56 protein-coding genes (2 of these 56 running past the window's edge) are annotated in these 57,671 nt (G+C 41.9%); 29 read left to right on the plus strand and 27 right to left on the minus strand.

Annotation, left to right across the window (positions count from 1 at the left end; translation table 11 throughout):
• From IQ13_RS12320 to IQ13_RS12330, 3 genes are all read left to right on the plus strand, one after another.
• Positions 1-160, plus strand: the 3' portion of a protein-coding gene (locus IQ13_RS12320; RefSeq protein WP_144886681.1) for an NAD-dependent epimerase/dehydratase family protein. Its footprint begins 827 nt before the window's first position; the window shows 160 of its 987 coding nt (coding positions 828-987); its start codon lies beyond the left edge, outside the window; it ends in the stop codon at positions 158-160.
• A 41-nt stretch (positions 161-201) separates the two neighbouring features.
• Positions 202-456 carry a hypothetical protein gene (locus IQ13_RS12325; RefSeq protein ID WP_144886682.1) on the plus strand — a complete coding sequence of 85 codons (255 nt, stop codon included), beginning with the start codon at positions 202-204 and terminating at the stop codon, positions 454-456.
• Between the two features lie 65 nt (positions 457-521).
• On the plus strand, positions 522-1,610 hold the full coding sequence (locus tag IQ13_RS12330) for a carboxypeptidase-like regulatory domain-containing protein (protein ID WP_144886683.1): 1,089 nt from the start codon (positions 522-524) through the stop codon (positions 1,608-1,610).
• A gap of 87 nt (positions 1,611-1,697) precedes the next feature.
• On the opposite strand, the gene IQ13_RS12335 is transcribed toward IQ13_RS12330, so the two are convergent.
• Positions 1,698-2,654 (minus strand): UDP-3-O-(3-hydroxymyristoyl)glucosamine N-acyltransferase, encoded by a 957-nt coding sequence (locus tag IQ13_RS12335; RefSeq protein ID WP_144886684.1) that lies wholly within the window; start codon positions 2,652-2,654, stop codon positions 1,698-1,700.
• A 647-nt stretch (positions 2,655-3,301) separates the two neighbouring features.
• Here IQ13_RS12335 and IQ13_RS12340 point away from each other — a divergent pair.
• The 7 genes from IQ13_RS12340 to IQ13_RS12375 all read left to right on the plus strand — a co-directional run bounded on the left by IQ13_RS12340 (position 3,302) and on the right by IQ13_RS12375 (position 9,944).
• Positions 3,302-4,180 carry a YicC/YloC family endoribonuclease gene (locus tag IQ13_RS12340; RefSeq protein WP_144886685.1) on the plus strand — a complete coding sequence of 293 codons (879 nt, stop codon included), beginning with the start codon at positions 3,302-3,304 and terminating at the stop codon, positions 4,178-4,180.
• A gap of 55 nt (positions 4,181-4,235) precedes the next feature.
• Positions 4,236-4,733, plus strand: a complete 498-nt coding sequence (locus IQ13_RS12345) for a gliding motility lipoprotein GldH (protein ID WP_144886686.1) — start codon at positions 4,236-4,238, stop codon at positions 4,731-4,733.
• Complete coding sequence (locus tag IQ13_RS12350; protein ID WP_144886687.1) at positions 4,733-5,704, plus strand: sensor histidine kinase; 972 nt, start codon at positions 4,733-4,735, stop codon at positions 5,702-5,704. Before IQ13_RS12345 ends, IQ13_RS12350 begins: the two co-directional genes overlap by 1 nt.
• Before the next feature lie 32 nt (positions 5,705-5,736).
• Positions 5,737-6,447: a response regulator transcription factor gene (locus IQ13_RS12355; protein ID WP_144886688.1), complete on the plus strand. Its 711-nt coding sequence runs from the start codon at positions 5,737-5,739 to the stop codon at positions 6,445-6,447.
• 748 nt (positions 6,448-7,195) lie between these two features.
• A complete protein-coding gene (locus IQ13_RS12365) occupies positions 7,196-7,936 on the plus strand; it encodes an alpha/beta hydrolase (RefSeq protein WP_144886690.1) in 741 nt (246 codons plus the stop codon).
• 51 nt (positions 7,937-7,987) lie between these two features.
• Positions 7,988-8,830: a maleylpyruvate isomerase N-terminal domain-containing protein gene (locus IQ13_RS12370; protein WP_144886691.1), complete on the plus strand. Its 843-nt coding sequence runs from the start codon at positions 7,988-7,990 to the stop codon at positions 8,828-8,830.
• A 34-nt stretch (positions 8,831-8,864) separates the two neighbouring features.
• Complete coding sequence (locus IQ13_RS12375) at positions 8,865-9,944, plus strand: glycoside hydrolase family 130 protein (protein ID WP_144886692.1); 1,080 nt, start codon at positions 8,865-8,867, stop codon at positions 9,942-9,944.
• Here IQ13_RS12375 and IQ13_RS12380 read toward each other — a convergent pair whose 3' ends face one another.
• Positions 9,945-11,795, minus strand: coding sequence for a BatD family protein (locus tag IQ13_RS12380; protein WP_144886693.1), 1,851 nt, complete (start codon positions 11,793-11,795; stop codon positions 9,945-9,947). It lies immediately after the preceding gene.
• A gap of 42 nt (positions 11,796-11,837) precedes the next feature.
• Entirely contained in the window at positions 11,838-12,554 is a 717-nt protein-coding gene (locus IQ13_RS12385; RefSeq protein WP_144886694.1) for an SDR family oxidoreductase, read from the minus strand.
• 86 nt (positions 12,555-12,640) lie between these two features.
• On the opposite strand from IQ13_RS12385, the gene IQ13_RS12390 reads away from it, so the two are divergent.
• The gene (locus tag IQ13_RS12390; protein WP_144886695.1) at positions 12,641-13,339 is read left to right on the plus strand and encodes a YjjG family noncanonical pyrimidine nucleotidase; all 699 of its coding nucleotides are present in this window, start codon (positions 12,641-12,643) and stop codon (positions 13,337-13,339) included.
• Between the two features lie 165 nt (positions 13,340-13,504).
• Here IQ13_RS12390 and IQ13_RS12395 read toward each other — a convergent pair whose 3' ends face one another.
• From IQ13_RS12395 to IQ13_RS12410, 4 genes are read right to left on the minus strand one after another with little or no spacing between them, the layout of a single operon-like run.
• The gene (locus tag IQ13_RS12395; protein ID WP_144886696.1) at positions 13,505-14,161 is read right to left on the minus strand and encodes a phosphatidylserine decarboxylase family protein; all 657 of its coding nucleotides are present in this window, start codon (positions 14,159-14,161) and stop codon (positions 13,505-13,507) included.
• Positions 14,162-14,197: 36 nt separating this feature from the next.
• The gene (locus tag IQ13_RS12400) at positions 14,198-14,863 is read right to left on the minus strand and encodes a M949_RS01915 family surface polysaccharide biosynthesis protein (protein WP_144886697.1); all 666 of its coding nucleotides are present in this window, start codon (positions 14,861-14,863) and stop codon (positions 14,198-14,200) included.
• Positions 14,863-15,768: a phosphatidate cytidylyltransferase gene (locus tag IQ13_RS12405; RefSeq protein ID WP_144886698.1), complete on the minus strand. Its 906-nt coding sequence runs from the start codon at positions 15,766-15,768 to the stop codon at positions 14,863-14,865. The genes IQ13_RS12400 and IQ13_RS12405 overlap by 1 nt, the downstream gene beginning before the upstream one ends.
• A 14-nt stretch (positions 15,769-15,782) precedes the next feature.
• Positions 15,783-16,733 (minus strand): CPBP family intramembrane glutamic endopeptidase, encoded by a 951-nt coding sequence (locus tag IQ13_RS12410; protein ID WP_144886699.1) that lies wholly within the window; start codon positions 16,731-16,733, stop codon positions 15,783-15,785.
• A gap of 45 nt (positions 16,734-16,778) precedes the next feature.
• Between IQ13_RS12410 and dusB the strand changes: the two genes are divergently transcribed.
• The 4 genes from dusB to IQ13_RS12430 all read left to right on the plus strand — a co-directional run bounded on the left by dusB (position 16,779) and on the right by IQ13_RS12430 (position 19,854).
• A complete protein-coding gene (dusB, locus tag IQ13_RS12415; protein WP_144886700.1) occupies positions 16,779-17,819 on the plus strand; it encodes a tRNA dihydrouridine synthase DusB in 1,041 nt (346 codons plus the stop codon).
• An 89-nt stretch (positions 17,820-17,908) separates the two neighbouring features.
• Positions 17,909-18,508, plus strand: coding sequence for a hypothetical protein (locus IQ13_RS12420; protein WP_144886701.1), 600 nt, complete (start codon positions 17,909-17,911; stop codon positions 18,506-18,508).
• Between the two features lie 92 nt (positions 18,509-18,600).
• Positions 18,601-19,377 (plus strand): hypothetical protein, encoded by a 777-nt coding sequence (locus IQ13_RS12425; RefSeq protein ID WP_144886702.1) that lies wholly within the window; start codon positions 18,601-18,603, stop codon positions 19,375-19,377.
• Positions 19,378-19,524: 147 nt separating this feature from the next.
• Complete coding sequence (locus IQ13_RS12430) at positions 19,525-19,854, plus strand: DMT family transporter (protein ID WP_144886703.1); 330 nt, start codon at positions 19,525-19,527, stop codon at positions 19,852-19,854.
• An 11-nt stretch (positions 19,855-19,865) separates the two neighbouring features.
• Here the strand turns inward: IQ13_RS12430 and IQ13_RS12435 are convergent, their stop codons facing one another.
• From IQ13_RS12435 to IQ13_RS12450, 4 genes are read right to left on the minus strand one after another with little or no spacing between them, the layout of a single operon-like run.
• Positions 19,866-20,855, minus strand: coding sequence for an MBL fold metallo-hydrolase (locus IQ13_RS12435; RefSeq protein WP_144886704.1), 990 nt, complete (start codon positions 20,853-20,855; stop codon positions 19,866-19,868).
• Positions 20,856-20,903: 48 nt separating this feature from the next.
• On the minus strand, positions 20,904-21,536 hold the full coding sequence (gene trhA / locus IQ13_RS12440; protein WP_144886705.1) for a PAQR family membrane homeostasis protein TrhA: 633 nt from the start codon (positions 21,534-21,536) through the stop codon (positions 20,904-20,906).
• A gap of 6 nt (positions 21,537-21,542) precedes the next feature.
• The gene (locus tag IQ13_RS12445) at positions 21,543-22,205 is read right to left on the minus strand and encodes a glutathione peroxidase (protein ID WP_242009536.1); all 663 of its coding nucleotides are present in this window, start codon (positions 22,203-22,205) and stop codon (positions 21,543-21,545) included.
• 16 nt (positions 22,206-22,221) lie between these two features.
• Positions 22,222-23,607: an aldehyde dehydrogenase family protein gene (locus IQ13_RS12450; RefSeq protein WP_144886706.1), complete on the minus strand. Its 1,386-nt coding sequence runs from the start codon at positions 23,605-23,607 to the stop codon at positions 22,222-22,224.
• A 200-nt stretch (positions 23,608-23,807) separates the two neighbouring features.
• Between IQ13_RS12450 and IQ13_RS12455 the strand changes: the two genes are divergently transcribed.
• From IQ13_RS12455 to IQ13_RS12475, 5 genes are all read left to right on the plus strand, one after another.
• Positions 23,808-24,200, plus strand: a complete 393-nt coding sequence (locus IQ13_RS12455; protein WP_199758249.1) for a hypothetical protein — start codon at positions 23,808-23,810, stop codon at positions 24,198-24,200.
• Positions 24,201-24,215: 15 nt separating this feature from the next.
• Positions 24,216-24,671, plus strand: a complete 456-nt coding sequence (locus tag IQ13_RS12460; RefSeq protein WP_199758250.1) for a nucleoside deaminase — start codon at positions 24,216-24,218, stop codon at positions 24,669-24,671.
• Between the two features lie 8 nt (positions 24,672-24,679).
• Positions 24,680-24,976 (plus strand): DUF6958 family protein, encoded by a 297-nt coding sequence (locus tag IQ13_RS12465; RefSeq protein WP_144886708.1) that lies wholly within the window; start codon positions 24,680-24,682, stop codon positions 24,974-24,976.
• An 87-nt stretch (positions 24,977-25,063) separates the two neighbouring features.
• A complete protein-coding gene (locus IQ13_RS12470; RefSeq protein WP_144886709.1) occupies positions 25,064-25,426 on the plus strand; it encodes a hypothetical protein in 363 nt (120 codons plus the stop codon).
• Positions 25,427-25,583: 157 nt separating this feature from the next.
• Entirely contained in the window at positions 25,584-26,183 is a 600-nt protein-coding gene (locus IQ13_RS12475) for a superoxide dismutase (RefSeq protein WP_144886710.1), read from the plus strand.
• A 400-nt stretch (positions 26,184-26,583) separates the two neighbouring features.
• Here IQ13_RS12475 and IQ13_RS12480 read toward each other — a convergent pair whose 3' ends face one another.
• Positions 26,584-27,144 carry a DNA-3-methyladenine glycosylase I gene (locus IQ13_RS12480; RefSeq protein ID WP_144886711.1) on the minus strand — a complete coding sequence of 187 codons (561 nt, stop codon included), beginning with the start codon at positions 27,142-27,144 and terminating at the stop codon, positions 26,584-26,586.
• A 57-nt stretch (positions 27,145-27,201) separates the two neighbouring features.
• Here IQ13_RS12480 and IQ13_RS12485 point away from each other — a divergent pair, with 57 nt between their 5' ends.
• On the plus strand, positions 27,202-27,699 hold the full coding sequence (locus tag IQ13_RS12485) for a GNAT family N-acetyltransferase (protein WP_144886712.1): 498 nt from the start codon (positions 27,202-27,204) through the stop codon (positions 27,697-27,699).
• Here the strand turns inward: IQ13_RS12485 and yidD are convergent.
• From yidD to uppS, 8 genes are all read right to left on the minus strand, one after another.
• Positions 27,681-27,947: a membrane protein insertion efficiency factor YidD gene (gene yidD, locus IQ13_RS12490; RefSeq protein ID WP_262711288.1), complete on the minus strand. Its 267-nt coding sequence runs from the start codon at positions 27,945-27,947 to the stop codon at positions 27,681-27,683. The two genes, IQ13_RS12485 and yidD, sit on opposite strands and share 19 nt — an antisense overlap.
• Complete coding sequence (gene rnpA, locus IQ13_RS12495) at positions 27,928-28,335, minus strand: ribonuclease P protein component (protein ID WP_242009537.1); 408 nt, start codon at positions 28,333-28,335, stop codon at positions 27,928-27,930. Before rnpA ends, yidD begins: the two co-directional genes overlap by 20 nt.
• Positions 28,336-28,437: 102 nt before the next feature.
• A complete protein-coding gene (gene rpmH, locus IQ13_RS12500; RefSeq protein WP_129130380.1) occupies positions 28,438-28,602 on the minus strand; it encodes a 50S ribosomal protein L34 in 165 nt (54 codons plus the stop codon).
• A gap of 325 nt (positions 28,603-28,927) precedes the next feature.
• The gene (gene murI / locus IQ13_RS12505; protein WP_144886713.1) at positions 28,928-29,755 is read right to left on the minus strand and encodes a glutamate racemase; all 828 of its coding nucleotides are present in this window, start codon (positions 29,753-29,755) and stop codon (positions 28,928-28,930) included.
• Between the two features lie 68 nt (positions 29,756-29,823).
• Positions 29,824-30,339 carry an OmpH/Skp family outer membrane protein gene (locus tag IQ13_RS12510; protein ID WP_144886714.1) on the minus strand — a complete coding sequence of 172 codons (516 nt, stop codon included), beginning with the start codon at positions 30,337-30,339 and terminating at the stop codon, positions 29,824-29,826.
• A gap of 68 nt (positions 30,340-30,407) precedes the next feature.
• Complete coding sequence (locus tag IQ13_RS12515; RefSeq protein ID WP_144886715.1) at positions 30,408-30,923, minus strand: OmpH/Skp family outer membrane protein; 516 nt, start codon at positions 30,921-30,923, stop codon at positions 30,408-30,410.
• Positions 30,924-30,967: 44 nt separating this feature from the next.
• Entirely contained in the window at positions 30,968-33,703 is a 2,736-nt protein-coding gene (locus IQ13_RS12520) for a BamA/OMP85 family outer membrane protein (RefSeq protein WP_144886716.1), read from the minus strand.
• A 175-nt stretch (positions 33,704-33,878) separates the two neighbouring features.
• Positions 33,879-34,643, minus strand: a complete 765-nt coding sequence (uppS, locus tag IQ13_RS12525; protein ID WP_144886717.1) for an undecaprenyl pyrophosphate synthase — start codon at positions 34,641-34,643, stop codon at positions 33,879-33,881.
• 128 nt (positions 34,644-34,771) lie between these two features.
• Between uppS and IQ13_RS12530 the strand changes: the two genes are divergently transcribed.
• From IQ13_RS12530 to IQ13_RS12540, 3 genes are all read left to right on the plus strand, one after another.
• The gene (locus IQ13_RS12530; RefSeq protein ID WP_144886718.1) at positions 34,772-36,292 is read left to right on the plus strand and encodes a DUF2271 domain-containing protein; all 1,521 of its coding nucleotides are present in this window, start codon (positions 34,772-34,774) and stop codon (positions 36,290-36,292) included.
• A complete protein-coding gene (locus IQ13_RS12535; protein ID WP_144886719.1) occupies positions 36,279-36,902 on the plus strand; it encodes a PepSY-associated TM helix domain-containing protein in 624 nt (207 codons plus the stop codon). The genes IQ13_RS12530 and IQ13_RS12535 overlap by 14 nt, the downstream gene beginning before the upstream one ends.
• Before the next feature lie 459 nt (positions 36,903-37,361).
• Complete coding sequence (locus IQ13_RS12540) at positions 37,362-38,615, plus strand: hypothetical protein (protein ID WP_144886720.1); 1,254 nt, start codon at positions 37,362-37,364, stop codon at positions 38,613-38,615.
• An 85-nt stretch (positions 38,616-38,700) separates the two neighbouring features.
• Here the strand turns inward: IQ13_RS12540 and IQ13_RS12545 are convergent, their stop codons facing one another.
• The 5 genes from IQ13_RS12545 to IQ13_RS12565 form a co-directional block, all read right to left on the minus strand.
• The gene (locus IQ13_RS12545) at positions 38,701-39,879 is read right to left on the minus strand and encodes a SusE domain-containing protein (protein ID WP_144886721.1); all 1,179 of its coding nucleotides are present in this window, start codon (positions 39,877-39,879) and stop codon (positions 38,701-38,703) included.
• A gap of 11 nt (positions 39,880-39,890) precedes the next feature.
• Positions 39,891-40,703 (minus strand): SusE domain-containing protein, encoded by an 813-nt coding sequence (locus IQ13_RS12550; RefSeq protein ID WP_158637387.1) that lies wholly within the window; start codon positions 40,701-40,703, stop codon positions 39,891-39,893.
• 45 nt (positions 40,704-40,748) lie between these two features.
• Positions 40,749-42,365 carry a RagB/SusD family nutrient uptake outer membrane protein gene (locus tag IQ13_RS12555; protein ID WP_144886723.1) on the minus strand — a complete coding sequence of 539 codons (1,617 nt, stop codon included), beginning with the start codon at positions 42,363-42,365 and terminating at the stop codon, positions 40,749-40,751.
• An 18-nt stretch (positions 42,366-42,383) separates the two neighbouring features.
• Positions 42,384-45,365 carry a SusC/RagA family TonB-linked outer membrane protein gene (locus IQ13_RS12560; protein ID WP_242009538.1) on the minus strand — a complete coding sequence of 994 codons (2,982 nt, stop codon included), beginning with the start codon at positions 45,363-45,365 and terminating at the stop codon, positions 42,384-42,386.
• Between the two features lie 158 nt (positions 45,366-45,523).
• Positions 45,524-48,418 carry an alpha-amylase family glycosyl hydrolase gene (locus tag IQ13_RS12565; protein WP_144886724.1) on the minus strand — a complete coding sequence of 965 codons (2,895 nt, stop codon included), beginning with the start codon at positions 48,416-48,418 and terminating at the stop codon, positions 45,524-45,526.
• A 249-nt stretch (positions 48,419-48,667) separates the two neighbouring features.
• Here IQ13_RS12565 and IQ13_RS12570 point away from each other — a divergent pair, with 249 nt between their 5' ends.
• Positions 48,668-49,522, plus strand: coding sequence for an AraC family transcriptional regulator (locus IQ13_RS12570; protein ID WP_144886725.1), 855 nt, complete (start codon positions 48,668-48,670; stop codon positions 49,520-49,522).
• A 52-nt stretch (positions 49,523-49,574) separates the two neighbouring features.
• Here IQ13_RS12570 and IQ13_RS12575 read toward each other — a convergent pair whose 3' ends face one another.
• Positions 49,575-51,215, minus strand: coding sequence for an amidohydrolase (locus IQ13_RS12575; protein ID WP_242009539.1), 1,641 nt, complete (start codon positions 51,213-51,215; stop codon positions 49,575-49,577).
• A gap of 171 nt (positions 51,216-51,386) precedes the next feature.
• Between IQ13_RS12575 and ligA the strand changes: the two genes are divergently transcribed.
• The 3 genes from ligA (at position 51,387) to IQ13_RS12590 (ending at position 54,914) form a co-directional block, all read left to right on the plus strand.
• Positions 51,387-53,489 (plus strand): NAD-dependent DNA ligase LigA, encoded by a 2,103-nt coding sequence (ligA, locus tag IQ13_RS12580; RefSeq protein WP_144886726.1) that lies wholly within the window; start codon positions 51,387-51,389, stop codon positions 53,487-53,489.
• A gap of 64 nt (positions 53,490-53,553) precedes the next feature.
• Positions 53,554-54,123 (plus strand): NUMOD4 domain-containing protein, encoded by a 570-nt coding sequence (locus IQ13_RS12585; protein ID WP_144886727.1) that lies wholly within the window; start codon positions 53,554-53,556, stop codon positions 54,121-54,123.
• Positions 54,124-54,239: 116 nt separating this feature from the next.
• The gene (locus tag IQ13_RS12590; protein WP_144886728.1) at positions 54,240-54,914 is read left to right on the plus strand and encodes a DUF2461 domain-containing protein; all 675 of its coding nucleotides are present in this window, start codon (positions 54,240-54,242) and stop codon (positions 54,912-54,914) included.
• 81 nt (positions 54,915-54,995) lie between these two features.
• Here the strand turns inward: IQ13_RS12590 and IQ13_RS12595 are convergent, their stop codons facing one another.
• Positions 54,996-56,003, minus strand: a complete 1,008-nt coding sequence (locus IQ13_RS12595) for an aspartate-semialdehyde dehydrogenase (protein WP_144886729.1) — start codon at positions 56,001-56,003, stop codon at positions 54,996-54,998.
• 314 nt (positions 56,004-56,317) lie between these two features.
• Here IQ13_RS12595 and IQ13_RS12600 point away from each other — a divergent pair, with 314 nt between their 5' ends.
• On the plus strand, positions 56,318-57,671 hold the 5' portion of the coding sequence (locus IQ13_RS12600) for a lamin tail domain-containing protein (RefSeq protein WP_144886730.1). The gene runs 365 nt beyond the window's last position; only the first 1,354 of its 1,719 coding nucleotides appear in the window; the start codon lies at positions 56,318-56,320; its stop codon lies off the right edge, out of view.

Consider the following 57,671-nt stretch of genomic DNA (forward strand, 5'->3'; position numbering starts at 1 on the left):
GGAGCCCTTGCTCACCAAAGAAACAGCCAGCACGGCACAGGTAAAAACATTTTACGATGCATCGAAAGTACAACAGATGCTGCCGGGTTTTCAGTTCACCCCCATTGATGAAACCATTGAGCGTACCTGCAACTGGTTAAACGCGTATTATCATTTATAAGCCGTTTGCAAACATCAGCAGCAAAGCAGTTAATCCATTACATGAAATTTTATCAATCACCTTTAGTTATCGGCGCTGCAGTTTTGCTTTGTTATGCTGTCTATCTTTTCATTAACGATCTGCAGCACCCCGAAAGCTGGGGTATTTTATTAGCTGTACCCATGTTGCTGATTGCAGTAACCGGCTTCATCGTTCATTTCCTGTTTAAAAAAATCATCGGCAACAATATCCGCATGCAGTTCTTTATTGAACTGGCCATGCTCCTGTCTATTGTACTGATTATGCTCATCCGTTAATGTTTTGTTGTGCGGTTTCCTGCGGGCGGGAAATTGTTTATTTTTAAACCGAACAATCATCATTTATGAAAACATTCCTTTCCATTATCCTTACGCTTTGCATCAGTTCTGCATCTGCACAATCTTATTTCTATATCAAAGGCAAAGTTGTTGACGACAGTACACGTTCGCCACTCGAAGGCGCATCTGTGCTTTGCCAGAACACCACCAAAGGAACCATCACCAACAAGGAAGGTGAGTTTAAGATGGAACTTCCTTCGGGCGGACATAACCTTGTAATTACGTACACCGGTTATGAAACCGAAAGCATCCGCATCAGCTCTTCGCAGGATAACAGTAATGAGTTAACGATTATTTTAAAGAAAAAAGAAAAGAAACTGGAAGAAGTGGTCATACAGGCCAGCACTGAAGTAAAAGACGGCTGGACGAAATATGGCGCTCAACTCAACGATTATTTTATCGGCAGCACACCGTTTGCCAAACAATGCAGCATCGTTAATCCCGAAGTATTGAAGTTCTATTTCTCCCGTAAACGAAATGTATTAAAAGTAAAAGCCGAAGAACCGGTTGTAGTGATGAACTATGCACTGGGCTACCGCATCCAGTACCAGCTCGATTCGTTTATATACGACAACAATACCAAATTCAGCGCTTATGCGGGTGTAGCATTTTATACCGAACTGGATTCTACTGCCGAACAAAAAACTATCTGGAAACAAAATAGGGAAAAAGCCTATTACGGCTCACGTTTGCATTTTATGCGTTGTTACTACGACAGTACGTTGAGCGAAAACGGTTTTGCCATAGAACATGTGTATACCGACAGTGCAAGCGGCAAGCCCAAAATAAGTTCACTTAAAAATCCTTACGACTCTGCTGTGTATGTACTGGTTGATAGTGTTGATAAAGAAATAAACCTGTTTGGTAAATACCGCATCGTATATACACTTGCGCCAATGGAACGGGAATACCTTGTTGCCAACAAATATCCATTAAGTGCAAAAGAACAACTATCCACATTAGAACTGCTGAACGGTTTTGTAATTACTGAAAACGGATTCTTTTACGAGCAACACGAAGTGATCAACAGCGGCTACTGGGCATGGAAAAATTTAGCCGATCAACTGCCGTACGATTATTGGCCGGAGGAATAGAAGAAAGTTGTTAGCCGACGGTAATTAGCCCTTAGCCGAGTCGAGATTGACAATGTCTGCCAAAAATAAAAGCAGCTTACGCTGCTTTTATTTTTTCCCTTCCAGCCCTTTCACCTTCTCCCACAGTTCAGGTATGCGTTTTACCCAAACCAGTTCACGGCGTTTGTAACCGGCTTCTTCCGCAGGGTATCCAAAATAAACTTTGTTGGCATCGAGCGATGATGGTACACCTGTTTGTGCAAGCACGACTGTGTTTTCGCCAATGGTTAAGGTTTTACTTACACCTACCTGTCCCCACAGCACCACACCATCTTTAATATCAACAGCACCGGCAACACCAACCTGTGCAGCAAACAAACAGTTTTTGCCAATCACACTGTCGTGACCAATATGCACCTGGTTATCGAACTTGGTACCACGGCCAATAACCGTATCGTGTGTTACACCACGATCAATGGTACAACCAGCACCTATTTCTACATTGTCTTCTATTACTACACGGCCACAGCTTTCCATTTTTTTATACCACACATCCCGGTTCTTTTTGGTGTTGTAGTAAAACGCATCGCTGCCGATAACTGTACCCGCCTGTATAATGACGTTGTCGCCAATAACGGTATAACCAAGTATGGTTACGTTAGGATGAATGATGCAGTTATTTCCAATGCGCACATGCTCACCAATAAATGCGCCGGGCATAATTACTGTGCCTTCCCCAATAACAGCTGTCTCACTGATGGGTGAAGTTGCAGGCGTAAACGGACGGAAGTGACGAACGATTTTTAAATAGGCTTCAAACGGTTCGTCGCACACCAGCAATGCCTTTCCTTCGGGTACTGTTGTTTCTTTATTGATGATGATGAAACTTGCAGCAGAGTTGATGCACTTATCATAATACTTCGGATGATCAACAAACACCAGGTCGCCCTCTTCTACTTTATGTATTTCGTTAATGCCTGTTGCTAGCCCATTTTTATTTCCGGTAACAACTGCTCCAATAAGTTCGGCAATCCATTGTACCGGCACCGGCGAAGGAAACTTCATAATCAGAATTTTGCCAAAGGTAATGTGCTTTCATGTTGTTTGCATAAACCTGTTGCGGCATTCATTTTTCCATTTAAAAGCAATTAAACAAGGGTCTGAATAAAAAATTTTTAAATTTTTTTTGCTCCGGAAAAAGCAATTTTTCTGCCGTTAAAAAGTGAAATAAACACACTGTTGCAAACCGCTGATCTACTTTTTTATTTTATAACATACGTGTAAGCAACAAAAACAAAATCGCTGAAACACTTGCGTACAAGGCATTTCAGAGAATTACTTTTTTAAAGCAACAAGTATGCTTACTGAACTGATAAAACTGTTTGCTGAAAAAATCGTTTTGTAAGAACGCTTACAAGCCGCAAAACGAATAATCCTTTTCCACAAACATTTTTAAAATGTGAATAAAATTTTTTTGAAAAGTTTTTATAATCGAAGAATTTATTTTTAATATTGTGACGGAAATGAAAGTTTCCGGTACTTACTAACCCATCCATCATAAAAGCTCGGTGTCTTCCGGGCTTTTTTGTTTTAGTTCTCTACGTATTAAACTTTGTAGTGCGAACCATTACAAAAAGCATCTGCATCAACAGAATTAAAAATAACTGCACACACACGACTTTAATTTGTTTACATTGCTTTAAAAATAAGGTATGCTGAAATCAATGACCGGTTACGGAAGAACCGAAGAAGCCGCCGGTGACAAAACATTCCTGGTAGAAATAAAATCGCTGAACGGAAAACAGTTTGAACTGAACCTGAAACTTACGCCGTTATTAAAACCTTACGAGTTTGCTATCCGCAATATGTTATCGGAACAACTGCAACGTGGTACAATTGACTGTACTATTTCTTTAAAACAAAACGGCGGCAGTGGTGCTATTACCATTAATAAAGAAATGGCGAAAGCCTACTTTCAACCGCTGAGCGAAGTTGCTGCAGAACTCAATCTCGGCTTAAGCGAATATATTCTTGCTGCTATGTTGCGTTTGCCCGATGTGGTAGTACCCAACACCGAAGTATTAAGCGAAGAACAGTATGGTCAGTTTCAGCAAAGCATGCAAAACGCCATCAACGCCATCAACAAACATCGTATGCTCGAAGGATCGGCGCTGGAAAAAGATCTCATCGAACGCATCAACAATATTCTTGCCTACCAGGAAAAAATTTCCGAACTCGAGCCACTCCGTCAACATAAAATGAAAGATGAGCTGCGCCGTAAAATGGAAGAACAGGTAGGTAAAGAAAATTACGATGCTAACAGGCTGGAGCAGGAAATGATCTACTACATCGAAAAGATCGACATCAGCGAAGAGCAGGTACGTTTACGTAACCACTGCGATTATTTCCTCAACATCCTCAAAGAAGGCGACGATTCAAAAGGTAAAAAACTTGGGTTTGTGTTGCAGGAAATTGGCCGGGAAATTAATACCACGGGTGCCAAAGCCTACGACTCGGGTATTCAAAAGCTGGTTGTGTTAATGAAAGATGAACTGGAAAAAGCAAAAGAACAGGTGTTGAACGTTTTATAAGAAGCTGTTTGGGTTTTACCTTTCCGCCGTATTACATTTGTAAAAACATTCCGTTTTGAAACTGTTGCAACGTTCATACTCCGCTTTCCTTTTTTACAGTGCGCTTTTTTCTTCACTTGTTTGGCTGGGCAGCTGCAGCTCGCTGGATGCATTTGAAAAAAATGCAGAAATTCCCAAACACGAATGGTATTACAATTACCAGCCCGAAGTAAAATTCAATATTACCGATACGGTTTCGGCATACAATGTTTTTGTAACCCTGCGTCATACCGATGCGTATGCGTACAAAAATATCTGGATCTATCTTTCTACCCGTCAGCCCGGCGATAGTACGTTTCAAAAAGAGCGTTTCGAATTAACCCTACAGGACCAGGAAGGGAAATGGATCGGTACCGGCATGAGCGATATTTTTGAAATTCGCTATCCGCTGTTCAACAACATCCGTTTTAAAAAACAGGGTGAGTACAGCATCCGCCTGCAGCAAACAATGCGTGACAATCCGTTGTTACATATCATGAATGCAGGTGTCCGCATTGAAAAAGTAAAATCATAATGGGCTTTACCAATAAAGTATACAGTTTCCGCAGCTTCTCCTTTTGGTTTTGGGTGTTGCTGATTTATGTAATTGTTGCGTTGGTTTGGTGGTTTGTTTCGCTTGAACGTTTAACAGCCGATATGACGGCGTTGAAACTTGCAGAACTAAACCCCAAAGCTGCCGATTTCGATTTGTTGCGGGAAGATGTATTACTCTATCAAAAACGACAAACCGCCAAATTTGTTGGTGAAGGTGTGGCCTTTCTTGCATTGATTCTTGCAGGTGCATTTTTTGTTTACCGCTCCATCCGTAAGCAAATAGAAGTATCGGCCTTACAGCAGAATTTTATGATGGCGATTACACACGAGCTGAAAACGCCCATCGCCACTACCCGCCTCAGCCTCGAAACGGTGCTGCGTCGCAAGCTCGATGAAGTACAGCAGCAGAAACTGTTGCTGAGTGCCCTCAGCGAAACCAACCGCCTGAACATTCTTACCAATAATATTCTGCTGGCATCGCAAATGGAAGAGAAAAATTTCCAGCGTGAAAATGAAGAAGTAAACCTGGCCGATGTAGTGGAAACGGTAGTGAGCGATTATAAAAATCGTTATCCCAACCGCCATATTGAAGCAAGTGCCGATAAAGACTTGTTTATTGAAGGCGATGAATTGCTGATACAGATTGCCCTGAGCAACCTCATTGATAATGCCTTGAAATATGCCCCCAAGGACAGCCCGGTGTATGTAGACCTGATGAATGATAACGACAACATCCAAGTGAAAGTAAGCGACGAAGGTTCGGGTGTGCCGGATGAAGAGAAGCAAAAGATTTTCGAAAAGTTTTATCGCAGCGGAAACGAAAACACCCGCAAAGCAAAAGGTACGGGCTTAGGGTTGTATCTTACACGTAAGATTATTACCGATCATAACGGTGACATTTTCGTGATGGACAATACGCCGCACGGAAGTATTTTTGTAATTCAGTTTTAAATAACAACAGCGCTTGCTGTTTTGTATACACTATGTCGCAGGCAAAAGCATCCATATTATTGGTAGAAGACGAAGAGCATTTGCTCGACGCACTGAAGTTGAATCTTGAACTGGAAGGTTACGAAGTAACAACAGCAGGCGATGGTGTGGCTGCATTGAAGGCAGTGGAGAACGAATATTTCGATCTAATTATCATGGATGTAATGATGCCCGAAATGGATGGTATCAGCGCTACCGAAAGTATTCGCATACGCAAGAACGATGTGCCGATTTTGATGCTGAGTGCCAAGAACAGCAGTACCGACCGTGTGCTGGGTTTAAAAAAAGGTGCCGATGATTACCTCACCAAACCGTTTAACCTGGAAGAACTGTTACTGCGTGTAGAAAAGCTGATTGAGAAGAACAAAAAAATACAGGACAAAGATACCATTGGCGAAACCTACAGCTTCGGTAATAACAGCATCGATTTTAAAGCACAGGAAGCCACCAACTTTAAAGGTGAAAAAATACAGCTGAGCAAAAAAGAAAGTATGCTGCTGCACCTGCTCATCGAAAACAAGAACGAGGTAGTAACCCGTGAAAAAATTTTACAGGTTGTTTGGGGCTACAACGTATATCCTACCACACGCACCATCGATAACTTCATCCTCAGCTTCCGTAAGTATTTTGAAGAAGACAGCCGCAACCCGGTTTATTTCCACTCTGCAAGAGGTGTGGGGTATCGGTTTGTGATTGGGGAGTGAACCTGATAATTAAGATAATTACAGCTTTTGCAACAGTATGGAAAACAACGATACTATTTTCTCAGATATTCAAAAGTCTGAAACAGAAGCATCTTATTTCAAAAAATTCTCGGCAAGCTTGATCGACTGGATTTTTGAGTTAGCACTAATATTCAGTTCTTACATCTTTTTGCCCAGAAGTATCATTTTAGAAATTTCGGATTCAGATTCAATTCTGCGATTCTTTATCATATTAATCTTCATTATTCTTTACAGGCTTGTATGCCTATTGTTGTTTAACAAAACAATCGGCATGGGACTGTTACGCTTAAAGTATCTCAACAGCAGTTTACAACCGCTATCTGTTAAAGAGAAGATCATTGCATCTTTCGCACCAAAAGTGTCGGATATTAAAACATACAACAACGGCTAATAAGATTTTTCTTTCCCAGCAACGTCTCCCGATAGATAATGCTGACATTTAGCAAAAAGTTAATGGGGACGTTGCGTGCTACGAAGGAAGCTAATATCTAGCATATGTTTGTTATTGCATACTCATCTACTTACACGCAACGTCCTCCTCGAACTCTGTAATAAAATTGCAACTAATTGCAAGGAGAGACGTTGCTGAGAAGAAATTTGTTCGAAAGTATGATCATTGGAGTATAGTGAACCTCTGCTTGATTTGATTTTTTATAGGTTGGTGTCTCGAGGGTGATCGATAAGAAAAGTGGATTGTATGATTATCTTTAGAACAAAAAAGTGACCCATGGCAGCAACAAAATGGACCATCAAAAGAGTTCTCAAAACAATTTGGGTAGCTGCAGGTCTGCTGTTCACTTGCTGCATGATCTATTCTTATCAGGCAAAAAATGTAGAGCCCGCTTTGCTTAAAAGCGATACAAACCTTATCGTACAACAAACCGATTCGTATTACCTGTTCACTCCACGCCAACCGTTTACCCAAGTCGTATTTTTTTATCCGGGCGCTATGGTTGAAACAAAAGCGTATGCTCCGCTTTGTAATGCACTTGCTAAAAAGAATCTTCAGGTGTACTTAATTAAAATGCCGTGGCGACTCGCATCAAAAGGTTACAACAAACCAAAAGAACTCAAGTTATTTACAGACAGCAGTAAAACATTTATTCTTGCAGGCCATTCCCAGGGAGCAAAAATGGCGGCGCAGTTTGTCTATGAAAATCCGGGGCTGATCGATAAGCTTATCCTTATCGGCACTACCCACCCACGGGATATTTCATTGGCCGAAGCAACTATTCCAATACTTAAAATTTATGGCACAAACGATGGCGTTGCAGATGAAAAAACAATTATTGCCAATAAGCATCAACTTCCGTCTGCAACAAGCTTTGTAAAAATAGAGGGCGCCAATCATGCTCAGTTTGGCTATTATGGTTTTCAGTTGGGCGATGACAAAGCCAGCATCAGCAGAGAGCAACAGCTGCAGTTAACTGTAAACAGCATCATAAATTTTTTGAACAGCGAGCGTTAATTGCTAAAGCATCGAGCCGTTGCTATAAGAAGGTTTTCATTAATTTTAATCATGCCATCATCAACCTATCCTCCCCTCAACACCCTTCCGCTTATTCCGAAGCTGGATGCATTACTGATTGATCTATTGCAATCACTATCGCCGGAAGAATGGCAGGCGCCAACAGTTGCCAAACTGTGGACGGTGAAGGATGTAGCTGCACATCTGCTCGATACAACGTTGCGGAATATCTCTACCTCACGTGATGGTTTCTTTGGTGAAAAAGCGGAGAACATTCATTCCTATGCCGACCTGGTTGCATTCTTAAACAACCTCAACATGAGCTGGACTAACACGGCCAAACGTATCAGTCCGCAGTTATTAATCACATTGCTGCAACAATCTTGTAAGGAGTATGATGCACATCTGCAAACACTCGATCCTTTTGCTCCTGCCATCTTCTCTGTTGCATGGGCCGGGCAGGAAACATCACCCAACTGGTTTCATATTGCAAGGGAATACACCGAAAAATTTTTACACCAGCAACAGATACGTGATGCAGTTGGTAAACAGGCTTTGTTTACCAAAGAACTGTTCGGTCCGTTTATCGATACGTTCATGTACGCATTGCCACACACTTATCGGAACGTTGATGCTGCCATTGGTACAACCGTAAAAGTGGTTGTTACAACGGATATTGGCGGCGAGTGGATCATCTCTAAACAAAAACCAGGCTGGCAGTTCGTTTCATCAATCAGCACTGAACCCAATGGCTCACTGTCCATTGATCCAAACACTGCCTGGAAACTGTTTTCGAAAAGTATGCAACCTGCAGATGCATTACCGCTTGTTGAACTTGCAGGCGAAAAAACACTTGCAGCAAACGCTTTGCAAATGGTTTCGGTAATGGCATAACAGATTTTGCTATCTTACAGCAAACAATTCAACGATGCTTCGCTCCTGCTTTTCGGCCTGCATATTTGCAGTTTTCTTTTGTGCATGTAATCAAACTCCACAACAAAATAATAAGAACTGGACTTTAACAGGCTTTGTAAAAGAGGACAGCCTCAATCCCATCCTTCAACCCGATTCGTTGCAGCAATTTGTTTGTCCGGTAAGCAACCAAACCGTGCAGTGGGAAGAACGGAATGTATTAAATCCTTCAGCTGTTGTAAAAGATGGAAAAGTGTATTTGCTCTATCGTGCACAGGACCGAAACATGACTTCCCGTTTAGGGCTGGCCGTTAGTGAAGATGGTTTGCATTTTACAAAAATGAAGCAGCCGGTATTCTATCCTTCCAACGACAGTATGCAAGTCTACGAATGGAAAGGCGGCGTAGAAGATCCTCGTTTGGTAGAAAGCGAAGACGGTACGTACATCCTCACGTATACTTCATACGATGGCAAAACAGCCAGGCTTTGTTTAGCTACTTCAAAAGATCTGCAAACATGGACCAAACATGGTCTTGTATTAAGCGATGCAAAGTATAAAAACAGCTGGTCGAAATCGGGAGCAATTGTTGCAAAACAAAACGGAAGCAAAATGATTGCAACAAAAATCAACGGCAAGTACTGGATGTATTTTGGCGATACCGATCTGTTCATGGCATCGTCTGCTGATCTTATTCACTGGACGGTTGCAGAAAATGAAGAGAGCAAAAAGATGATCAGTGTACTGCATCCACGCATGGGCTATTTCGACAGCCGCCTGGTTGAACCGGGTCCGTATGCCTTACTGAAAGACGAAGGTGTGTTGCTCATTTACAATGGCAGCAATGCCGCCAACTTCAATGATTCTTCAATGCCGAAGTTTACCTATGCTGCAGGCCAGGCGTTGTTTGCAAAAGATGCACCGTGGAAACTCATCGGCAGAACCGATTCGAATTTCATTCGTCCTGATAAAGATTATGAACGTATTGGCGAAGTAAATGAAGTGTGCTTTGTAGAAGGGCTGGTGTACTTCAACAATAAATGGTTGTTGTATTATGGTACAGCCGATTCTAAAATTGCGGTGGCGGTAAAAGAATAACTAAACGGAATGTTTTGTTTCGATCTGTTGTAACAGGTTATTCGCAGCATGCAATAATTCTTCCCGGTCGTCATTCAATTCAACCGGGCTAAACACAGCCAGTTCGCAAGTGCTCATGATTTGCTGATATTGTTCTGCTTCGTCCATCAACTGCTGCTGTTTTAGTAAGGATACTGTAGACAGCGTATTCACTGCTTGTGCCTCCAGTTTATACCGATCAATCATATAATCCTGCATGCCCTGCATCAGCATGGTATAAAACTGTTTTTTATGTGTGCTGTTTATGGTATCGGCAGCTGGCTGTAAAAAATTTTCAATACTTGTTTTTGCTATTTCAGGTATTGGGTTATCTTCTGTAAGGGGAGTTACTACAGCCGTTTCCTTTTTTGTTCGCTTTGCCTGTATCAGCAATACAGCTATCATCAGCACTAAAATTATTGAGCCAACCGAAGCTACCCAAACCCAACGAGGCGTTCCCTCATCTTCCAACACAGCCTGTTCAAATACAGGCGTTTTCCGTTTTACTGCTGCGGTAACCTGCAGTTGCAGCGTATCACTCTTAAGTGTGTGATAGGTTTTTGTTGCTTCATCGAAATACGAAAACTGAATAGCCGGCACAACAAAGGTGCCCGTTTGTGTAACAGAAAAGGGAATATCGAATGTTTTGCTTCCGCTGATGGGCGCATGTTGTTTATCGAGATTTTCTGTAAGTCTTGCGTCGAATGAATCAACCCCTGAAGGCCATTTCACCACCGGCGCTGTAATCATCGGTAGATTTCCTTTGCCTTTAATAACAATCCGTAATGTGGCATTATCGTTCGCTGCAATACGATTGTTGAGCAATGCTGTTTCCATCGTAAATGTTCCCACTGCGCCATTAAAACTTTCCGGTTTGTTTTTTTCGGGTACGTCCAGCACTTTTACTTTCAGTTCATCGCTTTTCAGTACCACTCTTTCTTCTATTGTACCCGCACTTTCTATCTCCGCCTCTTTCATTTTATCCATTACTGCGTCGAGCCAGGTACTGGTTTCTTTTGTACTGCGTACTTTTGCTTTAATTAACCGTACAAGATTTTCTACTTCAACCGGCTCAATGGTCAGTTCGCCCGACTGCAACGGAAACAACTGTACTTTGCGAATGAGATAGCAGTTGTACATCTTGCCGTTGACCATTTCTTTTGAAAAATTTCCAGACTCAGGTTGTTCCATATCCACTACCGAAAAACCATTCAGCGATGGGCGTTTAACAATCTTCGATTCACTGTCGAGGCGTGTAAATAATTTAAACGTAGCAAGCACCGGTTCACCTACATAGCAACGTTGTTTATCGATGGTTGCTTTCACAAAAAGATTCTTTGTAATTTTTTCTTTGAAGGTTTCGTTCGGCAGTAAATAATAATCCGGACGTTCTTCTGCAACAGCCTGTTCGGCGGCCGGCTTGACAAAAATTACCAAACCAAGCGAAGTAACTATTTTGCCACTTGCTTTAACAGTGGCAGGTTCAATTGACAAGCGTCCTTTTGTTTTTGGGCGAAGTGTAACCGTGTACGTTACATATTCGGTAAGCGAACCGTTGACCCAGGTTACACCAGTTGTTTTATCGTAACCACCTATTTTTTCAAAATTGTGGAAAGCAGGCGGAATAAATTCGTCTACCTCATTAGTGCCTTCAACCACAAACTGCAGTTGAAATGTTTCAGTTAACTGCACCACTGTTTTACTGGGCAATACGGCCAGCTTTACCTGTGCAGTTGCAACAGTGATAACCAGTAACAGTATTGCTGTGCAACTAAAACGATATAACGGCTGCGTGTACATACGGTACAAAATTAACCGAAGATGAGCGGGCATGTGTTGCCGCTGCTGTAAGTTGCTGTTAAAATCAATCAGTGGTTACAAATCGCCCAGTTGCGGACGAATAACAAGCTCTTCCACACATGCCTGTGGCGATAATTGCGAACAGCTGAAAACCATTTGAGCAATATCTGCTGCTTCCATAATGCGTTTATCCGAATTGTCATAATCGCCCCAGGAATCGGTTAGCACAGCACCGGGAAAAACAGACGTTACTTTGATTAAATGCTGCTTCATTTCCTCCCGCAGGTTTTTGCTGAAGCCGTATAATGCAAATTTACTGATACTGTATGCGCCGCCGTTTGCATAAGCGTTGAGTGAAGCAATAGAGCACATGTTGAAGATGTGTCCTCGTGTACCCGATACCGGACTTTGCTTCATCATTTGCGGTAACAGTTTGCGGGTGAGGTGATAGGCGCTGTACAGGTTTACAGCCATCATTTCTTCCAGCACACCACGTTCTTCGTTATGTACACTGCCGGGTAAAAAATTACCGGCGTTGTTTACCAGCACATCGATATTGATGCTGTTATCCAAAATCCACTGGCCAAAATTTTCCACTTCTTCCTGTTTGCTCAGGTCTCTTGCTTTGGCTTTGATTTTTACCCCCGGATATTTGGTGAGCAGTTCTTCCATGGTTTTGTACAAGGCCACTTCGTTTTTCGAGCACAGGTACAACGCATGCCCATTGGCAGCATATACTTCTGCAACAGCTTTGCCGATTCCTCTAGACGCTCCGGTAATAACAACGTTCATGATTTCAGATTTTAGATTGTAGATTGCAGATTTTTAGCAGACTGTGCAATTACCACAAATCTAAAATCGTAATTCTGAAATCTGAAATGAAATATCGTCACTTGTTTTTCGATCTTGATCATACCCTGTGGGATTTTGATGCCAATGCCATGGAAACGCTGGCCGATGTGTACCGGGATCTGCAACTGGAAGCAGCAGGCGTAAACGATTTTGATGCGTTTTGCAAACACTACCTGCATCACAATGCCGTACTGTGGGATCGCTACCACAACGGTTATATTTCTGCTGACGATCTGAAATGGAAACGGATGTGGCGCACCTTGCTGGAGTTTAAAATCGGCAGTGAAGAACTGGCCCGTAAAATGAGTGGTTATTTTCTGGAAGTATTGCCTACCAAACAAAACCTGTTTCCGTACACACACGAAATACTGCAACATCTCAAGGAAAAAGAATACAGGCTGCACCTTATTACCAACGGGTTTGAAAAAACACAATGGCGCAAACTCGATAACAGTAAGCTGGGTCAGTATTTTGAAGAAGTAATTACCAGCGAAACCAGCAACAGTGTAAAGCCCAACAAAGAAATTTTTGATTATGCGTTGCGCATTACCGGTGCAGAATTGCAGCAAAGCATTATGATCGGCGATAATTTAGATGCAGACATTAAAGGTGCGATCAATGCCGGCATGGATTCCATCTTTGTCAATCACATCAATGCCGATTTAAAAGGAATAAAGCCGACGTATGTAATTACGCATTTGAAGGAGCTGGAGGGGATATTTTGAGCATTGTAAGTTTATTAGATGCTAATCAGTGTCAAGTATGGGCCCTTAAACTTTTGTTGTATTTGAATAAAATCAAGTTAAAATACAACAACACTATTGAGCAAATGAAAGCCCGATTCAAAGAACCGGGCTTTAAAATTTGATTTCCTTTTTTGCAACTCACTATCAGTATTCTGCCAGCACGGTAACACCACCTTTCACCACTTCGTTCAACTTTACATTGATCTTCGTGCCAACAGGCAACAGAATATCCACACGTGAACCAAATTTGATGAAGCCAAGCTCTCCGCCTTGTTCTACTTTTTGTCCGGGCTGCAGGTAGTTGACAATGCGTTTTGCAACAGCGCCTGCAATTTGTTTTACGAGGATAACAATACGATCATTGCTGAGTACAACACTGTGGCGTTCGTTCTCGGTGGATGATTTGGGATTCCATGCAACGAGGTATTTGCCTTTATGGTATTGCGAATAGTTGACTTCGCCTGCAATTGGATTGAGGTTCACATGCACATTCGCCGGACTCATAAACACACTCAGCTGAATGCGTTTGTCTTTGAAATATTCTTCATCCACAATTTCTTCAATAACCACCACCTTACCATCGCAGGGGCTGTAAATGGCATTGGGATTAATGGGTGTAACACGACGAGGTATGCGGAAAAACGAAACGATAAACAAAAAGAAAAACAAGGTTACTGCAAAAATGAGCCATGCAACAACGGGTAATACCGGGCTAAGAAAATTAAACGCAAGCAGGTTAATAACTACAAATAAAACTGCTGCAATGGAAATACTCTTAAAGCCTTCTCTGTGAATTGTCATACAAGAAATTGAGCAGCGAAAGTACAAAGATTCGGCCTATTGGTACTCCTGTTTACCAAACTTCTGCCAATGTTCTACTGCATATTGCAAAAAGGCTTTGGGTGCACTGTTAAACAAAGTATCGGCAACATATTGTCCGCCAAGTGTATCTTTCTGCAGCACCATCAACTCTTCTCCCCGAATGGCGTACTTCTGCCCGCCTTCGTACATGATGAGTTTTTTGGTATTCGGACTAACATCACCTTTGCAACTGAGCGCATACACCATCGTTATTTCTGCCAATCCGTTACTGTCTAGATCGGTAATGGTTAAATGATCGTCGTAAAAAGCACAGGTTACATCTACTTCGCAGTCGTCGATATAATCAACCATCTTCCATTTTTGTACAAAGCCGCTATCAGTCTTTTGATAAAGTATCGCCGACAGTTTTGCGGAAGCACCTGAAAATCCTTTGCGGATGTATGAGCCGGTTTCGTAAAGCACCAGCCAGTTTTCGCCGGAAGCATCGTGCCATTTTTTTGCACGCTTCAACTCGTACGAGCTTGGTGCAGGCAATAACGCACTCACAGCTGCTGTTACTTCTTCTGGTTCCGAAAGCATTTTTTCTTCCTGAACAGGAATAACTGCTTTCTGCTCCTGCTGTTTGTTTTTGCAGGCAAACCAACAGGAAGCAATCAATAATAAAAGTAACAGGCGTTTCATTAGCTGAATATTTTTAATAACAGCCATACAAAAGGTACAGCCAGTAATAACGAATCGAACCGATCGAGAAAACCACCATGCCCCGGCATAAAGCTGCCGCTGTCTTTTACATTAGCCAGTCGCTTGAGTTTACTTTCGAGCAAATCGCCAACTGTTCCTGTAACTGCTGCAACAGCTGCAACTACTGCCCACAACCACGCCGATGATGATTGGCTGAGATAACCTAAACCCCACATCACTGCAACCGACAATATAATTCCGCCAATGGTTCCTTCCCAGGTTTTTTTCGGAGAGATAGCGCTCAAGGGTGTTTTGCCAATAAGCGAACCAACAATGTAAGCCATAGTATCGTTGATCCAGATTGAGCCAATGATCATCAGCGGTACTGCATAGCCACTTACTTTGGCCAACAGCATTGAAAGATTGGCAAGTGTATCTTCGCCGTTATGCGGCATCCACAACGCACCGCTGCGTAAATGCATCAGCAATGCCCAGCTGAGCGAAATGTAAAGCAGTCCAAAAAACGAATGAGCAATGTATTTAAAGTTGAATTGCTTCGAGAAAAGCAGTTCGCTTACCGGTACCAGTAAAAATCCCGCCAGCATCAACATCCATCCAATAGAATGCAACGATACTGTTTCGGTAAGATACCAATCGGCCGTTAGAAATAACATCAAACCATAGCCGCCAATCATTACGCCATACTTATGAAACGGATTAATACTTTGATAACCTTTATCAATCAACCCAACCAGCTTTTGGTATTCGAACCAGCAACCGAAATGAATAATGGAAAACAATGCAAGGAAACTCCATTTGTTCCAGAGTAAACCAACCAACATAATCACTACAAACAAAATTGCAGTGAGTGCTCTTGTTTTAAATGTTTGCCAGTTAAACGCCATGTAAGGATATTAAATTAAGAATTGAAACGGTTGATGCTGGCGTTGTTATTTGCCAAACTATCGGGGTAAACTTTTGTTGCAGAAAACTTCTTTAATAAAATAAACAAGCCCACCAACACTGCTGCGCTGATAACGCCTGCCCACCAGGGAGCGCTTTCGCCAACTTCCATATCAATTTTTTTGTCTTTTGTGTATTGATAATACAGCACCGTAACCATCAGCGCATTGTTAAAGAAATGGCCGATAATGCTGTACCATAAATTACCTGTGTAATAAAAAATATAGCCTAACAGCATACCTAACGCCACACGAGGAATAAATCCGTACCACGAAAAATGCACCACACTGAAAATAACAGATGTAATAATAATTGCCAGCCAGGGTACTTTAATAGAACGTGTAAGTGATGATTGCAAGGATCCACGGAAAAAAACTTCTTCAACAATAGCCGGCATTAATGCGATAATAAAAAGTGCACCAATATAATCGGTGGGTGTTTTAAAGGTGGCCATCAGCTTCACCTGTTCGGCATACTGCGATTCCATATTGTCGAAAAACTTTTTTGCCGATGCTGTAAGCGGAATAGCCTTATTCAATTCTGCCAAAGAAGCAACGAGCGGCAGGGCGGCAAACATAATCAGCATGGCAAGTATGGCACGGTTCAGTTTAACCCCACCGTTCAATCCTAAATGAGCAAATGGCTTTTTGGTAACAATGCGGGCTGTTACATAGGCGGGTATAAAAAACATGATAATGGTTGAAATAACCTGCATGGCTTTTACCGCATCAACATAAGCCGGGTTAAGCATGTCTTTTGCCATATCCAGCGGACTTTTCCCGGTCATAATCATCCATACAGGAATGGTTGCCACAGAACCAACAATTAAACCCGCTATTAACAAACCAATGAGGATGAGGACTTCGATGCCGGGCTCTATTTTACGCTGATATTGATTTTCGTACATAACTACTGGTAAAAACTGACTAAATTTGCAGCTTGCTTTTGTAAAATGGTAAAGATAGGTAACATATCGCTTCCCGAGTTTCCGCTGCTCCTTGCGCCCATGGAGGATGTAAGTGATCCGCCTTTTCGTGCGGTTTGTAAAGATAATGGCGCTGATATGATGTTCAGTGAGTTCATCAGCAGTGAAGGTTTGATTCGGGATGCAATCAAAAGTCGCCAGAAGTTAGACTTTGAGGAAGAAGAGCGTCCGTTTGGTATTCAGATCTTTGGTGGCGATGAAGAGGCGTTGGGCATGAGTGCCAAAATTTGCGAAACAGTCAATCCTGATTTAGTTGATATCAATTTCGGTTGCCCTGTAAAGAAGGTTGCCATGAAAGGTGCTGGTGCGGGTGTATTGAAAGATATTGATCTGATGATTCGTTTAACCGAATCTGTTGTAAAATCTACTTCGTTACCTGTAACGGTGAAAACACGTTTGGGTTGGGATGACAATAACAAGAACATTGAAGAGGTTGCTGAGCGTTTGCAGGATATCGGTATTCAAGCCCTGAGTATTCACGGCCGTACCCGTATGCAGATGTACAAAGGCGAAGCCGACTGGACGTTGATTGGTAAAGTGAAGAACAACCCCCGCATTAAGATTCCGATTTTTGGAAATGGCGATATTGACAGTTCGGAAAAGGCAGTGGAGTACAAAAACCGTTATGGGGTGGATGGTATTATGATCGGTCGTGCTGCCATTGGTTATCCATGGATCTTTAACGAGATCAAGCATTTTGTAAAAACAGGAGAGCATCTTGCACCACCAACGGTTGAACAACGGGTGGAAGTTTGTCGCAAGCATTTACATAAAAGCTACAAATGGAAAGGACCGAAGGTGGGCATTTTTGAAATGCGCCGCCACTATGCCAACTATCTAAAAGGCTTACCAAATATTAAAGAATACCGCTCCAAGCTTGTTACGATGATGACGGTGGAAGAAATTGATGCCGTACTGGACGAAATCGTTACCAAGTTTGCGGGTTTTGAATTTGCTCCTTCTAAAATTGAATTGATCAATTACCACGAGAAGTGCCCGGTGAATTAAGGATGCCTGAGTCAGGCCGCTCCAAGGCGGCCAGACGATAAAATTGGGCAATCTCTTGCAAAGCTTCCGGTCATTTTCTACATTTAAAAATGCACTTCGAACCACATGAAGCCTATCACCTTTACAATCGTGGAAACGAAAAGCAATCCATTTTCTTCTCAGACAAAAACTACCTTTTCTTTTTACAAAAAGTCAAATATGAATGGCTTGCGTATGCCGATGTCTTGGCATATTCTTTAATGCCTAATCACTTTCATTTTATACTTGTACCGAATGAAGATGGATGCAGGAACATCTTTCTCAAAGAAAAGGAAACACATATGCAGGAGCTTTCAAAAGCAATAGGCAAAACATTGAGTTCGTACACACAAGCTGTGAATCTTGAATTGAAGCGAACCGGTAATTTGTTTCAAAAGAAAACAAAAGCGAAATGTTTAACGGATAACAACAGCCCTCAAGATTATCTTACTACCTGCACGCACTATATCCACAACAATGCCTATGCTGCAAATCTTGTATCCTCCCCTTTTGATTGGACCTTTTGTTCTTTAAAAGATTATGCAGGTCTTCGAAACGGCACACTTTGCAATAAAGAATTACTTTATCAATTATCCGGACTGACTGAACATGATTTTAAAGATGGGAATATCCCTTCTTTAAACGCAAGCTTTTTAAAGGATATCTTTTGAATTCCCCGTCTGGCCGCCTCGGAGCGGCCTGACTTCACACCCCGATAGGGCAGGAACAACAAGCGCTATAACGGTTTTCCTTAATTTCATTTATGCATCAATTTAACCAGCTGTTCTATAAACCAGTGTTATTTCTTTTACTTGCTACAGTGGCAATTGCTGCAATCTGGAAAGTAGAAATCAAATGGATTGCTTTGCCTGCTTTTGTTACAGCCGGCCTCGTTATCATTTATCAGCTTCATAAAATCAGTTTGCTGTTTGACATCAAATACAAAATAGCCTTGGAAAAAGAGCGTGAAAAAAACATGCTTAATGAAGAAATAAAAGTTCCGTGGTCTAAAAAAAAGGAAAGCCTGTTATACTATGGCATGCAAATCGTCTTCTTTATCTGCGGTTATTCAATCACGTTTTCTGGAAAACTCATAGAAAATTATCTCAACTGGAAAGATTTTATTCTTGAAGCTCTCCTTGTCGGAGGTTTTATCGGCTATCTCTGCTATAGATTGTTCCGGCACTATATACACCCTGTGTTCTATGAAAGAGAAAAGGAAGATCATGTGAAACTTGCAGCATTTGTTATTCCCATATTGATCAGCTTTCACGCAATGGTTTGGATAAACAAGCTTAAGCCCTCTGCTGTAATCGCAAACAGTGAGTTAATTGTTACAGATAAGGGAGAAAATTATCGTTACGGCAATAAATACATCTTTCTGAATATCGATTACAAACAAGTGCGCTTTGAAATCCCCAAAAAAGATTTTATGAAAATCAGAGAAAAAGATACTGTAACGATTGTTATTCGTAAAGGAGCTTTGGGGTTCAACTACGTTGACTCCTTCCTTGTTAAACCAAGCTATACTAAAAATTAGAAACCGACATAATCGGAAATACAGAAGTAAAAAAGTTTTTAGAAAAACATCAATCCATCACGTCTGGCCACCGCAGAGCGGCCTGACTTACTATCCGAGCATTCGCATTACCCAACAACAAATATCTTTGCATCTCATTCATCAACCATGAACTGGATTCTCCTCATCATTGCTGGTTTATTTGAAGTGGGCTTTGCTACATGCCTCGGCAAAGCAAGAACGGTTACGGGCGCAGCATCTGTTTACTGGATGATTGGCTTCTTTGTTTGTCTCAGCATCAGTATGCTGCTGTTGTACAAAGCCACTCAAACATTACCGATTGGTACGGCTTATGCGGTATGGACGGGAATCGGCGCTGTTGGAACAGTATTGATGGGCATCATCTTCTTTAAAGAACCGGCCGATTTCTGGCGACTGTTTTTCATTACTACACTCATTGCATCCATCATCGGACTAAAAGCCGTATCAGCACATTAATCAATCATTTTTCAGAACTGATGCTTTGCACCAATAGCCAGATGCAGCACTGCATCTATGTTCTGCTGCTCCTGCAACTGCAGTAACTCCTGCTTGGGATAAAACAACGGCTCATCGCTTAAATCGAAGGTGGCAAAATGCATCGGCACCAACTGCTTTGCATTTAATTGTTGCAACGCAATCAATGCATCAGCCGGACTGGTATGTGCTGTATGCATAAACCATTCGGGTTTATAAGCACCAATGCCCAGCATAGCATAATCAATCGATGGAAACAATTGCCCTATCTCTTCAAAGTGCATTCCCAATCCACTGTCTGCACCAAAATAAATGGTTTGTGTGGGCGATTGTAACATGAAGCTGCCCCACAACATATTATTCATATCAGTTAAACCACGGCGGTTCCAATGCTTTGCCGGCAGGTAGGTAACCTGTACATCTGTTTCGAGTTGATATTGCTGATACCAACCTGCTTCAATAATGGGATTGGTTATTTTCCAGCTGCGCAATAAGGGAGCAATATTTAATCCTGTAAGAATAACGGCTTTCGGATTCAATGTGCACAGGTGCTGCATACTTTTTTTATCAGCATGATCCCTGTGGTTGTGTGAAAGTAAAATGTAATCGATTTGCTTTAACTCCGCAACATCGCAAGGCAAAGGCGTAAACCGTTTCAGCGGACCAACATTGTACAATACCGGATCGGTAAGAAAATGTTTTCCGGCCAACGTAAATAAATAGCTCGCATGCCCCAGCCACACAAAACCGTTCTCCCTGTTTTGTGTAATGAATTTAGTTTGCAGTATATCTACATTCGGCTGTTGCTTTTTCTTTAAGGGCTTTAGTTGATTTTTTTCAAACTGCCATTTGAATAATTCAGCAAAGCCACGTTCCGATGGGCCATCGAGATTGATGTACTGTTGCTTTTCGTTGAGCAAATTACCATTCCAGTTTGCTTTAATAAACGGGAGTGCAGGGTTATGTGTAGGAATGATGTTCATATAGAGTTAAAAGACGAAGCGCTATGCATTTTACTTTTGTACAGCAGGTCAGATCATTAACAATACCGCTACATAATGACAAATAGCGGCTGCCAGTACAAACAAATGCCAGATAACGTGATGATAGTATAATTTCTCCCAAAGATAAAACAGTGTGCCCACCGTATACAATAAACCTCCAATGATAATCATTGTTAAAACCGGCCATGGAATGACAGTAAAAAAGCTGCGGCCACCAAACAGCAAGATCCAGCCCATACCAATATACACGGCCGTTGATGCATAGTTAAAACGGCCGGTAAAGAACAGCTTAAATACAATACCAACAAGGGTTAAACCCCACAATACACTCAGCAATGTAATGCCGGTTGTATTCATCATGTAGTTAAGCAGAAAAGGGGTGTAAGTACCTGCAATTAAAAAATAGATGCTGATGTGATCGAAAATATTCAGCACCCGTTTTACTCTCGGGTTTTGAAATGCATGGTACAGGGTTGAAAACGTAAACAGCAGTAAAAAACAAAATCCATAAACTGCAGCACCAACCACTGCTACCATATGGTTTTTTGTAACAGCCAATGCACTCAACACAGGCAGCGCTGCAAGACCAAACAAAATACCAATGCCGTGCGTAATGCTGTTGGCAATTTCCAGTTTCAGACTGCTGTGTTCATCCTTCATGCTGCATTATTTTAGTTCATTCACTACCTGTTCACTCAATGGCGATACTGCAGGGTCGAAGTAATGTGTCAGGATACCATTTTCATCAACCAGGTATTTGGAAAAATTCCATGAAGGCGACTGATTATTCCAACCATTTTTAGCTGCATCTGTAAGCCACTGGTACACTTCGTTCTGCTGGTTCGATTTTACAACCGAACTTTTTTTCATTAACGGAAAGGTTACTCCAAAATTTACTTTGCAGAATTGTGCAATCTCTTCATCATTTCCTTTTTCCTGCTCTTTAAAATCGTTCGCAGGAAAACCAAGTATCACCAGTTTGTTTTCAAAACGCTTGTACAATTGCTGCAACTCGTCGTATTGACCGGTATAACCGCAATTACTCGCCGTATTTACAATCAACACTTTCTTTCCTTTCAATTGCGAAAAATCGTATGTAGCTCCGCTACCCGTTACAGCTTTTAAAGAATGAAAAGGAACAGCAGGTGCTTTGTGTTCATTCTCCAATACTTTACCGCTCTTGCCTTGTAAGCGCATGAAAACGGGGTACACTGCTTTTAAAATTTTTTGTCTGATCGTCATGTCTTTACTGTTTCTGTTTACTACATATACATAGCCTGCAAAGCAACCCAGCATTACAACAACTACTATCGTTATTTTTTTGATCATGCTTTTTGCTTTACACTTATCCTCTACCTAACAAATAACGCCACAGTTTTGTTTTTGCGCTGCTGAAAGGCGCATGGCGGAAAGCCGGCTCCATCCAGGTATAACGCTTTACAACGCCTTTGTAGTTGGTAAATGTATCGAAGGAGTGTTTGCCCAAATAACCTCCGTGACCACTGTAGCCCACTCCGCCAAACGGCAATTCACTGTTGCCAAGCTGCAGAATGGTTTCGTTTATACCTCCACCACCAAACCGGATGTGTTCAATAAAAAACTGTTCGGTTTGTTTGCTGCCCGTAAATACATACAGTGCCAGCGGATATGGATTTTTTTCTACCAGCTCCACTACTTCGGCATTTTCCTTGTACGTAAACACAGGTAATACCGGGCCAAAAATTTCTTCCCGCATGATCGGTGCATCGGGTTGAATATTATCAAGAATGGTTGGCGCAATAAACAAATCAGTTTCATCGGTTTGCCCGCCGTAAAGAATGTTCCCATCGTTTAAGAAACGTTTCACTGCTTCAAATCTTCGTTTGTTGATGAGGCGTGGATAGCTATCGTGCTGTTGCGGATTAGTGCCGAACCCTTTTTCAAATTCAGCAATAATGGCCAACACCAGTTTATCCTTTACCGATTCGTGCACAACCAAATAATCCGGAGCCACACAACTTTGTCCGCAGGCAATCAGTTTACCCCATACAATCCGTTTAGCCGCAACGCTGATGTTTGCATCGGGCGCAATAATACAAGGGCTCTTACCACCCAGCTCCAACGTAACAGGCGATAATTGTTTTGCTGCCATCTCCATCACCTTCTTACCAACTGCTGTACTGCCGGTGAACATCACATGATCGAAATGAAAATGCTCCAACAGTTGCGGTACAACTGTTACCCCATCGCCATTTATCACATGCAAAAAACCTGCATCAAAATTTTCGTTGATGATTTTTTCCATAACTGCTGCGGTATGTGCACTCAACTCCGATGGTTTAATGAGTACCGTGTTACCGGCAGCTATTGCACCGGCAACACCACGCAGCGTTAACAGAATGGGGTAATTCCACGGCGATATCACCAATACATTACCAACAGGTTCTGCATAAATTTTTGATACAGCCGGAAATAAAAACAACGAAGAAGGAACGGTCTTTGGCCGCATCCAGCTGCGCATATTCTTCAGCTGTACGTTTATTTCTTCGTACACAGCCCCGGTCTCCGTCATGTATACTTCCTGCGGATGTTTGCGCAAATCTTTATACAATGCTTCGTTGATTAATGCTTCGTTGGCACGTAAAACCGCTTCCAGCTTTTGTAACTGTTGCTTTCGGAAAGTATATGGTTTTGTAGCGCCCGATTTAAAAAAAGCTTTCTGTGTATCGTAAATAGTTTGATAAACGTTCATGTGCTGCTGTTTCTATGGATCAATCGTTATGAAATGTTGTGCTGGTTTAAAATTAAGCATCTAATCAACACACTGCAGAAATGTGTGCGTTCTGCAACTGATGAAGATTCTTGTTTTGCATAAACGGCTACTGTATCTTTTAAGTTTAATTGAATGTTATGTGTGCATACAAACGTAAAACCCGGATTGAAAAAAGAGATTTGGAAAAACAGCCGGAGGTAAAACGTATCGATGGCGATTTTGCCGATATGAAGAAAGGCGATAAAATGCTGATTGCAACGCCTGCTATTGTAGATGACTATGTGCGTCATATTCCAAAAGGTAAACAAAGTACCATCGCTCAAATGCGGAAAGATCTGGCAGCAGAATATCATGCAGTGAATTGCTGTCCTACCAGCACAGGTATCTTTCTTCGCATAGTTGCCGAAGCTGCGTACGAAGAATACCAGCAGGGAAAACCCATCAGCAAGATTACTCCCTTTTGGCGCATCATCAACGAACAATCGCCTGCTGCCAAAAAGCTGACGTTCGGCATCGATTTTCTGCTTGAGCAACGACGTAAAGAAAAATTAGAGTTACCTGCAGTAAAATAGTTGCAATTTTGCAGCATGGATATTTTACAGCCGAAGAGCGATGAGTACTTTATGCAACAGGCATTGAAAGAAGCAAGAATTGCTTTTGATGAAGGCGAAGTGCCAATCGGTGCAGTGGTGGTTGCCAATGGAAAAATTATTGCACGTGGACATAATGAAACAGAGAAATTAAATGATCCTACTGCACATGCCGAAATGATTGCGCTGACATCTGCCTTCAGTCATATAGGTGCAAAGTATTTACCCGATGCAACGTTGTATGTAACAGTTGAACCTTGTTTGATGTGTGCCGGTGCGTTGTACTGGAGTAAGATCACCCGTATTGTATGGGGTGCCGATGATGAAAAGAACGGGCACAAACGTATTGCAAAAGAGGAGAATCCTTTTCACCAGAAAGCAGAGGTAACACAAGGTGTGTTGAAAGAAGAATGTGCACAGCTGATGAAAGATTTTTTTAAACAAATGCGATAATTATGGCAATGGCTGTTTCTAAAAAAGTAGTGGTTACACATCCGCAAACAGGAACAGAACGCAAGTTTGATGCGGCTGTTTATGAGCCGGTAAAAGCGGCCATTCTCCAAAGCCTTAAAGGAAGCAAAGGCAAAACCTTTACCGAACTTACCGATGATGTGGTAAAGATGATCCGCAAAAAAATGCCCGGCTTTGATAAATCAATTCCCTGGTACACGATCTCCATCCGTCTCGATCTGGAAACAAAAGGCATTGTTGAAACCTTTACCGAAAAAGGGAAAAAACTCAACCGCTTAAAAAAGTAAACCTCCTGCTGCTTTAACAAAATCTTGTTACGGCCCTTTACAACTTCTATACATACTCCTCATCTAATTTGTGTAAACAGGTTAGCTATGAAGAAGATACTTGGTTTTATTGCAATCAGCCTGCTGTTCCTTACAGCCTGTCGCAAAAGCGATTTCGGAACAGGTTATATTGATGAATCGCAATGGCTGCAGAAAGAACGTGCTGTTGTTGTATTTGCAGATAACAGCTGTAACTATTTTGTAGTGGAAACCCGCAACGGTTATGCAATACTTGAGAACTGGAGTCTTCGTCCTTTTAATGGTGATGTGCTGTATGGCGACTTCAGCCATTGGGGCCCGGCACAGGTTTACAACCGTACCCGTGGCAGCCTGATACAGGTAAATGTGCGTGATTTCTGGTTAAGTTATTTCGAAGCAGAGAATCGTATTTACAACTACTGTTCGCCATAACCCAAAATGCCGTCAAAGGAGAAAAGGAATGCGGGTGCATTCCTTTCTTTATTTAACAGCATGCTAATCTTCGTAAGCTTAATCGATCGAGATTGTAAACGATCTGTTTGTACATTTGTGCTCCATAACAATTTTCGTAAATCTTAAATTCAAGAACATGGCATTTACATTAGCACCTCTTCCTTATGCACATGATGCATTGGAACCCCATATCGACACAACCACCATGCAGATACATCACGGTAAACACCACCAGGCTTATGTTGACAACCTCAACAAAGCGATTGCCGGTACAGAACACGAAGGCAAAACACTGGAGCAACTGGTAGCAGCTGCAGGCAGCATTTCACCTGCTGTACGTAACAACGGTGGTGGTCATTGGAACCATACCTTCTTCTGGGAATCATTGGCAGCAAATGCCGGTGGTACACCAACAGGTGCATTAGCCGATGCGATTACTGCAGCATTCGGTTCGTTCGATGCATTCAAAGAAAAATTTGCAGCAGCAGGTATGACACGTTTCGGCAGCGGCTGGGCTTGGTTGATTGTAAAAGATGGTAAACTCGAAATTACCTCTACTCCTAACCAGGATAATCCGTTGATGGATGTTGCTGAAGTAAAAGGCACACCGATCCTTGGCGTGGATGTGTGGGAACATGCGTACTACTTAAAGTATCAAAACCGTCGTGCTGATTATTTAGCTGCTTTCTGGAATGTAGTAAACTGGAGCAAAGTAGCTGAGCGTTTCGGTAAATAATTAGAAGTCTCACCAATAAAAAAGAGCCTGCTGTATACAGTAGGCTCTTTTTTATTTAGAGTTTCCCTTTTTCTTTAATTGATTGTTTGCAAATGAAATAAACCGTTCAAAAAGAAATGCATAAAACAAACAATTAATTAGTAAGCCTGCTAGGTAGACGAGAAATCCACCATTCGAAAAAATATTCCAAAGCAAAGTATGCGTCGGGAATCTCAATATCAAAAATAGTTTAGCAAAAAGCCTCCAAATAAAGTTGCTTCCTAATGTCCCTTCATCTTCAGCCCAAGCCGCAAAAAAAGAAGGTATAGTCAGCATTATAAGAAATGCTGTTATAATTATGATTAGTGAAAAATTAAGCTTTCGCATTTATTGAAATCATTACCCTTTAATTGATAAGGGTTCATTTCTTCCAACAATCATTTACATGGTCATTCACCATACCACTGGCCTGCATAAACGCATAGCAAATTGTAGAGCCAACAAACTTAAACCCACGCTTCAGTAAGTCTTTACTCATTGCATCGGAGATCGGTGTTTTTGCAGGCACATCGCCAAGCGAACGTACATTGTTTACAATGGGTTTACCTCCCACAAATTGCCAGATGTATTTGTCGAAACTGCCGAACTCTTTCTGTATCGCTAAAAAAGCCTGTGCATTCAATACAAACGCATTTACTTTTAACCGGTTGCGGATAATGCCTTCATCCTGCAGTAATGCTTCCTTTTTCTTATCTGTATACTTCGCCATTTTCTTTGCATCAAATCCATCAAAGGCTTTGCGGTAGTTTTCACGCTTCTTCAAAACGGTATACCAGCTTAACCCTGCCTGGGCTCCTTCCAAACAAAGCAGTTCAAATAACTTGTTATCATCATGCAGAGGTCTGCCCCATTCTTCGTCGTGATATGCTTTGTACAAATCATCTTTTAAGCACCAGCTGCAACGTGTTTTTTCTTTTGCCATGGTTTATGGTATGGTTCCTGTGCAAAGTAGTAATTTCACAGTCCCAATCAAAAGAAGATGATTCGCAAAGCAACTTCTTCCGATTTTCATTTTCTCTATTACCTGTATATGCATCCGCAGGTGAATCCGTATTTGCTTTACGAATACATGCAACAGGAAGATTTTCATGCTGTGTTTGATGAGCTGCAACACAAAGGCGTGCTGTATATTTTTGAAGAGCACGGCGAAGATATTGGCATGTTTAAACTAATGCCGCAACGATTTCGTAATGCACATATTGCCTACCTCGGCGGAGTAGCCATTGATCCCGAAGAAGCAGGTAAAGGCTATGGCCTGCAGATGATGGAAGAAATTATTGCGTACGCCAAACAGCAGGGCTATGTGCGTATCGAATTAACGGTTGCCACCAATAACGAAAAAGCCATTCAACTTTATTTGAAAGCAGGTTTCCATCATGAAGGAGTGTTGAAGAAATACACGTACTTAAAAAGTAAAGACCAGTATGTAGACGAAGCAGTGATGGCTTATTTGTTCGATCAGGGAAGCGGATCGTAACCGCTGCCGCCCCAAGGATGACATTTACTCACCCGTTTTGCAGTTAACCAGAAGCCTTTGATGGGTCCGTATTTTTTAAATGCCTCTAAACCATATTGGCTGCAGGTTGGTGTGTATCTGCACTTGGGGCCAATGGCCGGACTGATGACGTATTGATAAAATTTGATGAGCAGTATAAACGGAAAGCTCAGCACCGTTTTGAGTTTGCTGCTTTTTTGCGGAATAGTATTAAGATGCTGACTGCACACGAAGTTCTTCGAGTTTTTGCAAAGCTATTGTTGTCTTGCCATAGATCAGCTGATATTCCGGAAGTTCTTTTCCGGTGTACAGTACAAACACCTGCATTTGCAAACCGCTTTGCTGTAACTGCTGCTGCAATTCATTTTTTTGTAATCGCCATGCTTCACGGATCAAACGCTTAACACGGTTGCGGTGCACAGCCCGTTTAAAATGTTTGGTACCAACAGCAACGCCAAACAACAACGGACATTCTCCTGCAGGCAACGGCTGCAACACATAATACAAACGCAGCGGCTGCGCCGAAACTGTTTTGCCCGCTCTAAACAGATGCTCGATCTGTTTGCGGCTCTTCATCCGCTCCTGTTTGCCTAATGTATATCGTGTTGCTTTTTCCAAAATCTGAGATTGCAAAAATAACTCCCCTTCAGGGGATGGGGCAAATAAAAAGTCCCGACCGGAAAGTCGGGACTTAAAATATCTTGTTGTTATTACAAGTGCTTATTTCTTAGCGCCACGCTCATCAGAGATAGTGAGCTTATGACGGCCCTTTGCACGACGGCTTGCTAATACTTTGCGGCCATTAGCATCCTGCATACGCTTACGGAAACCATGAGTAGTTTTTCTGCGACGCTTCGAAGGCTGGTATGTACGTTTTTGTGCCATTTTTAATGTTTTTACTTCTTTAAAAATACCGGGGAGAAACCGGGAATTTCAAGCCATTCAGTGAGAACACCACTTCCCACTGTTTGTGAAAGGACGGCAAAGGTAGGGGAAAATGCCCGAAAACAGAGGGCCTGAAAGAAGAAAATTTCGGTGCGGGCTGTTCTACAACTGGCATCGTGGGTTGAAGTTTATCCTTAGCATGTCGAAGGACAATTCCTTGTACGTTCAGAAATAATCCTGAGCGAAGTCGAAGGACCCACCCCTTTTGTTACTCCGCTGTGAAGCACTCAAATTACCCCTCCCAGGAGGGGATAGGCGAACTACCCTATTTTACAAGTTCTACATGAGCAGAGTGTATTTCAGATCCATAAAACAAGCCTGCGTGTTTATCAAAATCCACTACCGAATCGGTGGTAAAGAATTGCCGGTCAACGCCCTTCGAAAGCCGCACCTCCATTTCAGGATGCCGCTGCAGGTAATTGGCCAGGCTTTCGGCTACAATTTTTCCCTGCGATAATAACTGCACATTGGGTGGCAGCTGCTCTTTTATTTTTTTGCCCAGCAGCGGATAATGTGTACAGCCCAGCAAAACGGTATCAATGTCTGTGCTCTGTTGCAGTAACGCATCTACATATTCCTTTACAAAATAATCGGCACCTGCACTTTCATGCTCATTGTTTTCAATCAGCGGCACCCACATGGGGCAAGCCTGTTGAAAGACCTTTGCTTCGGGATAAAATTTCGTGATCTCTATTTCATAAGAACCCGATTGCACCGTACCTGCTGTTGCCAGCACACCCACATTTTTTGTCTGGCTGTATTGCCCGATCACTTCTGCTGTTGGGCGAATAACACCCAGCACCCTGTTGTTTGGATTGAGATGCTGCAAGTCGTTTTGCTGAATGCTGCGTAATGCTTTTGCAGAAGCGGTGTTGCAGGCGAGTATTACCAGCGGGCAACCCTGTTTAAAAAACCATTCCACACATTCCAACGTATAGCGATATACGGTTTCAAAACTGCGTGTACCGTATGGCGCTCGGGCATTATCGCCGAGATAGATGTAATTGTATTGCGGCAACTGCTGAACAATCTCTTTCATCACAGTTAAACCGCCATAGCCCGAATCGAAAATACCTATTGGTCCTTGCTGCATGCTGCTAATGTAAGCACAAAAAAAATCCCGCTGTACAACAGCGGGATCAATATCATAATAAGCTAAACTTATTTTGCAGCAGGTGCGTCAGGTATTTTCAGATACTTCTTTACCAGCGGCAACAGATCGTCTGTTGTTGGTACAACCAATAAAGCATCTCTCGAAAGTACATAAGCATAACCATTTGCTTTTGCAACTGCCTGGATAGCGTCAATAGCTGCTTTTTGTACAGGAGCAAAAAATTCTTGTTCCTTTTGTTGCAGGTATTGTTGCGCTTGAGTAGAATAGTTTTGAACTGCGTCAGCTAAGTCCTGGAATTCTTTAAAACGGATTTGCTTAATTGCTGGAGTCCATTTTATTGAATCAACTCTGATAACGCTATCTTTTTCCTGGTATTCTTTAATTAACTGGCCGTACACAACGTTCAAAGAATCCTGTGTGTTTTTCAGTTTGTCTTGAGCCTTTTTTGTTTCGGGCATCGCCATCAATAAATCGTTTGTGTTGATGTGGCCGATCTTTTGAGCATTCACTGTTGCAGCGGTTCCCATAATTGCTACAACTGCCAGAACAATAATCTTTTTCATTTTTCTTTTTTGTTTTAAATAAAGTGTGCTTACTCCCCTCAATGGTTGTGTGTGCACATGGGTTTTTATTAAAGTTTAACACCCAGTATTTTCAGCACATCGTCGCTTTTGTCCAGTTTAGGGTCGGCAAATATAACGGTAATTCCTTCACTTTTGTCCAAAATAAAGTCGTATAATCTTTCCGTTGCCAAACGTTGTACAGCGTTGTAAACCTTATCCTGTATGGGTTTCACCAGTTCCTGTTTCTTGCGGAAGTAGTCTCCTTCAAAACCAAAGCGTCGACGTTGCAAATCTCTTACCTGCTTTTCTTTATTGAAAATTTCATCTTCTCTCTTTTTCAATAATTCCGGTGTAAGCATTACCCTTTCTGTTTCCAGCTGGCGATACATTTTATCCAGGTCGGCCTGCATCAGATCAATTTCTTTTTGCCATGCATCCGCCATTTCTTCCAGCTTTTTATTGGCATCCTTATACTCCGGTATTTTATCGAGGATGTATTTGGTATCAATAATAGCATAACGCTGTGCGTTTGCACTAAAAGCAGTAAACGTAAATACGAGTGCGGCAAAAAGGATCTTTTTCATACAATTGTTTTTATACATGATGTATTCTGTAAGCCGGAAGTTGTTTATTCCGGTTCAAAGCCAAGCATAAAGGTAAAGCGTGTAAGATCTCTGAATCTTGCACCGGGGAATGTACGGTCGAAACCAACACCATAATCAAACCCTAACAAACCAAACATTGGCAGGAAGAAACGCATACCTAAGCCCGCACTACGACGTAATTTAAACGGATTGTAATCCTTTACATCGTACCAACCGTTTGCTGCTTCGAAAAATGCCAAACCAAAAATGGTACTGCTTGGATTGGTGCTTAACGGATAACGCAGCTCCATTGTGTATTTATTAAAGATGGTAAAGAACCTGTTGGCAGATGTTTGGTTGGAGTTATTAATTCTTGGATTTGAATTGTCGTACACGGGGTAACCTCTGTGTGCTATAATGTCGAAACCAATAATACCAAAGTTGTTCTGCATACCTGCATCACCCACCTGGAAACGTTCAAATGGCGACAAATCAATGTCTTTATTATAACGTCCCAGGAAACCAAACTTAGCAGCTGCCTTCAATACAAATTGGCGGTTCTTTTCTGCACCTGCAGGTTTACCGATCGGAATAAACCATTCGTAATTCATGCGCCATTTGTGGTATTCTACCAGGCGATATTTTTCTGCCGGGTCGGTGTACTTGCTTACATCACGGAACAAACTCCATGGTGGTGTAAATGTTCCTGTTAATGAGAAAGTAGAACCGGAGCGTGGGAATGTTGGTTGATCCACACTCGAACGGATCAACTGCACACGCAGGTTAAAGTTGTTAGAGTTACCGTTCCTGATTTCTGGGAAAAGCTGGTACTCTTTTAATTTATACTTGGTATAGTTTAACGAGAAAATAAGGTTGAAGAAATCATCGGGCCACTTCAATTGTTTACCCAACGATACTGTTGCACCAAATGTACTCAGGTACTGATTGTTTGCACGTGAGCGTAACGGTAATCCTGTTAACGGATCAAATGCATTGGATAGTTTTGTTCTGAACAGACTAAGGGTAAGATTATTTCTTTTCTTACCGCCTAACCAGGGTTCGCTGAACGAGAAGTTTTGTGAACTAAACGAAGGACCGTTTGATTGTACACGTAATGAAAGTCGCTGACCATCGCCCGATGGTAAAGGCTTCCACGAATCCTTCTTTAAAATATTTTTAGTAGAGAAGTTATTGAAGGTGATACCCAAAGTACCGGTAAGACCAATGTAACCACCCCAACCTGCGCTTAACTCTAACTGATCGCTTGATTTTTCTTCAAGTGAATAGTTGATATCTACCGTACCATCATCCGGGTTGGGAACCGGGTTCGGGTTAATTTTTTCCGGGTTAAAATAGTTCAACGCACTCAGTTCCCTGATAGAACGGATCATATCGCTTCTGCTGAATTTCTCACCGGGAACAGTACGCAGTTCACGACGGATAACATAATCTTTTGTTTTGTCGTTGCCGGTAATGTTTACTGTACGGATCGTTGCCTGCGGACCTTCAGATAAACGAATCTCGTAATCGATAGTATCGTTGTATACTCTTGTTTCAATCGGCTCCACACGGAAGAACAGGTAACCATCATCCATATACAAACCGCTGATGTCTCCACCTTCCTGCGACATTTGCTTGCCCAGCTTTGTATTCAATGTTTCAAGGTTATAAATATCACCCTTCTGAATGCCGAGGATATTACTGAGCGTTGAATCGGTATACTTGGTATTACCTCTCCAGGTAATGTTGCCGAAGTAATACTGGCGACCCTCATCTACTTTAATTTCAACCAGCAGGTTGCCTTTTTTATTATAGTAAGTTGTATCCTTTACAATAGTCGCATCACGATACCCGAGCGAGTTATAATAGTTGAGTAACTTCTCCTTGTCTTCTACATATTTGTTCTGGTTAAACTTCGCAGCTGAGAATTTCAAGCGGAACCAGGGATCAACAAAATCTCTCACTTTCGACAGCGACATAAAGCCCCAGTCTTTCATAAACTGCTTAAACGTGATGGTATCTTTACCGCCATAAATCGGGTTGTCAGCTTCGGGGTGTAGGGTTAAACGTAATTTTTCCTTTGTGCCCTTAAGTTGCTTCTTCAGCTTAAGATCTGATACAACCGTATTGCCCGAAATAAACACCTCTTCAATTTTTACTTTCTTTCCTTTATTGATATTGAATGTAAGATCAAGGAAGTTGGGGTTCACTGCATTTTTTGCTTCAGTAATCTTTACCGTTACCTGGCGGAAACCTTTTTCGGTATAAAACTTTTCAATGCGTTCGATACTTGTTAACCGCAGGTTTTCGGTAATTACTTTATTGGGGGTAAGTCCTACTTTTTCTTTCAGTTCATCTTCTTCGCCTTTTTTAATGCCTTTGAAAAAGAAGTTGCCGAGTCGAGAACGTTCGGTTACACTTATTTCGATGTAGATATCCTTACCATCTACACGGGTAATATAAATGGCCGCATCATCGAAATATTGTTGTTTCCAAATGGATGCAATGGCCTTACTGAAAAGATCGCCACCGGGCAAGAATACCTTATCGCCAACTGCAATGCCGGTAATGGATACCAGTAAAGCGGAGTCGAATGTTCGGGAACCTGATACAGTAATGCCAGCAATAATATATTCTTTAGGAACCCTTGAGTTCATAATCGCTTCCAGTTCCGGATCTACAGCAACAGGTTTCGTTGTGTCGGTTTGCTGAGCAGACAGATTAATGGTAAAGCCAATGCAAAGCAGAAGAAGCAGTGATAATTTTCTATTCAAACGCATCAAAAAATTCAGTTACGGTTATGTTGTAAGTCGGGTTATAAAAATGCCGCTCTTGCCTGTTGTAGCACAAAACTGCCATGCAGCATTTACTACGACTGATAACATCATCGGCCGGGCGGCAAAATAGTTGGTTTTGCTGAAACTCTTTGTTAAAATGCCTGTCTTCAAAGGTATCTTAGGATTGCGTTAAGGGTTCGTTTTTAACCTGGTCGCCTGTTTTACCAAATCGTCTTTCCCTGCTCTGGAAGTCGAGAATTGCTTCGTACAGATTCTCTTTCCGGAAATCGGGCCAGCGTACATTGGTAAAATACAATTCGGCATAAGCCAGTTGGTATAACAAAAAGTTACTGATGCGGTATTCACCACTGGTACGTATCATCAACTCCGGATCGGGAAATTCACGAGTGGTTAAATAATCTTTAATGGTATCCTGGTCTATTTCAAACGGCTCCAGCTTGCCGGCTTTTACATCGGCAGCTATGATTTTAATGGCGTTTACAATTTCCCAGCGGCTGCTGTAGCTTAATGCCATTACCAGGTTAAGACCGGTGTTATCTTTCAAATCGTCTAAACTTGCCTGCAGCTCGTTGCGGGCATATTCGGGCAGCATATTGGTATCGCCAATAACATGCAGCTTAATATTGTTCTTATGCAGGGTTGCTGTTTCTTTCCGGATGGTATCTACCAGTAACTCCATTAACCCAGTAACCTCTTCAATGGGGCGATCCCAGTTTTCGGTACTGAAGGCGTAAAGGGTGAGATATTTTACACCCAGTTCGGCACAACCTTCTACAATATTGCGCACACTTTCCACGCCGTGGAAGTGCCCGTAGAGGCGATCCTGGCCCTGCTCTTTTGCCCAACGGCCATTCCCATCCATAATAATGGCAATGTGTTGTGGCAGACGCTCCAAATCCAGTTTATCCCGAAGGGAAGACATAACCTTTAAAAATTAAGGGCACGAAGGTAATGAAAATAAGGGCTGAGCGGGTTTTAACCAAGGTATTTGCAGAAAAAGACCGGCAGCCGAACGGTTTTTTCTAAAAGCTGTCGTCTAAAACAATCAAATTGCAACAAGTTTTAACCCGCAACAATCGTTTTTATTTTATGAACCGTGTATTAGCATTTCTTTTTCTATTTGTCGTTCTTTTAGCCGGCGATGGTTTTTCCAACCCCGCAAACCCAAACAACCAGGTTTCCTATATTTCCCGTTACGAAAATGTACTGGGCACATCAATGGAAATCAAGATCACCTCCGTTTCTGATAAACAAGCTGCACTGGCTGAAAAGGCAGCACTGGCAGAAATTAACCGCCTCAACAAAATTCTTAGTGGTTACAATGTTAACAGTGAGTTCAGCCAATGGATGCGTACACATAACAAAGCTGTTCCTGTTTCGAAAGACCTGTTTACTATACTCAATCTTTTTGATACATGGCGTAAACAAAGTAATGGTGCTCTCGATGCAGCAGCAGAACTTATTAGCCAGGTTTGGAAGCAATCGGCCCTCATCCAGCAGCTGCCTGCGCAGGAACAGCTGGCGGCCAGCGTTGCCTTGGTACAACAACAACATTGGGTGCTCGATGCGCAAAAGCAAACAGCTACACATCTTACCAACGTACCATTAAAGCTTAACTCTTTTGCCAAAAGCTATATCATTCAATCGGCAGCCAATGCGGCCATGCGTGTTACCGGTATTAACGGTTTAATTGTAAACATCGGCGGCGATATGGTTGTTGCCGGCACTGTAAACGAAACAGTACTGGTGAGCAATCCAACTGCCAATACAGAAAATGATGCCCCCATCGATCAACTGCAAATAACCAATAAAGCGGTAGCAACAAGCGGCAACTATCGCCGGGGAGAGCTCATCAATGGTGTTTGGTATTCACACATTGTAGATCCCCGTACAGGCACGCCTGCTTCAGCAATCGTTAGTGCAACAGTAGTGGCCCCATCGGCAACAGATGCCGGCGCATTAGCTACGGCTTTTAATGTATTAACCGTTGAAGAATGCAAAAGACTTGCTGCTTCGGTTAAGGATGCTGACTATTTACTGATTACGCAAAACGGCGAACGTATTGAAAGTGCAAACTGGAAACACTTACAGCTTGAAACACCTGCTGTTATACATCAAAGTGATTGGAAGAATGCAATCAACATTTCGCTTGAACTGAAACAGCAGGAAGGATTTGCAAAACGTCCGTTTGCTGCAATTTGGATAGAAGACAAAGAAGGCAATGTGGTAAAGACGCTTGCACTCTGGTACAATAAACCAAAATGGTTGCGTGACTTACGTTCGTGGTACCGTAAGAACGGAAGCGCATACACTGCCGACCCAGCTGCATTTGCCTCTGTTACCGGTGCTACACGCTCGGCCGGTAAATACAGTTTTAAATGGGATGGCACAGATACAAAAGGTAATAGTGTAAAACAGGATGTGTATACTGTATATATTGAAGTTGTGCGTGAACATGGTGGATACGATTTATTAAAACAGGAAATGGATTGCAGTAAAAAAGCTCAGCAGTTTACGTTGAAAGGAAATGCTGAAATAACAGAAGTGATGGTGAACTATGGAAAGAAATAACAGCACGAAACGCAACCTGGTTTTACGGCGCAACGTTGCACAGGTATCGAGATGGTTGCATATTTATTTGTCGATGGTAAGCTTTGTTATTGTACTGTTTTTTTCGGTAACAGGTCTTACGCTAAACCATGCTGATTATTTTGCAGGCCAAGTAAAAACAACAACAGAAAAAGGCAAACTGAATACAACTTGGGTAAACACAACCGACACCTTGCATATTGCAAAGCTTGAAGTAGTAGAATACCTGCGCAAAACCAATAACATTAAAGGCGAATTGAGTGAATTCAGGATTGATGATGCAGAATGCAGTGTTTCGTTTAGAGGACCTGGTTATAGTGCCGATGTGTTTATTGATCGTGCAACCGGCGCCTACGAACTGTCGCTGATGCGTGCAGGTGCTGTTGGTATTTTAAACGATCTGCATAAGGGAAGAGACAGTGGTAAAGCATGGGCATGGGTTATTGATGTATCGGCAATACTGATGACGCTGGTATCACTAACCGGTCTTATTCTTATCCTCTACATTAAACGTAAACGTATAAGTGGTTTAACGTGGGCAGTAATTGGTTTGCTGTTGAGTTGGCTGGTGTATGCGTTGTGGGTGAAATAAACAGTGATGAAATTTATAGAAAAAGCCGATGCAAATGCATCGGCTTTTTCTATTAGCCATAATATGTAATACAGCGTTATATCAAAATCACATCATTATGTGGTGTAAAAATTTCTTCTTCTGGCAGTATGAAATTTGATTGTAAAAAAGTTCAATTGTTGTTTTACAATACACGCTTTCATACCATTAAACACTCCGTTTGTACATTAAACATTCGTTTAAAAAACAACTGCCCGCATTTTTACAAAAAAACACCTGCTCCACAAACCTGAAACTATACAGTGCTTCTGCAGACATTGTATGCTAAACGGGTATAACAACAGACTGTTTTTCTATTTATATGCCTGTGTTCTGTAGCAAACTTGCTTTCAGTACATGCTGCGCAATTACACAATGAGTATGCATAAATAATTATATGCAGGCTAAACCCTTTCATCATCATTAAAACATGTTCGACAAATGAAAATCATTTCACCCTTTATCATCGCCTGTTTGCTAACCTTCTTTCAAACCGGATGTTCAAAAAAGCCCGCAACTATCCAGGAACCTGCAGAAACACCGGGAGAAGTAACAGCGGTTGGTGTGGCCGATAACACAAACCCTTCAACCAAAATCATTGGTGCTTCCGGAGGAACTGTAAGCAGTAACGACGGCAAAATATCAATCGCCATTCCACAAGGAGCATTAAACAGCGACCAGACCATCAGTATTCAACGCATCAGCAATACCAATCCAATGGGTTTGCACAACGGCTACCGTATAACTCCACACAACATTGTATTTACAAAACCCGTTACTATTACATTCCGCTATACCGAAAAAGATGTTGTTGGCACCGTACCCGAAGCATTCGGAATTGCCTATCAAAACAACGAAGGTGTATGGAAAGCCATTAACAGCACAACCGTAAACAAAAACCTGATGTTGGTTTCGGTAGAAACCACACATTTCTCTGACTGGACATTCTTTAAAAGTTTTGAACTAACGTCGAGCGCTGCTGTATTACCGGTAAACGGAGTTGCCCAGCTGGAGTTAATTTCCGATGCTAATTTTTTGCTGGCCGCACTCGAAAAAGCAGAACGCCCTATTGGAAAACGCCAGAATATGACGGCGTTATTTATTAAAGGTTGGTCGCTGGCCGGAGCAGGTAAACTTTCGCCCAATCAACAGAAAGCAACGTACACAGCACCGGCAACTGTTCCATCATCACCAAACCCCGTTGCAATAAGCGTGAATATTGACCTTAACCAAAGAGGGAAATTTGTAGTGCTGACACATATAAAAATTTCCAACGACGGCGAAATTTCAGTTCGTGTTGGAGGTGGTGATTGGTTTACACAGGAAGCTTCGCCGGCAGTAAAACTTGCCGACAATTATTACATTCTGGCCGACAGTGACGGTGATGAGAAAGGAAGATACATTACTGTACGCTGGCAGGGTGCAGGCAACGGAACATTTGCGTACAAATCGCCCTTGGTAAATATCGGTACTCATGTGCAGTATCTGATAACAGGTGGGCCCAACTACAATTGCGCCTATACTACACCTGCCAATGAGTTTGTTGCAAGCGGTGGCGGTGTTACCATTACCAGCTTAGGTGAAACCGATGGTTTTGTAACAGGGACATTTGTCATTACGCCATCGGGAACAGGCGATTTTTTAAGTGCAGGTCCAACAGTGGAAGGCAAATTCAGAGTGCGTAAAAGTTGGTGATGATGTATTTCTGCAACTTAAAGTACAAACGAAACGCCCGTTACAAATTGTAACGGGCGTTTCGTTTGTATGCAGTTTGTATTGTTTACTGCTTAACTACCGTGTAAATATTGTTGAACAGATTTACCGATACTTTGTAGTTGCCTGATGCTGCGGGGCCAGGGAAATTATCGCTGGCTTCGGGTGCAAACGTACCACCCGCTGCTGCACCGGCAGCTGTTTTGTTAGCAATAGCATATTTACCCCAATTGCCATTTCCGTTAGGCAGAATAAGATATTCGCCACCGCCCTTCATAGCAACCGTTAAATCATACTCTGTAGAGTTGCGACGGGTAAAGGCCGTACCTGCAGGCATTGGTCCGCCATTAGGATTAGTCCAGTCAGGAATAGTTGAAAAAGCATTACCTACAATCCACATGTTAGCAGGCGTACCATACTGTTGTGTAAACGGTTCTACTTTGAATTTACCTTTCTGGAAGTCGAGTGTTATTTTATACAATCCTGCACTTGCCGGTCCTTTAAAGTTATCGGGCAGGTTGTAACCAAAATCGCCGCCGTTTTCTACACCGGTCAATCCTTTATTGGCAATGGAATATTTGTTGCTCCATGCACCTTGGTTTTCGGGAAGAATTAAATACTCGCCATTTGCTTTTAAATCAAACACACCACCAAATGTTGTTTCATCGATTCGTGAAAAACTTTGCGGTATTGTATTAGAGCTCGGATTGATCGGGTTGCTCCAATCGCCTTGTGTGGCACTACCAACAATCCACAATTTGCTGTCGTAAGGCAATACAACTTTCGGAGGAATTTTATACGGCGTTGCTTTGATCTTAAGAACATTTGAGTACTTCAGTTCGTTGTTGTTACCGTAAGAAGCAGTAACACGTACATCCAGATCGTATGCCTTGTTAAACTCGAAACCCCATGCCAGCATTACTGCATTCAGATCTTTTGCAATAATTGAATCGGTTAACTTACCAATTACTGTACGTGTATAAGCACGGGTGAAATTTTTACTTGCAGAATCGATCTCGATCACAAACTTATACAGCTTTGGATCCTGTGCATATTTTGGATCGGTCCAGTTTAGTATTAATGAATACTTAGATGAATCAGCAGGTATTGGTGCTACAGTTGTGGACACGGCTGACAATGTAGTTGCCACACCTTCGCCATAAAAAGGCAGTTTATCGGCTTTTTCACAGGCAGTAAAACCTGTTACCAACAGCAGCCCAATCATTAGTTTATTGAAATATTTCATACTTGCGTTTTTTAAAGTTTAACTACAGAGAAAATACCTAACTGAAAATCGACTGTAATTTTATAATTACCTGGTGATGGCGGACCAGGGAAACCAGGATCAGCATCACGCTTTTCCAGTTCGCCACCTGCCCATGTACCACCGGGAAGCATATGGTATTGTGAGCCCCAATCGCCTTGTGTTTGAATAAGCTTGTAATTACCTCCGCTCGGCATGTTTACAGTAAGCTCATACTTTGTTGTAGAAATACGTGTAAACTGTTGTGTTGTGCTGAAGGGTGCAGGCAATGGATTTTGCCAGCTCGAAGCAAACGCATCGCCTGTTGCCCATAAAGTACCATTAGCAGGAACTTCTACCTTTGGAGGCGGCGGGAAAGGACTCGCTGTAAACGTAATGATGTCTGACTGCAGAGGAACCGCATCTGTGCCAACACCAAGGCTTGAGGTAATCCGTGCCTGGAAAGTGTACGAACGACGTGGATCGAGTTGCAAACGCATGGTGTTACCCAGTATGTTGTTCAATTCTCCAACGGTGTATGTTTTAGATAAATCGTTGGTAAAAATTGCCTGGTATTTCTTTGAACTATTAAAGTTTGCACCAAGCGTATCTATCTCAAGCTTATATTTCACATCATGCGAGCTTATACCTGTTGTAAACTTGTAGTTGGGATTGGTCCAGGAAAAACGTATTGCTACATTATTTTCTTCTCCTGCCTGTAAGCGAACTGCAGTTGAACTACCGGTTAAGACCGGCCTTGTTCCATCCATTAAATAATTTTTGTTCTCAATTTTTTCGCATGCACCCAAAGAAAAAATCAGAAGCATAGCGAACAGTTGATAAATCAATTTCATAAACCAAAGATTTTATTATTAATAACCTGGGTTTTGTTTCAGATTCGGGTTAACCGCCAATTGCTTTGAAGGAATTGGAAGAATTTTACGGTTCACATCAAAAGCAGTTCCGTTGCGAACACCACCTTTCCATGGCCATAAATAGTTAGCTTCTGCATATCGGCCGTACCTGATCAGGTCCATTCTTCGGAAACCTTCCCAGTATAACTCTCTTGCCCTTTCATCAAGTACGTAATCCAATGTATAAAAGCCTAACGGAGCTGCAGTAACCTGTGCACGTGTGCGCAAAGCATTCAGGTATATCAAAGCTTGTGATTCAGAACCGCCAGTGCCGCCACGTTTTACAGCTTCAGCATAGATCAAATACATCTCAGCTAACCTTGAAACCGGTATGTCGATGTCTGCAAAAGTTCTGTTTGGATCATTACCATAACCACCACTTCTTGTTCGGTTACGATACTTGGTTGTTGGATAGCCATACTGATAATCAAAGAAATCGTTCATACTTTCAGTTTGAGAATCCGTGTACCATAAAGAACGCTTATCGCCCGCACCGGTTACGTCGGGGAAAAGCTGTGGTATTTTTTCCGTTGCACGCATTGCTCCCCATCCGCCAAGACCGCCCAGCTGAACTAATGGTTGACGATCACCTGAGGCGGTTCCGTTAATAATAAATGTTGCGCCACCATAGCTTTGAGATTTTACGCCATCATAATTTAACGTCCAGATTGCTTCAGTATTTCCAATGTGGTTGTCGGCAAGGAAAAGCCATTGATAATTTGGCATCAGTGTATAACCAGCATCAATTACCTTTTTAGAATTGGCAACAGCTTCGGTGTAATAAGGCGTAAAATCTGTAATTGCAGGCTGAGCCAATGATAAATAGACTGAAGCGTTTAAACTCATACGAGCTCTTAATGCCCATGCAATTGCTTTGTCTGCACGACCATATTCATTTGCTCTGGGAGCGGGTAAATCTGCTTCAATTGCTTTCAACTCATCGTCAATCCATTTGTACAAGTCTGCTCGCTTAATTTGAGGAGGAGTAAATGTTCCAAATGGATCGTTTTCGGTAACAAAGCCTGGATTGCCAAATAAATCCATCAGCGCCCAATACATATAAGCCCGCACAAACCGCACCTCGGCCCGCATTGTTTTTATTTCATTTGCATTAATACCTCTGGCATTTATTTTTTCTGGAGTACTTTCTCTCAAAAATTCATTTGCGAAAGTTATCACCAACATACAGCGTCCATACATTCCTTCAACTAAGGGATTGTCGGCACCCCACCTGTTAAACTGAATATCGTACAAGCCAGGATCTGCCCACTTCCATTTTGCCATATCTGTACTCATATCTTGTATAGTCCAGTAGTTACGGAAGAAGTCGGAGAAACCTTCGTCAACGCCTTTCACGTCACCGTTTCCAAATCCACCAGTTGCAGGTGCATTTTGAGAAGTTAATACCATACTTCCATAAACCCTTGCTAATACTCTTTTGTAACCTGCAAGATCCTTATATGCATCTTCGGAGGTTAGAGTGTTAGCTGGAAAACGATCCAGCTTTTTTACGCAGGCTGTAAGCATGCTTACAGCAAGCATTACCATTACTATTTTTATTCCGGAATATTTCATAATACTTTTTTTTCAGGCTTAGAAATCAAGGTTTAATCCCAACACATAAGTTCGTGGGCGAGGATAAATATTATTATCCATGCCTCCGGCAATTTCAGGATCAATCCCCTTGTATTTTGTTATAACAAACACATTCTGAATATTAGCTGTTATCCTGAGGTTTGTATTCTTACCTATTCTACCTGCATCATAACCGAAGTTGATGTTGTCAAGTCTGATAAATGATCCATTTTGGATATAATAGTCTGAAAGCTCCTGTTTGTTAATGAACCCTGTTTGGGAATAGTCACGATGCATATTTTGTGGCCCGGCACCTATCGAAGCCTGATTAAGTACACCATACTGCATTGCTACATTGTTGTATATATAATTTCCGATGTTGCCACGCAATACAAATCCTGCATTAAGTTTTTTATAGGTAACAGAAGAGCTTACACCAAAATAAACGGGCGCATCGGATGGCTTAAATACCCGGAGATCTTTTTCATTAATCAAACCATCACGATTTAAATCTTCATACAGACCTTCAATAGGCTTGTTATTCTGATCATAAATCTGCTGATACATATAAAACGATGCTGGTCTGTAACCAAGAGCTTCAATTTGAGCTACACCACCTACGCTTCCGCTGATGTTTGTAATTCTGTTACCAACAAAATTCGGATCATCGTTAATTAAAAGCCTTGTTATCTTAGGATTTGCATAAGTGACATTGAAACCAAAATCCCATTGAGTAGTCTCATTTTTTATAGGTATAAAATTCATTGTAACTTCTACACCTTTGCTTTCAATTGTTCCAACATTCGTTAACAGGCTATTTGCAAAGTTGGCACCCAATGGGATAGGAACGATACTAACCAGATCTTTTGTGTTCCGTGAAAAAACTTCCAGAATACCTGTTATTCGGTTATTATAAAATCCATATTCAATGGCTGCATTAATGTTTCTTGTTGTTTCCCATCTAATATTTGGATCATACTCAACAGGGCCTAATCTGTTATAAAAGGTGCTCCCCAACTGATATAAGCCATTATTATTTGATTGATTATACACTGCCAGGTAAGGGTACAAACCTGGAATATCCTGCTGGCCCGTAATACCATATCCAAGGCGAAGCTTCAAATCCGAAACAACCTGCGAATTTTTCAAAAAGTTCTCTTCGTTAATACGCCATGCTAAAGCAGCGGAAGGGAAATAACCCCATCTGTTTGCTTTCGAAAATCTTGATGAACCATCTGCACGACCGTTTAATGTGATAATATATTTGTTCGCAAGGCTATAAGTTAAACGACCATAGTATGAGAGCATAGTATACCCATCATCACCATTAATATCATCCGAATTATTACTCAGGAAAGTAGGTGCAGGTCCGTTTGGAGATCCGTCGAAATAGCTATTCTGATAGTTGAAGTTGTAATAAAAATACTCCTGCATACCATGACCTGCCGTAAAATCAATCCTGCTTTTTATTGATTTGATTTCCCTTACATAATTCAAATAAAAATCGTAAAGATTGTTTCTGCGTTCGAGGTACGATCTGTTTCTGTAACCGCCTTTACCACCAATGCTTGGATATGCTGCTGCAGCGCTATCTGTTTTAACGAAATTGCCTCGCTCGTTGGCAAACTCTGTACCCAAGTTAAGGTTCGCCCTTAAACCTTTTACGAAAGGAATAGAATAATCAAATTGAATATTTCCAATGAAACGATTTTGCTCACGTCTGTGATCTCTCATATAAAGTAAAGCGAGAGGATTTCTGTTGGAGTTGCTGGCAGGACGGCCATCGCTTGTAAGCCACTCAAAATATCCTCCATAGCGATTACTGTTTGTCCGAATAGTCTGCGTTGGATCGAATGTAACAGCATTTCCAATTGCACCAAAGTCCGCATCAGCATTTACTGTTTGCGCAACCTTCATATTAAGGTCAACTTTGAGGTTGTCTTTAAAAAATCTGGGGCTTAGATTTAATGCGCCTGAATATCGTTTGAAATTATCAGTACGTAAAATGCCATCCTGATTCAAAAATCCTCCGGAAACACGAAATGGCACTTTTCCGTTAATTATTGCACCACTAGCACTTAAATTATAATCCTGACCAAATGCTGGATGATAAATTTCATCCTGCCAGTTAGTATTATTCTTGCCGAGCAAGTTTGCGACAGATGCAAGAGAAGGTTTAGACTGGAGAACGCTGGTAAACTCTTGAGCGTTCATCATGTCTACATTTTTAATTGCGTTTTGTAAAAATCCTTGTGCACTGAAATTAAAGCGCACCTTCCCTTTTTTACCTTTTTTAGTCGTAATAATGATAACGCCATTAGAAGCACGTGAACCATAAATTGCAGCTGCAGAAGGATCTTTTAGCAAAGTGAATGATTCAATATCGTTCGGATTAATTAGGCTTAGTGCATTACCATTGTCAACAGGCAATCCATCAATTACAACTAAAGGATCGTTGCTGGCACGCAAGGATGCGCCACCACGTATACGAATACGGCTTCCGCTACCCGCAGCGCCATTATTCGAAGTGATTTGTACGCCCGCAACCTTTCCTGAAATAAGTTGTTCAGGTGTTTGTATGGCTCCTTTTACAAAATCTTTGGCACTAACAGTCGCTATGGCACCTGTCAGATCCTTTTTACGTTGCGTACCATAACCCACCACCACCACTTCGTTGAGTGTGCCGGAGGCAGCAGTTAAAGAAATAGATAAATCTAATTGGCTGCCAACAGTTACTTCGTAATTGTTGTAACCAACAGAAGAAATTACCAATACAGCATTGGCATCGTTTACAACAAGGCGGAAGCTACCTGTAGCATCGGTTGTAGTACCGGTGTTGGTACCTTTTACAGTAACAGAAGCATTGGGAACAGGTGTTCCATCTTTACTGTCGGTTACTTTACCCGTTACAGTTTTACCTTGTGCAATCACATTCATTGCTACGACCAGCAGGGCTACCACAAGCATCCCGAACCTGGCAAGCAGACGATTAAGGGTCATAATCAATAGTTGGGGTTTAGAAATTACAATTTATAACGATCATTGCTGACCAGCATGTCTTGGATAATGTTGCGCATTTTGTTGCAGCATCTTTTTTAAACAAAACATGTATCAACAATTCATCACGTCCGAACCTTTATTAGACAGCAGACAATTTCTTACTGCTGCACCATCACTTTTTCATAACGCACCAGGTTATCTACCCGCACCTGTAACACATACTGGCCTGCTTTTAACGGCGTGCCTGCAATGCTGTTACGATCTAACTCAAACAACTGGAATCCTTTTAACTGGAAACCCATATTCTTCGATACAAGAACCTGTCCCTGCATATTAATCAACTGCACACTCACTTTTCCACTCTTTGGTAATTCATATTTTACGGTAGCTGTACCACGTACCGGGTTAGGGTAAACGGAAAGACTAAAATCTGCTTTTGATGCAAGAACGTCTCTGACATTCGTCACAACTCCACCTGATATATTTTGGTTGAGATATACTTTGTACTCACCGGGCTGCAAGGTTATTGCCTGTTGATTTCCTGAAACAGTAATTGTTCCGCCATTGGTGTAATCGTAAAAAGTTCCATTGGCGGGGAATGTTACTGTTGGCGTTTGCTGCACCACGTCGAAATTGGCAACAACTACATATTTTAAATCTGCATGATCAACAACGATTGTTTTCACCAGGTTTGATCCAAGGCTGGTACCTAATGCGAGGTCGGGTGTGCGGAATGTATTTTTGAACTGGTTACGCAGTTTCGCCATTGCACTAAAAACTTGATATAAACGCTTACGACGCACCTGTTGAAAATAATCCCAACGAATTGGCTTGTTCCCTGTTCGTCCATTGAAGTTGATATCGTAATCGTATCCAAGTTCCCCAAACTGCCAGATCATTTTCGGACCGGGCAAACCCATCAATACAGCAGCCATTGCTTCTGTACGGTAAAGCCCTATCGTTGTATCTTTTACATTGTGTGCTGCATTTGCTGTATTACCGGAGTTGATGTTTTCAAACATGATCCGTTGTTCATCATGACTCTCGGCATAGGTAATTAAATATGGCTTATCGTTAAATGTTGTGGTATTCCAATTGTTCCTGTTTTTCCAAAACGCACGGGTAATATCTGCACCCGAACTATATCCTTTGGTGTTTTGTGCAAACTGGTAGTTCATTATTCCCCACAACATCATTCCACGTTTTGCCAGTTCTGCTTCTTCATCATCATTACCCAAATGTTCGAGTATACAATACGAACCCGGACTTACCACCTGCATCGAATCGTAATAACGCTGCCAGATATTGATGCGGTCCTGGCTGTATAGGTTCCATGCAGTCACATCGGTAGTAAAATTATTGGTAAACCCTTTACTCAAATCCCAACGGAAACCATCAATGCGGTATTCGGTTAACCAGTGACGGATGAAACGTGCCACATGATATTTGGTTGGCTCTACATTGTGATTAAAATCGTGAAATACATTGAACGGATGTTGTGCTGTTTCGTAGAAATAAGGATTGTTGGCCGCAGTTTGATTAGCTGCAGCATTCCACCACATGGCTGCCAACGGCGATTGACCTGTTGCATGATTGAATGCAATATCCTGTATAACGGCAATGCCCAAACTGTGCGCCTGATCGATAAATGCTTTCAATGCGTTTTTTGAACCGTAGTATTTATCTGGAGCAAAAAAGTACATAGGATTGTAACCCCAGCTTTCATTACCATCAAACTCATTAATGGGCATTAGTTGTACCGCATTAAAGCCAAGGTTTTTGATATAGTTCAACGTATCCTTCAGCATTTGCCAGCTGTGCAGTGCTCCAAAATCACGCACCAGCAATTCGTAGATCATCAGATCACGTTTATCCGGGCGAACATAGCTGTTGCTTGTCCAGTTATATGCAGTTTCGCCGGGAGTAATTACACCAACAATACCGCCGGTTGTTTTACCCGTTGGGTATTGGGGCATGTTCGGATAAGTAGATGCCTGAATGTATTGATCGTTGTTTGGATCGAGCACTAACTCACTATAAGGATCGGCAATGCGGATAGCATCATCAACAATGTACTGAAAACGATAAGCGGTACCGGGTGTAAGACCAGTTACTTCTGTCCAGAAATAATCACCGTCTTTTTTCATTTGGCCCGAGCAGGTTTGCTGCCAGTTATTAAAATCACCAACAAGCGACACTTTTGTTTTCAGCGGAGCGTATAAAATAAAAACAGCCTTTGTGTTGTTGTCTTCGAATGTAATACCATCTTTTCTGCCTGCAGGTCTTGCACCTGTTGGGTTACTGGCCTGTGGTACAAAAAAGTTGAATGTATCACGCTTAATAGTTCCGTTATCATCTGCAACGGCAATTAATTGCTGCTCGCAGGTGGTAGTTACATTGGCCGTGCCGCTTACTGTTTGTACTGCATTTGCAGATGCAATGGATGAACCGTTAAAAGTAACCGAAAGATTTACATTTTTAGAAGCTACTGCCGTTACAGGAACCGAAAAAGGTGGCGTACCAACAGTTAACGGTTCGGGAATAGGATTAAATGTTGGTTGCATGGCAGGCGATGTAAACTTTACAGCCAATTCGTTTGCAGCGTAAACCTTGATGTACATATCGCTGCCATCAATATTTGCCTGTTTCTTTTGCCCGTTACCGCTTCGAAAAAGAATCGAAACACGTAAAATGGTTTCGTTGGCCGGTACACCGTAATACGCACGAATATTGGTAATGGTAAACTGCCATTTATTGGCATCGGTTGGGTGTGGCGTTGCCTGTAAAGCTGCGTTAGGCGAATTAAAATCCTGATTGAATTTTACGTAACGCCAATTGGTTGGACTGCTGCTGAGGTTTGTAATTACACCAGTATGCACATAAACATCCGATGCTGTATGATTTAACAGACCTTGATTGCCTTTTGTGGCATCTACCGTAATAACTATGATACTTGCATCGGTAGGAAAAGCTACATCAGTAGATAATAGTTGACTGTAAGCTGCAGAGGATGCAGTCATCAATAACACAAACGCAAGCAAAATTCTTCTCATATCGCAATCCTTGTTACTTCAATCCGCTTTATGAACGTTTAATGAATAATTGATGGATGATTACAATGAAAACTCTCGGAACAGCTGTTGTTAATGGGGTTATTGAACAGATGAGAAGCAGGTCATGCAATCATTACGATACAAAACTACTTGAAGGTTAAGGCAGCAAATTGAACTAAAATTCCATTTTCTAACACTATATTGCCAACAATCGTTATCTTTAAGATCCCGTTTTAACAGGTTAACGAAATGAAAGCAGAACTCGAAAAAATTGTTCCGGGCGAGGACAAACCGGTTTTGGTAACCTATCACATGTCGCTTCCTTATCTGGAATTTTACTGGCATCACCACCCTGAGTACGAGCTAACGTACAAGATCAATGTAGAAGGAAAACGGATTGTTGGCGACAGTTACGAAGAGTTTGAAGCAGGCGACCTGGTGCTGATTGGCCCCGATCTGCCCCATACCTGGGTAACCGATAAAAAAGAACGTAACGACAGCTGTGATTTTGTGGTGATCCAGTTTTCGGGCTGGCTGTTCAACAGCATGATTGGCTTACCCGAATTTGAAAATGTAAAACGGCTGTTGCAAAACTGCAGGCTGGGTTTGCACTTTAAAGACAGTGCTCCCTTTAAAGAGCAGATTCTGGCTTTACCCAACAAAACCGGAATAGAAAAGGTTACCGGACTTATTAACCTGCTTAACCAGCTATCCAAACAAAAAGGACGAAAACTCGCCTCGGCCGATTACGATATTTCGCAGGCCAAAAGCAGCGAACCCCGGATTAATAAAGTGTGTACGTATGTTGAGCAGAATTTCGCAAAGCCTATCAGCATCAACGATGCAGCGTCTATCATTAATATTTCACCCAGTGCCTTTTGTAAATTTTTTAAAAGGGCTACGGGTAAAACTTTTTCCGATTATGTAAACGATCTGCGGCTGGGTTATGCCTGCTACCAGCTACTCGAAACCGATAAACAGATTTCAACCATTGCACGTAGTGCCGGCTTTGAGTCCATCACCTACTTTAACCGTGTGTTTGTAAAAAAGAAACATACCACACCAAGAGCATTTCGCAACGAAGCCTTGTATGCAACAGCCTAGTCAAAAAAAATGCGCTTCAAAACAGAAGCGCATTTTTTCTTTATCGGGTAACTTATTTTGAATAAACTGTTTCGCCGCCACAGATTGTTTTGAGTACGGTTGTTTTTAACACCTGTTCAAACGAAGCCGTCATTAAATCGGTGTCGAGTACAACAAAATCAGCAAACTTTCCTTTTTCAATACTACCCTTTTCGTTTTCTTCGAAGTTGGAACGTGCTGCCCAAATGGTCATACCTCTTAATGTCGCTTCACGAGTTAGTGCATTTTCTGTTTGATAACCTTTTTCCGGCCAGCCCTTTGCATCTCTGCGAAAAACTGCTGCATAAAATGTTTTCAACGGATCAATATCTTCTACCGGAAAATCGGTACCCAGGGGAATCCATCCATTTTGTTTCAGCAGATCGTTAAAGGCGTAAGCACCTTTTACACGTTTGGGTCCTAAACGTTCTTCGGCCCAATACATATCGCTGGTGGCATGTGTGGGTTGTACGCTGGGCACAATGCTGTACTTACCAAATAAGGCAAAATCATTTTCATTTACTACCTGTGCATGCTCAATGCGCCAACGCAGATCGTTCGTTTCTTTCAAATACTTACCATAAATATTTAAGATGGTTCGGTTCCCGCTGTCGCCAATGGCATGTGTACACATCTGAAACTGATTTTTATACAACACAGCTGCCACCGAATCGAAGTGTTCGGGATTACTAAGCAGGAAACCATAATGATTTGCTTTATCGCTGTAGGGCTCCAGCAAACAAGCGCCTCTTGAACCTAATGCGCCATCGCCATACACTTTAAAGCTGCGTACGTTCAGACGATCGGTTTTTATTTTACCCCTTTTAAAAATAGCTTCGTAGTTTTTCTTCGCATCGCTCAGCATTACATACAAACGCATTTTCAAATCGCCACTTGCATTGGCTTTTTCAATCTGCAACACATCATCGTAATCAATACCACAATCTGCAATGGTTGTTAAGCCGGCTGCAAAGCAATTTTTTTGTGCAGCCATCAAGGCATCTTTAATTTGTTTTTCATTCGCAGCCGGAATTTTTGCGCTTACCAGGTCAATGGCGTTATCAATTAATACGCCTGTAGGTTTTCCGTTTGCAACAAACACATCACCACCGGTTAGCTTTGTTTGTGCAGTAATGCCTGCCTGTTGCAAGGCAAGATCGTTTACCACCGCTGCGTGCCCATCCACTCTTGTTAAGATCACCGGGTTATCGGGAAACATTTTATTCAGTTGTTCATTCGTTGGAAACTCTTTCACTGCCCAATCGTTCTGATCCCATCCACGTCCAATAATCCAATCACCTTTTGCTGGTGCTAATACTTTATTGAATTCACTGAGGCGATGCAGAATATCTTCCCAACTGGTGGTACCGGTAAGATCGGCTGTTTGCAAACCCAATCCGTAACGGTAAAAATGCGCATGGGCATCAATAAAACCGGGGTACATAAATTTACCCTGCAGGTCTACTGTTTCTTTTGCATCAAATTGTTGCTGGAGTTCGGCTGTTGTACCCGTGCCAATAATTTTTCCATCTTTTACGGCCACCGCTTCTGTTTTAGAAAATGCTGAATCAACAGTATAGACGGTTCCGTTGATAAACAGCGTATCGGCTTTTGTCTTTCCTTTACAGGCAGCCAGTAAAACGATCAATACAGGCACAAGCAATAATCGCATCATAAGATTTATTTGGGCGTGAAATTAGCCATAAAACAATCATCATTTACTGCTGCAAGCAACGCCTGTTTTATGACTTATACGATGTATCAATAAACAACATCATTAAAGAACACATGAATTTAATTTGTTTTGATCTTACAGCTTGTAATTTTATCCCCTCATTTGAAGTATATGTATTCTACCGACAGCACAAAACAACTACAGCAAACAACGACGCAACTGTTACAACTGCTCACTACGGATGGTATTGATGCAACAAAAACAGAAGACTTACGAAATGTGTTGCGTTTTCATGAATACAGGTACTATGTATTGAATGACCCGCTCATCAGCGATTACGAATACGATCAGCTGTACAAAGCACTGGAAAAAATTGAAGCGGCAGATCCCTCCATTATTACACCCGATTCGCCTACACAGCGTGTGGCAAAAGGATTGGGCAACGATTTTAAAAAAGTACAGCACCTGGTACCGATGCTGAGTTTGGAAAACTCGTATAATGCGGATGATTTAATTGACTGGGACCGCAAAGCAAAAGAAGCAAGTGGTTTGGATACGATCGAATACTGTGTTGAACCGAAGTTTGATGGTGCCAGCATTTCGCTCATTTACGAAAACGATTTGCTTACCCGTGGTGCTACACGAGGCGATGGAACAGAAGGTGAAGAAATCACAACGAATATCAAACAGATCCGTTCCATTCCTTTATCTGCCGCATTTTCAAGCTATGGCATTAAGCAAATTGAAATACGTGGTGAAATACTGATGAGCAAGAAAAATTTCAAAGCGTATAACGATCAGCTGGCCGAAGAAAATTTGCCACCGCTAGCCAATCCACGTAATGCAGCCAGCGGCAGCTTACGTATTAAAGATGCCAAAGAAGTTGCCCGCCGAAACCTGGAAGCGTTCTTATACCATGTTGGTTACATCAACATGAATGAAGATGAAACGAAGCAATATCCCGAACTGCAAACACATAGTGGTGCATTAAAGATGATGTGGGAGTTAGGTTTCCGCAGCCCCGAAAAAGAAAAGAAAATTTGCAAAGGCATACAGGAAGTAATTGATTATTGCAACGAGTTTGAACAAAAGCGTGATACCCTGCCATACGAAATTGACGGCATGGTGATTAAAGTAAACGATCTGCAGCTTCAGGAAAAAATGGGTATGACGAGCCATCACCCACGCTGGGCCATTGCTTATAAGTTCAAAGCCAGACAAGGCACCAGCAAACTACGTGCTGTTGAATACCAGGTGGGACGTACCGGTGCCGTTACACCTGTTGCCAAAATTGATCCTGTTGCCATTGGTGGTGTAACGGTAACTAGTATCTCTTTACACAACCAGGATTTTATTGCCGAAAAAGACCTGATGATTGGCGATACCGTGTTGGTAGAACGTGCCGGCGATGTGATCCCTTATATCGTAAAGTCAATGGCAGAGCTGAGAAATGGCAGCGAAGAGAAAATTATTTTCCCGACCCATTGCCCTGTTTGTAACAGCAAGCTGGTGAAGCCGGAAGAAGAAGCGGTGTGGCGCTGCAACAATTACCATTGCGAAGCACAGCTTGTTGAACGCATCATTCATTTTACCAGCAAAGATGCAATGGATATACGTGGCATGGGCGATGCGAATGTGCGGAAGTTTTATGAATCTGGTTTCTTAAAAGATATTCCCGGTTTATACCGTTTACCATTTGATACAATCAAAAAGCTGGAAGGCTACGGAGCAAAGAGTGTAGATAATCTGCAAACAGCTTTAGAGAATTCCAAGAAGCAACCACTCTATCGTTTAATTTATGCATTGGGTATTCGCTTTGTAGGTGAAGCCACTGCTAAAACGTTAGCCAACGCAACAAAACATTTGCTTGACATTGCAGGTAAATCGTTAGAAGAGTTACAACAGTTAGAAGATATTGGTCCACGTGTTGCAGGAAGCATTCACGATTTTTTCAGCAATGAAGAAAATATTGCGATGCTGAAAGAACTGGAAAGTTTGGGCTTGCAGTTGAACAACGAACAGAAAGAAAGTAAACACGAAGGCAACTTATCCGGTGTTACATTTTTGTTTACCGGAACTTTGCCTACACTTAAACGTAGCCAGGCCGAGCAAATGGCAGAAGAGCAAGGCGGAAGTATACTGAGTGGCGTAAGCGCTAAACTCAATTACCTGGTGGTGGGTGAAGATGCCGGCAGTAAACTGGAGAAAGCAAAAAAAATAAGCACTGTAAAAATTATAACTGAAGAAGAGTTTTTAGCACTGTTAAAAAATTAATATACAGATTCACTTGCAGGTATAGCTTTTGTAGTTGTATATTTAATAACTCCAATCTTTTTTTATGATCAGGAAAATACCCGGCGAACAATGGAAACAATTGCAATTTGCCGGTTGGAAACAGTTACGCAAAAGATATGCTGTATCCAATCTCGGACGTTGCGCCAGTTTCACCATCGATGTAACAGAAGATGGCAAATTGTTAAACGGATCGCTTACTACCGGCTACCGTACATTAAACCTGCATCGTGCAGATAACAAGGGAACTATTTATCTCCATCGTGAAGTGGCAAAATTGTTTTGTAAAAAAACATCACCCCGTTGCCGATATGTTATTCATATCAACCATAACAAAACAGACAACAAAGCATCCAATCTTAAATGGGCTACAGTAGAAGAAATGGCAGCGCATCAGCAGAAAAGTCCACAAAAGATTGCCTATAAAAAACTACAGAAAGAACGCAGCACTACACAAAAAGGATTGAAGCTTACACCTGTGCAGGTAAAAACAATCAAAAAAATTATTCAGGACCCTAACCGCACTGTTACGTATAAACAACTTGCCAAAAAATACGGCGTCAGCGAAATGACATTGTACAGAATCCGCAGCGGCGAAAACTGGGGGGCAGTATAGCATTGCAGATTTTTTGAATTGCGATTTGAGATCTACTTGCCATTCCTTACACTAAACCATTCTGCTTCCGTATTGTTAGTTGATGCAAATTTGCATATTCACTCTATTCTTTTCTTATGCTGCAAACGTCCACACTCAAGTTTTTAAAAGACCTTCAAAAGAATAACAACAAACCCTGGTTCGATGCCAACCGCAAAGCATACGAAGCGGCCAAAGCCGATTATCTTTCGTTTGTGCAGGCGGTAATAGAAAAACATAGTAAGAAAGATCCTTCCATTGCACACCTTGTTGCAAAAGACTGCATCTTCCGTATTAACCGTGATGTGCGTTTCAGTAAAGACAAAAGTCCATACAAAACCAACATGGGTGCTTACATGACCAAGGATGGTAAGAAGAGCTTTTCTGCCGGTTACTATTTTCACATGGAGCCGGGTGGTTCGTTTGCCGGCGGTGGGCTATACATGCCTCCTCCCGAATTGCTGAAGAATGTTCGGCAGGAAATTGATTACAACTGGAAGGAATTTCAGAAGATCATCAACAGTAAAAAGTTTAAAGAAGTATTTGGCGATTTATCAACCGAAGGTGATATGAAATTATCAAGACCACCCAAAGGTTATGAAGCCGATAACCCGGCCATTGAATACATCAAACTCAAAAGCTGGGTAGGTACACAAGCTTTTAGTGATGCCGATCTTACATCGAAAGACCTGGTGAAAAAAGTGTGTACCAATTTTGAAACCTTGCAACCGCTTATCGTTTTTCTGAACGAAGGTTTGCATGCTGGTGAGTAAAAAATAATTGTTACAAAACAAAAAAGCGCTTCAACGGAAGCGCTTTTTTTATTGCTAAGTTTTTCTGCTAACCAATAAACCTTACAGCAAACCTTTGCCTTGCAGGTATTCTGCAATCTGTACAGCGTTTGTTGCTGCGCCTTTGCGGAGGTTATCGCTCACGATCCACATGTTGAGGGTGTTGGGTTGTGTTTCATCACGACGGAGACGACCAACAAACACTTCATCTTTTTCATGTGCATCCATTGGCATCGGATACAGTTGGTTTGCATTATCATCTACCACAATCACACCAGGTGCGCTGCTCAACAATGCTTTCACTTCGTTTAAATCGAAGTCGTTTGCAAATTCTACATTTACGCTTTCGCTATGGCCACCCATTACAGGTATACGTACTGTTGTCGCCGTAACACGGATCGAATCATCGCCCATGATTTTGCAGGTTTCTTTTACCATTTTCATTTCCTCTTTGGTATAACCGTTATCGAGGAACACATCAATCTGCGGAATTACATTCAGATCAATAGGGTATTTATACGCCATCGGATATTCTTCGCTGCTGCCTGCAACTGCTTTTTCTCTTTCGCCCATCAATTGATCAACTGCTTTTTTACCGGTACCGGTAACGCTTTGGTAAGTTGATACCACCACACGCTTGATCTGGTATTTTTTATGCAAAGGCTGCAATGCTACCACCATCTGAATCGTAGAACAATTGGGGTTGGCAATAATTTTATCTTCTGCAGTTAACACATCGGCATTTACTTCAGGCACTACTAATTTTTTAGTAGGATCCATACGCCATGCGCTGGAGTTATCAATCACCGTAATACCTGCTTCTGCAAATTTGGGTGCCCACTCTGTTGATGTACCACCACCTGCACTGAAGATTGCTACGTTTGGTTTTGCAGCAATTGCATCGGTCATGCTTACTACCTTAAACTTCTTCCCCTTAAATTCCACTTCTTTACCAACGGAACGTTCACTTGCAACGGGGAGTAATTCGGTAACGGGGAAGTTCCGCTCAGCTAAAACCTGTAACATTTTGGTTCCTACAAGACCTGTGGCGCCAACTACTGCAACTTTCATTTTGTTTGTTTTCCTGTCCGACGCCCCCGTCTGACAGATTGATTTTATGGTTTTTAAATGATCCGTCAGACGGGGGCGTCAGACGGGGCCTAAAAAAATAAGGCCTTCCTGTTCGGGAAGGCCTTTGCGTATGTTCAACTACATAACGTACAAGATTACCTTCCCTTGCGGAACTGTTTCTTAGTGCGTTTTGTATGTTTCTTATTCATCATTGTGCGCCAAAATTAAATGCAGCAAAGCGTTTCACCAAATTGTTTTTATAAAAAAGTACAGATGACTTACGCAATCGTTTGATTAATGTTATTTTTAAGGGTATGGCTAACCGCTTTTTATCTACAACAATTGTTTGTTTGTTGATGATGCAAACAAACCTGCTGTTTGCACAAAACAGGTATGCTGTAGTCATCAGCGAAATCATGAGCGACCCTTCTCCGCAAATTGGTTTACCCAACATAGAATGGATCGAAATACGCAATACAACCAACGCTGCAATCAATTTACAAAACTGGCGTGTGGGCGATGGCAGTGGCGTAAGTGGTGTTTTACCGAACTTTTTGTTGCAGCCCGACAGCTGTGCTATTATCTGCAGCACAACTTCTGCCATTACGATGCAACAGTATGGCCGCACATTTGGCGTAACAAGTTTTCCTTCATTAGATAATACAGGCGAAGCAGTTTTCATCCGCAATAGCAGCGGTGCTATTGTACATGCAGTAGAATACAATCTCAGCTGGTTTAACAATGCTGTGAAAAGCGATGGTGGCTGGACATTAGAAATGATCGATACCAACAATCCCTGCAGTGGTAGCTCCAACTGGCGTGCAAGTGTAGATGCAAGAGGCGGTACACCAGGCAGTAAAAATTCGGTTGATGCAGTTAACAGCGATCAGCAACCACCGGCATTGGTTCGTGCATTTGCAAACAGCAATACGGTTATTGTGAGTTTTGATGAACCACTCGATAGTTTATCGGCAGCAACGGCAGCCAACTATGCATTATCCAATGGCGGAGGTACAGCAGTTGCAGCTGTTTGTATTGCTCCATTATTCAATACTGTACAACTAACCTTTGCTAATACATTGCAGCCGGGTATCGTTTATACTGTTACAGCTACCAATGTGCGTGACTGCAGCGGTAACAGCATCGGCGCATTTAACAACACAAAAACAGGATTGAGTTCGGCAGCTGCAGCCAACGACATTATCATTAATGAAATCCTGTTTAATCCAAATGCAAACGGAACAGATTATGTAGAGTTGTATAACCGCAGTACGAAACTCATCAATTTAAAAACATTGTTGCTGGCCAACCGTAACAGCACTGGAGCAATCGCCAATATGAAAGTACTTACAACACAAGATCAGTTACTGTTCCCCGGCGATTATCTTGTACTGAGTGAAGATGATGCAACCGTGAAACGACAGTTTACGGCAAAAAATCTTTCGGCGTTCATCAACCTTGCATCCATGCCTTCTTACAGCGATGATGAAGGAACAGTTGTGCTGACTGATAACGGAGGATTAGTAATTGATGAAGTAACATACAAAGACGATTGGCATTTCCCACTCATCAGTAACAGCGAAGGTGTTGCATTGGAACGCATTGACCCCAATGCGCCCTCACAAAACAAAGACAACTGGCACAGTGCCGCAAAAGATGTGGGTTATG

It is taken from the genome of Lacibacter cauensis, assembly GCF_007830055.1.
Taxonomy (GTDB): Bacteria; Bacteroidota; Bacteroidia; order Chitinophagales; family Chitinophagaceae; genus Lacibacter; species Lacibacter cauensis.

Excerpts from the sequence above, each read along its gene's own strand:
- dusB (WP_144886700.1), top strand. The coding sequence starts at position 16,779 with ATGGTAAAGATAGGTAACATATCGCTTCCCGAGTTTCCGCTGCTCCTT.
- IQ13_RS12430 (WP_144886703.1), top strand. The coding sequence starts at position 19,525 with ATGAACTGGATTCTCCTCATCATTGCTGGTTTATTTGAAGTGGGCTTT.
- IQ13_RS12460 (WP_199758250.1), top strand. The coding sequence starts at position 24,216 with ATGGATATTTTACAGCCGAAGAGCGATGAGTACTTTATGCAACAGGCA.
- IQ13_RS12540 (WP_144886720.1), top strand. The coding sequence starts at position 37,362 with ATGAAAATCATTTCACCCTTTATCATCGCCTGTTTGCTAACCTTCTTT.
- IQ13_RS12450 (WP_144886706.1), bottom strand. The coding sequence starts at position 23,607 with ATGAACGTTTATCAAACTATTTACGATACACAGAAAGCTTTTTTTAAA.
- IQ13_RS12385 (WP_144886694.1), bottom strand. The coding sequence starts at position 12,554 with ATGAACGTTGTTATTACCGGAGCGTCTAGAGGAATCGGCAAAGCTGTT.
- IQ13_RS12475 (WP_144886710.1), top strand. The coding sequence starts at position 25,584 with ATGGCATTTACATTAGCACCTCTTCCTTATGCACATGATGCATTGGAA.
- ligA (WP_144886726.1), top strand. The coding sequence starts at position 51,387 with ATGTATTCTACCGACAGCACAAAACAACTACAGCAAACAACGACGCAA.
- IQ13_RS12325 (WP_144886682.1), top strand. The coding sequence starts at position 202 with ATGAAATTTTATCAATCACCTTTAGTTATCGGCGCTGCAGTTTTGCTT.
- IQ13_RS12560 (WP_242009538.1), bottom strand. The coding sequence starts at position 45,365 with ATGACCCTTAATCGTCTGCTTGCCAGGTTCGGGATGCTTGTGGTAGCC.
- IQ13_RS12365 (WP_144886690.1), top strand. The coding sequence starts at position 7,196 with ATGGCAGCAACAAAATGGACCATCAAAAGAGTTCTCAAAACAATTTGG.
- IQ13_RS12340 (WP_144886685.1), top strand. The coding sequence starts at position 3,302 with ATGCTGAAATCAATGACCGGTTACGGAAGAACCGAAGAAGCCGCCGGT.
- IQ13_RS12410 (WP_144886699.1), bottom strand. The coding sequence starts at position 16,733 with ATGTACGAAAATCAATATCAGCGTAAAATAGAGCCCGGCATCGAAGTC.
- murI (WP_144886713.1), bottom strand. The coding sequence starts at position 29,755 with ATGCAGCAAGGACCAATAGGTATTTTCGATTCGGGCTATGGCGGTTTA.
- IQ13_RS12470 (WP_144886709.1), top strand. The coding sequence starts at position 25,064 with ATGAAGAAGATACTTGGTTTTATTGCAATCAGCCTGCTGTTCCTTACA.
- IQ13_RS12465 (WP_144886708.1), top strand. The coding sequence starts at position 24,680 with ATGGCTGTTTCTAAAAAAGTAGTGGTTACACATCCGCAAACAGGAACA.
- IQ13_RS12545 (WP_144886721.1), bottom strand. The coding sequence starts at position 39,879 with ATGAAATATTTCAATAAACTAATGATTGGGCTGCTGTTGGTAACAGGT.
- IQ13_RS12565 (WP_144886724.1), bottom strand. The coding sequence starts at position 48,418 with ATGAGAAGAATTTTGCTTGCGTTTGTGTTATTGATGACTGCATCCTCT.
- IQ13_RS12355 (WP_144886688.1), top strand. The coding sequence starts at position 5,737 with ATGTCGCAGGCAAAAGCATCCATATTATTGGTAGAAGACGAAGAGCAT.
- IQ13_RS12590 (WP_144886728.1), top strand. The coding sequence starts at position 54,240 with ATGCTGCAAACGTCCACACTCAAGTTTTTAAAAGACCTTCAAAAGAAT.
- IQ13_RS12445 (WP_242009536.1), bottom strand. The coding sequence starts at position 22,205 with ATGATCAAAAAAATAACGATAGTAGTTGTTGTAATGCTGGGTTGCTTT.
- IQ13_RS12335 (WP_144886684.1), bottom strand. The coding sequence starts at position 2,654 with ATGAAGTTTCCTTCGCCGGTGCCGGTACAATGGATTGCCGAACTTATT.
- IQ13_RS12570 (WP_144886725.1), top strand. The coding sequence starts at position 48,668 with ATGAAAGCAGAACTCGAAAAAATTGTTCCGGGCGAGGACAAACCGGTT.
- IQ13_RS12510 (WP_144886714.1), bottom strand. The coding sequence starts at position 30,339 with ATGAAAAAGATTATTGTTCTGGCAGTTGTAGCAATTATGGGAACCGCT.
- IQ13_RS12400 (WP_144886697.1), bottom strand. The coding sequence starts at position 14,863 with ATGAAACGCCTGTTACTTTTATTATTGATTGCTTCCTGTTGGTTTGCC.
- IQ13_RS12485 (WP_144886712.1), top strand. The coding sequence starts at position 27,202 with ATGATTCGCAAAGCAACTTCTTCCGATTTTCATTTTCTCTATTACCTG.
- IQ13_RS12585 (WP_144886727.1), top strand. The coding sequence starts at position 53,554 with ATGATCAGGAAAATACCCGGCGAACAATGGAAACAATTGCAATTTGCC.
- IQ13_RS12520 (WP_144886716.1), bottom strand. The coding sequence starts at position 33,703 with ATGCGTTTGAATAGAAAATTATCACTGCTTCTTCTGCTTTGCATTGGC.
- IQ13_RS12390 (WP_144886695.1), top strand. The coding sequence starts at position 12,641 with ATGAAATATCGTCACTTGTTTTTCGATCTTGATCATACCCTGTGGGAT.
- IQ13_RS12395 (WP_144886696.1), bottom strand. The coding sequence starts at position 14,161 with ATGACAATTCACAGAGAAGGCTTTAAGAGTATTTCCATTGCAGCAGTT.
- IQ13_RS12330 (WP_144886683.1), top strand. The coding sequence starts at position 522 with ATGAAAACATTCCTTTCCATTATCCTTACGCTTTGCATCAGTTCTGCA.
- IQ13_RS12435 (WP_144886704.1), bottom strand. The coding sequence starts at position 20,855 with ATGAACATCATTCCTACACATAACCCTGCACTCCCGTTTATTAAAGCA.
- IQ13_RS12375 (WP_144886692.1), top strand. The coding sequence starts at position 8,865 with ATGCTTCGCTCCTGCTTTTCGGCCTGCATATTTGCAGTTTTCTTTTGT.
- IQ13_RS12550 (WP_158637387.1), bottom strand. The coding sequence starts at position 40,703 with ATGCTTCTGATTTTTTCTTTGGGTGCATGCGAAAAAATTGAGAACAAA.
- rpmH (WP_129130380.1), bottom strand. The coding sequence starts at position 28,602 with ATGGCACAAAAACGTACATACCAGCCTTCGAAGCGTCGCAGAAAAACT.
- IQ13_RS12595 (WP_144886729.1), bottom strand. The coding sequence starts at position 56,003 with ATGAAAGTTGCAGTAGTTGGCGCCACAGGTCTTGTAGGAACCAAAATG.
- IQ13_RS12350 (WP_144886687.1), top strand. The coding sequence starts at position 4,733 with ATGGGCTTTACCAATAAAGTATACAGTTTCCGCAGCTTCTCCTTTTGG.
- IQ13_RS12575 (WP_242009539.1), bottom strand. The coding sequence starts at position 51,215 with ATGATGCGATTATTGCTTGTGCCTGTATTGATCGTTTTACTGGCTGCC.
- IQ13_RS12405 (WP_144886698.1), bottom strand. The coding sequence starts at position 15,768 with ATGGCGTTTAACTGGCAAACATTTAAAACAAGAGCACTCACTGCAATT.
- IQ13_RS12370 (WP_144886691.1), top strand. The coding sequence starts at position 7,988 with ATGCCATCATCAACCTATCCTCCCCTCAACACCCTTCCGCTTATTCCG.
- IQ13_RS12480 (WP_144886711.1), bottom strand. The coding sequence starts at position 27,144 with ATGGCAAAAGAAAAAACACGTTGCAGCTGGTGCTTAAAAGATGATTTG.
- IQ13_RS12535 (WP_144886719.1), top strand. The coding sequence starts at position 36,279 with ATGGAAAGAAATAACAGCACGAAACGCAACCTGGTTTTACGGCGCAAC.
- uppS (WP_144886717.1), bottom strand. The coding sequence starts at position 34,643 with ATGTCTTCCCTTCGGGATAAACTGGATTTGGAGCGTCTGCCACAACAC.
- IQ13_RS12555 (WP_144886723.1), bottom strand. The coding sequence starts at position 42,365 with ATGAAATATTCCGGAATAAAAATAGTAATGGTAATGCTTGCTGTAAGC.
- IQ13_RS12425 (WP_144886702.1), top strand. The coding sequence starts at position 18,601 with ATGCATCAATTTAACCAGCTGTTCTATAAACCAGTGTTATTTCTTTTA.
- IQ13_RS12420 (WP_144886701.1), top strand. The coding sequence starts at position 17,909 with ATGCACTTCGAACCACATGAAGCCTATCACCTTTACAATCGTGGAAAC.
- IQ13_RS12515 (WP_144886715.1), bottom strand. The coding sequence starts at position 30,923 with ATGAAAAAGATCCTTTTTGCCGCACTCGTATTTACGTTTACTGCTTTT.
- trhA (WP_144886705.1), bottom strand. The coding sequence starts at position 21,536 with ATGAAGGATGAACACAGCAGTCTGAAACTGGAAATTGCCAACAGCATT.
- IQ13_RS12380 (WP_144886693.1), bottom strand. The coding sequence starts at position 11,795 with ATGCCCGCTCATCTTCGGTTAATTTTGTACCGTATGTACACGCAGCCG.